A 40,405-nucleotide genomic window follows, 5' to 3' on the forward strand; every position below is an offset into this window, starting at 1 on the left:
TAACACCTCGTTGTTATTCCTTGCCTAAAGCATAAAGCAACAATAATATACGAGGTGTTTTTGTCAAGAAGTATTTTAAGCTATTTTACTGCCTCTCAATCACATGGGCTACTGGGAAAGATTAGCTCTTTACAAATCATGCTGTTACCGATTGCCGAAAAAATGCAAAAAGTGAAGTTAGCTAACTGATGCCTTATTTTTCAGAGACAAAATAGTCCTAACCTATGCTCAGATTGATACTCATATCAAACCGCTCTTTAATTTCGGGGGGATGCGTACATTTGACCTTTTATCTTTTCATGTTTACCTATATGTTATACGGTTAAATGGACTTCTATAGCAGGGGGTAACTATTCATTGCCTGAAGTCCACCCATTAACTTATTTTAACATAGACAGTTAGCATGGGCGGCTTGTTACTCCTGTGCATTGATTGGGTTTATCTCGAGATTGGGTGGAGGATTCTTGCTTTAACTATACTGTCCAGTCATAATCATGAGATTACGGTCATTGGTTTTGCATTCAGTAATCCGTAGAAATGCCAACTTCCCCTCAAGCAAAATGTTGCGATTTTTTCCTTGACGGAAACGGCATCGGAAAAAAAGATGCTACAACATAGAAGAAATTTATATGATAATAACAAGGAGAAATAATGGTCAAGCTGAGACTGAGACGGATGGGAGCTGGTGATCAGCCCTTTTACCGGATTGTTGCTGTGGATTCCCGCGTGAAACAATGTGGTAAATATCTGGAATGTGTGGGTTGGTACGACCCCAAACCGGATCCATCCAAGATTAATATCGAAACAGAACGCGCGATTCACTGGCTCTCTGTGGGTGCACAACCCACCGATACAGTGCGCTCTCTGTTGCGCAAAGCCGGCATCTTGCAGATCTGGCACGAGCGCAAAATAGCGAAAGCTGAATGATTCATACAGAAACCGAGGTGATGCATGAAAGATCTCATTGAATTCATGGTTAAAGCTCTTGTGGACGATCCCAGTGAAGTGTCTATCACCGAGATCAGTGGCGGAAAGGTCACAATTTATGAACTTCGTGTAGCAAAAAGTGACATTGGTAAGGTAATAGGAAAACGCGGTCGTACCGCAGGCGCTATTCGCACTATCATCAACGCTGTATCTACCAAGCAAGGAAAGCGCGCAGAACTGGAAATTATTGAGTAAATGACTGCCCCTCACCTAATCGGAATCGGCAGACTGGGCGGGCAAGACAGTGAAGGTTGGCATCACGTGATGGTTCGGCCTGAATACCAAGAGGTCTTTCGTCACTATGTTGATCTGTATTTGATCTTTGAAGAAAATAGAGTGTTTTACGTAACTATCAGTGATAGGAAGCAATGCGATAAAAAGACATATGTGCGCTTTGCCGAAGATGGCATAGCAGATGAACGCAAGCTACACCGGGAGACCATCCTTGCCATCTCCGAAGATGCTGGAGAGGACGAGGAAGAAAGCCTGTTGGGGCTGGATGTGGTATATAACGGCAGCCTTCTGGGTTGTGTGGTAGATGTGTTTTTCAATGGCGCTCAAGATGTTCTGGTGATAGCTACAGCCTTGGATACGGAGCTTTTGGTACCCTATGTGGAACATTATCTGTCCACTCGGGATCCGGGAAGCGACGTCATCTTCCTGAAAAACATGGAAGATCTTCTATATACCAATGGCTTAGCCTTGCAAGACAATGTGATAATCCCTTGCGAAGATGAAGATTAGCGTACTTAGCCTCTTCCCGGAGTCATTTTCCGGTTTTTTGGGCACCAGTATGGTGGCGAGAGCGCTGCAACAAGGTGCCATAGATGTGAAATTGGATGATATTCGGGCTTATAGCCAGGATAAACATCACCAAACTGACGACTATCCCTACGGAGGTTTCGCCGGGATGGTGGCCACACCTCAACCTCTTTGGGATGCCATCAAGGCACATCTGAAGGAGGGTCCGGCGCCGGTGATCTATTTTACACCTCAAGGAAGACGGCTGAATCAAAGAATCTTATTGGATTATGCCACAGAAGCTCGCATCATTCTCATCTGTGGACATTACAAGGAGATCGATCAGCGTATCCGCCGTCTGGCGGTGTCTGACGAGATTTCTATAGGAGACTTTGTCCTGAGTGGGGGAGAGCTGGCAGCGCAAGTGTTTATTGACGGCTTGGCAAGACTGCAGGATGGCGTGTTGAACGACATCACAAGTGCACACAGTGATTCATTTTATCATGGTATGCTGGGATTTCCGTGTTATACGCGCCCTGAAGTGTTTATGGGACAATCTGTTCCAGACATACTTCGTAGGGGTAATCACAGTAAAATCGAAGAATGGGCGGAAACCCAGGCAAAGTTTTTAACCAAAACCCGCAGACCAGATTTGCTATAAGCAATGCCCCCAAGGGCTATGTAACCAATCAGGAAAGCAGGATTCTAGATCAATCCTTTTATGTGAAGTGCGGAACTATCCGGTATTTCCGGTGTTTTCGATAAGCCTCTCCCACAAATGGAGGGAGCATTGATAAGGTTCAGTCTCACAGCGTTAGTCCGGTTTTATGCGCAGAGAACGGGCGATACAGAAGCTGTGATTTGCGCCGTACCTCACATCCACAGAATTCCGCTTCTCCGAGTATATATATGGGAGGAACCCAATGGATATTCTGCAACAAATAGGCAGAGACCAAATCAGAACTGATTTTCCGGATTACCGCGTTGGCGATACCGTGAAAGTCCATTATAAAATAAAAGAAGGCAGTAAAGAACGTATTCAGGTCTTCCAAGGCATCGTGATCCAAAAACGTGGTGCTGGCGTTTCCAGGTCCTTCACTGTTCGTAAGGTTTCCAGCGGAGTGGGTGTGGAAAGAGTATTTCCACAGAACTCACCCAATATCGACAAACTAGAGATCGTACGCCATGGCCAGGTTCGCAGAGCGAAACTCTTCTATCTGCGTCAAGCCAAGGGCAAAGCGGGCAGAATCAAAGAACGCAGAAGATTTACTGCTTAGTTACTTGAAACACTCCTTAGCCCCTTGGTCCATAATACATCAAGGGGCTTTCTCTTTTTAATTGAAGGAACGTGTATGCTGAGAATACTGTACTACGAAAGAACCAATATATGTCTTGAAATCGCCATAGAAGAAGAGACAATCACTCGTATTGTGTTTTGTAAGAAAGCGCTAAACCATCTGGTAGAAAACGATTTTGAACGGGAAGTACTTCGCCAGTTTGATGAGTATTTCGCCGGAGATAGGTGTGAGTTTGATCTACCATTTTTTGCCACCGGAACTCCTTTTCAACTGATGGTTTGGGAACAACTGCTCAAGATCGCTTATGGAGAGACAGTCTCCTACAAAGAATTGGCCTCCCGCATTGGTAAACCGAATGCGCAACGTGCAGTGGGTAATGCCTTGAATAAAAACAAGATAGTCATCATTGTCCCTTGTCACAGGGTGATTGCCTCCGACGGAAGTCAGGGTGGCTTCGGGGGGGACGGTAGCATCAAAAAGATGCTGCTGGATCTGGAGCACAAGTTCAAGGTGGGCTTATGATTATCGGGGTAGGTACTGACATCGTAGAGATTGGCCGCATAGATCGGCTTTTGGATAGAAATCCTCGCTTTGTAGACAAGGTCTTCAGCTCTGCTGAAATTGAATACTGTAGCTCCAAAGCCAGTCCTGCCCAGAGTTTTGCCGCGCGCTTTGCCGCAAAGGAAGCCTTTCTGAAGTCCCTGGGAACAGGCTGGGATCAGGGTATTTCCTGGCAGGAAATTGAGGTTATGAACGACAACCAGGGTAAGCCAGATATCCGGCTATGCGGAAAAGCCAAAGAATTGGCAGAACAAAAAGGAATCCGGCTTATCCATCTTTCATTAAGTCATGAGAAACAATACGCGGTGGCATCTGTTATAGCCGAAGGTTGAAAGGCTTTGAAAATACGAGAATTGCTTGACAGCAGGGATTATCAAAATATCCTGGCTCAACTGAGGTGAATATGACGGACGCCATAGTATTTTTAGGAATCCAGGGCAGTGGTAAAGGCACTCAAGCCAAGCTGCTGGCCGATCGTACAGGATTCAAGCATATCAATATTGGAGACCTGCTAAGGGAGCAAATCAGCCTTGGCACGGACATCGGTAAACAGATAGAAAGTATTATCAGGAGAGGAGATCTGGTGTCGGATAATCTGGTGTTTGAGCTCCTTGACAGCTCCATACCAGAGGAGTGTCCAGGCCTGATATTCGACGGCTTTCCCCGCACCATGCCCCAAGCGGAGCATCTGGTACGTCACTATCGTTTAGCTCGGGTATATTATCTTGATCTATCGGAAAAGCAAGCTTTTGAGCGTATAGATGGTCGCAGAGTATGCGAGACATGTGGCAGAAACTACCACCTGATTCACCATCCTCCAAAGCATGAAGGCTTGTGCGATGACTGTGGTGCTGCTTTAATTACCAGGACGGACGATGCTCCAGCGGCAATCAGGAAGCGGATCAAGGCATTCTACGAGGAGACTTTTGCCCTAAAGACCTTTTTTGAACAGAAAGGTCTCCTGCTCAGCATTTCGGCACAAGCTACGGTTGATGAAGTTCAAGCGGCTATTTGGGCAGATATGATGTTGGAATAAACAATGTCTAAACCCCGCGATAAAGGACTGTTGACAAATATCAAAGCCTTGGCCTATCCAGTTGCGGCATGGAGTTTTGCTGTTCTGTTTCTGGAGAGTATTATCCGCCCGTTGATGAATTACGGCTTGCTGGAACTAATCACAGCCGGCGTCAATCTGCTCTTGCTCTGCTTTATTATCATTGGCCGTTTATTGGTAAAGGACTCCGGGAAACAGACCGTTCCGTTGCGTTTCGACATTATTATGCTGCTCCTGGGCGGGCTTTTGATGTTTTATCAGGCCAAGTATGTGATCTTTTTCCTGCTGATCCGGCAGACCTACTTTATCATTCAATACATGCTCTTTCACGCCTTTGACGGCAAGCTGTACAAGACTCTCACAAGCAATCCCCCAGTATCATTAATGCTTAGTTTTGCCCTTGTGATACTGATAGGTACTGTTCTCTTGATGTTGCCGGAAGCATCCGTTCAAAAGCAGGTGACTCCATTTATTGATGCTCTATTTACTGCTACTTCAGCTACCTGCGTTACAGGTTTGAGCGTTCAGGACACAGGTGGATACTTCAGCCTCTTTGGCCAATTGGTGATATTAGCTTTAATCCAGGTGGGTGGATTGGGCATCATGACGATTTCGACTGCCTTTGCTCTCATCATGGGACGCCGCCTTACGCTAAAGCTTGAGAACGTAATGCATAGTGTAGTGGGCGACAACGAGCGTTTGGATATGTTTCAGCTGTTGAAGAATATCGTGATAGTTACTGTGATAATCGAGATGATCGGGGCTATTTTGCTCTTTTTTGGGTTTGCCCGGACTCTGTCTCCTTCACAAGCTATGTACAATGCGATATTCGTATCCATTTCGGCCTTTTGTAATGCGGGTTTTTCGTTGTTTAGCAATTCCTTGATGAGCTATGTGGACGATCCTGTAGTGAACCTTACCATTACATCTCTTATTATACTGGGAGGCATCGGCTTTGCTGTGATAATCGATCTATATCGTTATGCTTTTAAACTGGATAAAGTGCGAAAACTGAGTTTGCACTCAAAGATTGTGTTATCCGTATCAGCAATCCTTGTGCTTGTTGGCCTTGTGTGTCTCTACATAACCGAATACAATGGTGTAATGCAAGATTTCAGCATCAGCCGAAGGCTCCTGAGTTCATTGTTTCAATCGGTCTCTGCCAGGACAGCAGGTTTCAACACTGTGGACATCACGAGTATAAGCCCAGCTTCAGTACTGGTGTTTCTGATCATGATGTTCATAGGAGCTTCTCCGGGTTCCACCGGTGGCGGAGTAAAGACCACTACCTTTGCTGTATTGATTCTATCGGTAACCAGCATGTTGCGGGGACGCAGAGAGTTAAGCCTCTTCAACCGTCGTATAGCTTTGTCAAACTTCCGCGAGGCTGCCAGCCTGGTTACGCTGTCTTTGGGAATCGTCTTCATTGTAGCTTTTCTGCTCTTTTTGGTGGAGAGCCTTCCTTTTGACAAGCTCATGTTTGAGGTCATCTCTGCTTTTGGAACGGTTGGACTTTCGATGGGTATAACGGCAAAACTGAGTGCTGCCGGAAAAATACTGATAACAATTCTGATGTACATCGGGCGCATTGGTCCGCTCACTCTTATTTATGCGCTTTCGATGCGTAAACATGAGCCAAACATACAATATGCAGAAGAAAAGATAGCCATCGGCTAAGGAGCAAATAATGGCAAGATACGCCGTAATTGGACTGGGAAGATTTGGAATGACCGTTGCCAATATCCTCAGCGAAAGCGGAATGGACGTGATAGCGATAGATAAAAGCCAGGAACTGGTGGATGAGGTATCCGGCAGAGTAACTTCCGCAATCTGTATGGATTCCACAGATGAAGCAGCCTTGAGGTCTCAAAACCTGAATGAAGCAGATGCTGTGATTATCGGCATCGGCAGCAACATCCAGGAAAGCATCCTTACTGCCGCAATTCTGAGAAAGATCGGAGTGGGTATCATCTATGCCAAAGTGGAGAATCGCCTTCACGGACGCATTTTGGAACTCATTGGAGTGCAAAACATTCTCTTACCGGAAGAGATCGTGGGTACCCAGCTTGCCAAAACGCTGATCTCAAAGAACGTACGTGAATACATCATCCTCTCCAGCGGTCATGTAGTTATGGAGATGGTGGCACCACGGGAGTTTGTGGGCAAAGACCTGCAGGAGTTATCCTTGCCTTCCACTCGCGGCGTGAATGTAATTGCCATCAAGTACAACTCACTGTCCATAACCGAAGACGGACGCAATGTTGTGGAGAAAAAGATGAACGACATGCCCGGTGCGAATGATACCATAAACGAAGGCGACATCCTGATTATGATGGGCCCCAAAGGCAATGTGGATAAATTGATCTACGACACCACCATTAGGAAGGATTAAGATGAAACGCTCCATAAAAAATCGTTATCACCTCATGATCGGTATTTTGTTCGCTCTCACTGTACTGCAATTTGTTGCGGTTCTCTTTACTATCGCCCAAGCTGACAACCTTCATACATTGGCCAGCGACATTCAATCCATCATGATTGTATTCCTGTTTGGGATATTCATTTACCTGGTAGTAATCTACAACTATCTGCCTTTCCGCCTGCATCGGGCTGTAAAGCGGGTGGAAGACCTCATCAATGAGATCTCAAACGGAAATTACCAGATCGATATAGATAGCTCTATTTACGAGCATGACAGCGATTTCGAAGAACTGATCTACGCTCTGCAAAAAATGCTGGAGATCATCATTCGGTTCGATTCTGCCAAAGCCGATAAGATCTACGAACACCATCAGCGCATCAACCAACTCATCAATCTCTTGCCACAGGTGGTGATGATTGTAAACATCAACGGCGATCTGGTGTATATCAATGATGTCTTTCGCAAGCGCTTTCCGCATATCAGCGATGTGGGAAATCTAAACGAAGTGATAATGAAGGATGATTTTGACAACCAGATATTCACAATGATTACAGAATCCCTTCGCTTCGGTAACAACATCTATGACGAAAGCGTGAACTCCAAAGGATCTGCAAAGATCGCCCTGATCAAAGGCTCCATCATTCGTAACCGTAAAGGAGGTGCTTCGGGCGGAGTCTACACTGTGGAGATAGTTGGTGAACCAACAGAAGATTAGGATAGTTTACGAGGGCGACGAACCGATACGCTTGGACAAGCATCTTGCCAATCTGCGCTTGCAAGAGTTGCATTCCCGTAGTTTTATCGAGAGCTTGATAACCGAAGATCGCATCCTGGTAAACAATGTACCTGTAAAGAAAAGCTATCCTTTGAACAAAGGGGACGAGATCAGCCTGAAACTGCCCGATCCACCGGATTATAACCTAAATCCTGAAGATATCCCGCTGGATGTGGTATATGAAGACGACTATCTTGCGGTAGTTAACAAAGCTGCTGGCATGATCGTGCATCCGGGGCATGGAAATCCGGACGGCACTTTGGTGAACGCAATTCTATACCGGTTTGGCAGCAATCTTTCCAGCGGCAGCGACAACAATCGTCCCGGCATTGTTCACCGCTTGGACCGAGGAACCTCGGGACTTATCATTATTGCCAAGACAGACAGTGCTCAAGCGGAATTGAACCACATGTTTGCCCGCAGGGAAATCCACAAAACCTATCTGACAATAACCAGCGGAATTCCGGAACCAAGTGAAGGCAGTATCGAGTGTCACATCGGCCGTTCTCTTAGCAATCCTCGCCAGATGTGTGTCACAGATGCGGGAAAGTGGTCACTGTCTCACTACAAGATCATCAAATATTATCATTACTTTGCCCTGGTGAAGGTAAAGCTGGAAACAGGACGGATGCATCAAATCCGGGTTCAGTTTGCTCACCATCATGTTCCCCTTTTGGGCGATTTACTTTACAACACTCGCCGCCAAGTACATTCCCTGATGCCTCAGAACATGAAACGTAAAGCAACCGAGCTTCTAGCAAATCATCTGTTGCGGCAGGCCTTGCATTCATGGCGGCTGGAATTTATACATCCCATCACCAAAGAGCACCTGGATATCTTTGCTCCTTTACCCGAGGACATTTTATACACTCTGGATTGGCTGGAAAAGTATTTTAGTATTGACACAGACAGCAAGCCATATAATATGATTTTAGAGGAAAATATACAGTGGTAAAACAAAAAAAGACAGCTATGGAATCTGCATTTAGCTCCATAGAAGACGCTATAAAAAGCATTGCCGAAGGTAAGATGATCATCGTGGTGGACGACGAAAACCGCGAAAATGAAGGAGATCTGCTAATGGCAGCAGATCTCGTTACACCTTCTCACATCAATTTCATGATCAGTAAAGGCAAAGGACTCTTGTGTGTGCCAATGCCTACTGAATATGCCCAAAGGCTGGATATTCCTTTGATGACCAGCAGAAACAACGAGCGGCACGGTACCAAATTTACGGTATCGGTGGATGTCTTTGAAGGTACAACTACGGGAATATCGGCATCAGAACGGGCAAAAACCGTGAAAGCGCTTGCAAATCCAAATAGCACTGCAGCTCAGTTCATGCGTCCCGGACATATATTCCCGCTTCTGGCGGAGAAAGGTGGGGTATTAAAGCGTGCTGGGCACACTGAAGCCGCGGTTGACTTGGTCGGAATGGCGGGTTTGAATCCTGTGGGAGCTATATGTGAGATTATCCGTGAAGACGGAGAAATGGCGCGTCTGGACGATTTGATAAGCTTTGCCAGCATCCACGACCTCAAGATCGTCACTATCGAAGAACTCATTCATTATCGCCGCAAGAAGGAACGCTTGGTACATCAGGTTTCAAAGGCCAAATTACCTACTGAATACGGTTTGTTCGACATCATCACTTTCCAAAGCGATGTATCCGGAGAAGATCATGTGGCTCTTACCATGGGAGATATCAGTGGCTCCGATCCCGTGTTGGTAAGGGTTCATTCCGAATGCCTAACCGGCGACGCTCTGCACTCTCTGCGCTGTGATTGTGGCAAGCAACTGGAGCGCAGTTTTGAGGTGATTGCCGAGCAAGGACGCGGTGTAATCCTTTACATGCGTCAGGAAGGCAGGGGAATCGGGCTTTTGAACAAGATCAAGGCATATCATTTGCAAGACAACGGTGCCGATACTGTGCAGGCAAATCTGGATCTGGGATTTCCTGAAGACCTGCGGGATTACGGCATTGGAGCGCAGATACTGAAGGCACTCGGTCTAAAGAAGATCAAGCTACTCACAAACAACCCCAAAAAGATTGTAGGTCTCACTGGATATGGCTTGGAGATAGTGAGCCGCATTCCCATTGAGATAAGTCCTCAAAAAGAAAACGAATTTTACTTGAAAACAAAGAAAAACAAGATGGGACACATATTGAATGAAGTATAGATACATCCTGATTGCTCTGTGTCTTATCCTTTTCTCCGGGCTGAATGCCCAGAAGATTGATATTCCTCAACCGATTGGCTATGTAAACGACTTTGCTTCCATATTGAGTGAAACTACCCGCAATCGCATAAATGATTGGGCTATAGAGCTGAAAGAGAAGACTGGAGTGGAGTACTCAATTGCTACTTTCCCAGAAATAGGCGGTGAAGACGAAGTCAGTTTCGGTGTACGCCTATTTGCGGAATGGGGGATTGGCTCTGAAAGGGATGAGGGCGTATTGGTCTTCATCGCGGTAAAGGAACGCCGCTTGCGCATTGAGGTCGGATATGGAGCAGAAGGCTATATCACAGATGCTTATGCACATAAAGTGTATCAAACCATGGCATCATATCTTTCCCGAGGTTCCGAGGATTGGGATTCTTCTTTCATGCAGGGCAGCCTGATGTTGCTCTCTGCCATTGCCCGGGAAAAGGGTGTTACTCTCACCGGAATGTCCGACTTTTCTCAAATTGGAGCAAGTACTGAAAACGAAGTCTCACCATTGGCTGTGCTTTTCATGCTTATAGTCTTTGTGTTTTTGATGATAATCACCCGCGGAAGAATCCTCAATGTGCTGCTTTGGATGCTGATCTTTGGAGGTCGCGGTGGTGGCCGTGGCGGTCCTTGGGGTGGCGGCGGATTTGGTGGAGGATCCCGTGGTGGATCGTCTTCTGGAGGTTTCGGCGGATTCGGCGGATTCGGTGGTTTTGGCGGAGGTCGTTCAGGTGGTGGTGGAGCAGGAGGAGGTTTTTGATGCTCTTTTTAAAATCGTTACTCTTTATCGTATGGAATATTGCTCTTGGCTTAGCGATAGTGTACTTCATCAGATGGTATCTTTTCAACAACAGGCATCACTTTTCCTTAGGTAAACACATAGTACTGTGTCCCGGTTTACTGGTTAGAAAACGGGATTGGCTCTTTACCAAAGCTCGTGATTTGTTGTTCGACTATATACGCCAAGCCGAAAATCCCGGTATCAAGGACGGCTATCTGGCAAAATGGGAACAGAAAGTGAGGGATTATCTTTGGGAAAAGACAGATTTTGTAGAATCCTGGCCATTGATGCCGGCGAAGATGAAGCAGTCCATCCGCACTAAGATTGTGGATGCCTTTACCGGCATTGTATCTAAGTTACTGAGGAAAACCGTACCCCGCTTGCTGGAACAGTGGCGGGTGGAGCACAGAATCGACGATTACGATTTTCAGTTTTCGATTGAGTTTTTCCTGAAGTACCATAACCTTTACGTCCATAAATACCTCGTGTACGTTTTCCTCGTCTTGAACTTCATCATCGGTGTGGAAAACATGATTTTGTATTTGATTATCGGTTGATTATTCTCTAGCTTTGTCACTTACTGGTATCATTCGGTGTATTACACACAGTCTGATTAGTTATGGTTCAGTATATTTGTGTAGAAAAAGCAAGGCTTCTTGGGTTTTAATCCGGGTTGGCGTTGCGGAATAAGCAGTTGCGGAGATTTTGGATGAGAAAAAAACTGGCTGATAATCGGAAGTTTAAGGTTGCGAGAAACGAAGCCGCCCGCATGATCTTTCGATACATCCGGATCAAGGTTTCGGGACAAATCAAAGCAGTATCAGGTATTATAATATATCTTCTACTGTTTCAAGCAGTTGTGTTAGGTATTCCTATATTGGATGCAGCGATTATTGCTTTAGGTATGGTCATGGTGATACTGGGTCTCACATTATTTATGGAAGGCTTGTTGCTGGGTATCATGCCTATGGGTGAAGAGATTGGAATTCGCCTGCCCCAAAAAGCAAAAGTGAGTGTAATATTGGCCATTGCTTTCATATTGGGTCTGGCTTCCACTCTGGCCGAGCCTGCCATAGGAGTCTTGAAATCAGCTGGATCCAGTGTATTGGCCTGGCGTGCTCCGATGCTGTTCTTGTTTTTGAACAAACACTCTTCATACTTGGTAGGGGCAGTAGGTATTGGCGTAGGAATCGCGCTGGTTCTGGGCATGTTCCGTTTTCTAAAAGGCTGGTCTCTGAAGCCATACATCTATACTCTGATATCAGTGCTCCTGGTTCTTTCTGCCTATGCCTCGTTTCATCCCAATCTTGTACATATCATAGGCTTGGCTTGGGATTGCGGTGGCGTAACCACCGGTCCGGTTACAGTGCCTCTCGTACTTGCACTGGGCATCGGTATCAGCCATGTGGCAAACAAAGGAGGCGAAAACACCGAAGGTGGTTTCGGTGTAGTTACTCTGGCATCTTTGGTTCCCGTGATAGCTGTGTTGCTGCTCGGTGTAGTCATGGCATCTCATGTGCCAAAGCCAATGGACGATGTCAGCTTTTTTGCCGCCAGCAACACTGATAGCAGGTACCTCTTTGAGAATGACGCTCAGATGAAGGATTATGCAATCAGTAGAGCCAGTTACAAAGCTCAACTTGCCGCTTTTGATAATAATCCAGATAAATTGATGGAATATGTAGCGGAGATTGGCAGGGATGACCAGCGCATCAAAGCAGTGTTTAACGGCAAGGAGAAGTTTCGCACATGGTTGATTCACCATGGCAGCACAGATTTGAAACACACTTTTGCCCAAGTTCTCTTGCTTGACGAACAGTCCTTGAAACAAGACAGTACATATATGGAAAGCATGAATATTGGGGATTACATCAGGCGAAACACGGTGAATGCTTTGCGAGCCATCGTACCTCTATCTTTGTTTATGTTGGGTGTGCTGTATTTTATTCTCAGAGAGCGTTTGACTAAGGCTGATGAGATATTTCTGGGTTTAGCTTTTGCTGTGATAGGAATGGCAGTATTCGGAGGAGGAATTGAGCTTGGTCTTTCCAAAATAGGGGATCAGGTAGGGTCAAACCTACCCGTATCTTTTACACCCATGGAAAACCCAGCAGATCAACTGATAATCAGGGATTTTGACAAGGGCATTGTAAACACTGCCGTCAAACCCGATGGAAGCCAGAGCTCATTCTTCTATTATGAGGAAAATGGTGATATAAAAGCTGTTACTTTTGAGGAAAAAAACTACGATAACACTCAGAATCTATACAGTTATACTCCTGTTCGAGGTCCTCTCTTTGGGGATAAACCCTACAGTATGGCTGGAATCGCGGTAGTACTACTGTTTGCCTTCATCATGGGATACAGTGCAACCCTGGCGGAGCCTGCTCTGAACGCGCTGGGATTGACTGTGGAGGATATCACTGTGGGAGCCTTCAAAAAGACGCTCCTGATACAAGCAGTAGCCGTCGGAGTGGGAGTGGGGATAATGTTGGGAGTAGCAAAGATAATCTGGAACATTCCTCTGTTTTGGATGCTGGGGCCCATGTATGTGCTACTCTTAATTGTTACCCGCTTATCTTCGGAAGAATATGTGAACATTGGCTGGGACAGTGCTGGAGTAACAACCGGCCCCATTACTGTGCCATTGGTACTTTCCATGGGTCTCGGTATAGGAACTCAAGTAGGAGTGGTTGAAGGCTTTGGCATATTATCCTTGGCTTCTGTCTGCCCCATCTTATCTGTACTTGGAATGGGTTTGGTAGTTAGTTACAGGCGAAAAGCATTCTTACGGGATTATGAGCCGGAAATCGTCGAGTTATCTACGGGAGAGATCGCATCATGAAAGCCGTGAAGATAAACATCAATGTGCACAAGGAAACCGCCAAATCAGTAATAGATGATCTCATGGCTCTTGGGATCAGGCAAGTATTTACAGAAGTAGGTCGATCCTCAATTCTGGATAAAAACAGCAGTTTCACAAATTTCTTCAAACGCCAGGCATTAGTCACCTACCCGATAGAGATCCTCAGCTTTATCGTTGATGAAGCGGATGAGATCAGTGTATTGAGTTATATCGCAAAGAAATATGACCTCAAAGCTCCGGGTAAAGGCAGCATCTACAGCTACGATATCGATATTCTGCATCAGCATCCCGAGTATAGCCTAAATCGTGACATCCATTTTTCCATGAAGAAAACAGAGAGCTTTTTCCATCAATTGGTTGGTATCATCTGTGTTGTTCAAAGGGGAGAAGGTGATAAAATTGCCCGCATATCCCTGAACTATGGTGCAAGCGTACCTGCCACTACTCATGGAGAAGGCTCTGGAGTACGGGATAAATTGGGACTGCTCAGGATTACCATCCCCCCCGAAAAAGAGCTGATAAACCTAGTATTGAGCAAACACGACACCAATCCTGTGATGGAGCTTTACATCGAAGTGGGCAAGCTGGATGAACCCGGCAGAGGGATCGCCTATGTGTTTCCAATCAAACAAGGTGTGGTCAATACCAAAATATCACGCTCACAGATCGACCAAGCTGCCAGTCTGGAACAAATGGTATCTGCCATCGATGCCCTGAAGGGTGGGATGGAGTGGCGTAAATCCAGTTTGGAACGGGAAGCTACCAAGAGACGTGATTACTTGCACGAGCTTACCGAACTCAATCTGATCTGTGATGAAGGACGAGGTACTCCCCTCACGGAAGCTGCGATGAGCAGCGGCGCTCCCGGAGCCACTATCTGCAAGATTCGACATAGTAAGTTGGATGAAAACTTGGAAATGCGGCGCCATATACTTGAACTATGCAAGATGATCGTGCCCACTAGTCAGGTATCGGCAATATCCGATGCCCTGGCGCAAACCGGATGCTTCGAAAACGATGCCAAAGCTATACTTTATGCCTTGCCAGTGGAAAAAGCTTTCACATATCGTGCAAAGGAGATCAAGAAGAAACATCGGTAGATACAACGGTTGTTCATCTCCTTAATACCCTCATTACCCGCTTGGCCTTAAGGAGACTTAAACGTGATATCATCGGGTTATCATCGAATGGGCACAGGATGATAACGGGATTATATCTGATTCATATCGGGACGAGACAGAGAGGGAGCCCTAGATCCTGAAAGGACATCCATTCCCTAATGAATTACCAGCCTTTGTGTTCTTGTCCGGGGAGACCATTTGTACAAGCTCGCTTCTGCATATACGGAGTGTAACAAACGGTAAATTGATCTGCAAAAGTCAAAATATTCCTTGTCAAAAATCCGATGAGCCTGAATCTTGCATTTTTGCTAAAATGCCTTATTCATATAGTAAAATGCATAATCTAAGGAGTGCACAATGGAAGATAATAACAGCAGGATTCCCAGAACCCTACCTGTTCTGCATCTGAGCAATGTAGTGATGTTTCCCTATTTGCTTATGCCGCTTGTTGTAACTGACGAGGAATCCAAGCTTGTAATCGATCACGCTCTATCAAACGATAAATTGATGGCCTTTTTCCTGGATCGTAGCGGAGAAGGTGATGCTGCCCAACTGGAAAGCATAGGCACTGCCATCACCATTCTGCGTATGCTGCGCAATCAGGATGGCAGTATTAGTCTGCTTCTACAGGGTACTTCGCGTATACGTATGCAACGCCCCGTTCAACGCGAACCCTTCATAATGGTGGATGTGGAAGTGATTGCCGAACCCATCAACGAAGAAATGGAGGTGCAAGCATATCGCACCATAGCGCTTGAGCTTTTAGATAAAGTATCTCAGGAAAGCAGTTTACTAAATCGGGAAATGATTGCCGGACTTGCCAATATCAAACAATCTGGACGTGTGGCGGATATTATCGCCGGTAATATAGAGCTGCAGATTTCGGATCGTCAGAGGCTTTTGGAACTGGTGGATTTGAAACAGCGCTTTAAATATCTCAACAACTGCCTGGCGGAGCTTATCCGTCAGATGCGGATGGAGAACCATATCCGCAGCAATATTCAATTGGAGATGAACGAAGATCAACGTCGCTATTATCTGCGCGAACAAATGGATGCCATCCGCCGGGAACTGGGTGAAACCGATGAGGTGAGCAAGGAAATCCAAAAATGGCAGGATCTGATCAAAAAGAACAAACTCCCGGAATATGTGCAGGAAGTAGCCAACGACGAATTGGAGCGCCTTTCCGTGATGCAGCCGGCTTCCAGTGAATATGGGGTGATCCGCAACTATTTGGATTGGATAGTGAACATCCCCTGGACCAAGTATAGCAAAGACAGGCTGGACATAAATAAAATTGAGCGTATATTGACCAAGGATCATTATGGTCTGGAAAAGCCCAAGGAACGCATCCTGGAGTACATTGCCGTAAAGAAACTGAAAGGTCAGATGAAGGGACCCATTCTGTGCTTTGTTGGCCCTCCCGGAACAGGTAAAACCTCCATCGGCAAATCCGTAGCCAGAGCATTGAACCGCAAGTTTATCCGCATGTCTTTGGGCGGCATACACGATGAAGCAGAAATCCGGGGGCATCGGCGCACCTATATCGGGGCCATGCCGGGTAAGATCATCAACGAAATCAAGCGTCAGGGTACGGCAAATCCCGTGTTTATGCTGGACGAAATAGATAAACTGGGCCGGGATTTCAGAGGCGACCCTGCATCAGCTCTCTTGGAAGTATTGGATCCCGAACAAAACAACAGCTTTGTGGACAACTATCTAAATCTGCCCTTTGATCTTTCGGAAGTGATGTTTATCACTACCGCAAACTCATTGGACACCATTCCAGCTCCTCTGAGAGACCGGATGGAAATCATCGAATTTACCAGCTATCTGGAACACGATAAGATCGCCATCGCCAAAGCCTATCTGATTCCACGGGAAAAAGAGGACAACGGATTGAGTGGGAAGAAGGTTACCGTAAGTACAAGCGCTTTGAAGGAATTGATAAGATACTATGTGAGAGAAGCAGGTGTGAGAAACCTGCAGCGCAGAATTGGCTCTATCTTTCGTAAGATTGCTCGGGAGGCCGCTGCCGGAGCAGACGGACCCTGGAGTGTGAAAGCTAGCGATATCAACAAATACCTGGGACCGCGAAAATTCAGCTTGGAACTGGCCAACCGCAAGTCTGAGATCGGCGTAGCAACGGGCTTGGCATGGACCAGTTATGGCGGAGAAATCCTCTTTTGTGAGGCTACCCGTATGCCTGGGAAAGGTGCGGTGATCCTTACCGGGCTTTTGGGTGAGGTAATGAAGGAATCCGCCCGCATAGCCATCAGCTATCTGAAAGCCAACCATCAACAGTACAAGATCAATCCCAAAGATTTTGGCACATACGATATCCATATCCACTTCCCTGCTGGATCGGTGCCCAAAGACGGCCCCTCTGCAGGAATAACTCTCACCACCGCTCTGGCATCGCTCTTTATGCAACGCAAGGTAAAACACGATATCGCGATGACCGGAGAGTTGACGCTGCAAGGCAAGGTGTTGCCCATCGGCGGCTTGAAAGAAAAGATGCTTGCGGCAAAGCGTGCCGGCATCCGGAAACTGATCATTCCCGAAGAAAACCGGGAAAGCTTAGCGGATTTCTCTGAAGAAATACTCAGCGGGATGGAAATCAATTACGTCTCGGAAGTATCGGAAGTACTAAAAAAAGTAATCATGCCTGCCAAAGAAAAGTAATACAGATGGAACGCTATCCAAACATAAACATCCTGCTAAACTTGCCCCAGAGATACATTCCCAAAGCGGAGTTTGTGTTTCGCACCTTCTGTTATATATTGCGCCTTAGTCCGAAGTTCATCTATGGATCTCATTTTGAGGCGGCTCATCTATATTATGGGCCCCGTCCTACGCGAGAGTATCCGGTACGGATCGAGTTTGACCCACAAACGGCAGAGTTCTTTGAAAAGCGCGAGCTTTATCCTTTGGAAAAGGTGAATTTTTGCACTTTCAAAAATCATCATCTTCCCTTCCTCTTTTCCATGGGAGGGCCGATCTTTTCTTTCTCTGAGGAAAGCTGCATCCTGCGTAAAGATATCGTGGCGGGAGGTTTCTATTTCCTGACCTGCTGGCACGAATACATCCGAAGCAATATGGGTTTGCCCCGAGGTCGGGTAGATTATAAGGAAAGTCTGCAATACCGGTGGGATTTTACCGAGACACCGGTGGTGGATGTGTATTGTCAGGCGCTTTCTTATGCTATGCAACAGACTTTACCGGAGTTTGTACGTGAGACTGCCTGGCAGGAAACAAAGCGCTTTGCCATGAGCTTGTCTCACGACATCGATTATTGGCGGTTTTGGGACAAAAACAGCATTAGTAAGACAGAGAAATACAATCTTCGTACCATGCTCAAACGCCCATTGAATGCGAGCTACAAGCTATTGGGACATAGTTTGCACAAGAGGTTTATATACAATCACTACAAGCTGCTAAGCAAGATGTTGCAGAAAGAACAGGAACTAAAGGTAAAATCAACCTGGTTTCTGATGGCTTCCACTTCATTTGAAGACCAGCGGCAGAACTACATCTCGGATATGGTGTTTCGCGAGGAGATCATCGATCTGCTGGGTCAGGAAGATGTGGGTCTGCATGGCTCTCCGAAATCCGCTTACGATCCGGAAGTTCTGAGGACAGAATTGGCCCGGCTGCGTGATCTGGGCTTCTCTGTGGAGGGATTTAGAACCCACTATCTGCATTTCGATTATCAAAAGAGCTTTGCCAATCTGGAAGCTGAAGGAATCAAGTATGACAGCACTCTGGGATATTGGGAAAACATCGGCTTCAGAGCGGGAATATCCTTCCCATTCTATCCTTTTAATATCCAGGAAAACCGGCCGTTCCGTGTGCTGGAGATACCCTTGATCGTAATGGATACCAGTCTGTATTCATCCAGGGCGATGGACATGAGTAGAAATGGGGCAAAGCTGGCTTTGCGTCGTTTGATCGATGTGGCGGGATTGTATCAGTCTCATTTGTCCCTGCTGTGGCACAATACCACATTCGATCCCATCGACTATCCAGGTTGGGGTAGCTTGTATTGGCAGACTATCCGCTACGCTTTGCGGCAGCGAGGATGGATCACATCGCTGACAGATATTTATGAAGAATGGGTAACCTTGAGCTACTAAAGGGAAAAGTATGATATCCGCCTTCTGGAAAATCTGGTTTATTTGCTTTATGTTTGTCTGCCTTTTGGCGTATATCCTCTTGATTATCTGCAAAGTACTGCTGCCAAAAGGAGCTTATCGCAAGGTTGTGTATATCTTTGTTCGGTATTGGGGCAGAACCACAGTGCTAAGCACAGGCTCAAAGGTGGAAGTATGTGGTCTGGATAAACTCCCCTACAGCCAGAGTATCTGTTTCATCTCAAACCATCAGGGTATGTTCGACATTCCACTGTTCCTGGGCTTCATTGGTCGCCCCGGAGGTTTCATTGCCAAGAAGGAGCTTTTTAAGATACCGGTTTTATCCTGGTGGATGAAAGAGATACCTTGTGTGTTTATCGACCGCTCTTCCGCACGTAAGGCTATTGAGACCTTTCAAAAGAGCGCAGAAGTGATCAAGGCGGGGCATCCCATGGTGATCTTCCCGGAAGGGACCAGAAGCCAAAGTGACATGATGGGGGATTTTCATCTAGGCAGCTTCAAACTGCCGGCCATGGCGGAAGCTACCATCGTGCCGCTGGTCATCAAAAACACTTGGCGAGTGTATGAGACAGATAAGCAAATCAAACCCGCAGAACTTAAAATGAGGGTCCTGGAGCCAATAGAACCCCATGATACAATATATAAAGATAAACACGCGCTGGCAGAAGAGATTTACAATCGCATCAAAACGGCATTAGCGGAGATGTGACCTTACACTACCAGTTTTAAAGGAGCAACTATGCGTAAAATGTTTATACTTGCTATCTTGCTGCTGCAAACAGCACTCTTGCTGGCATATCTGGACTTTGAAAAGATATACGGCTTCGATCTGGGAAATCCTTATAGCTTTGTAGTTCCTATTAGCGGAGAGGGAAGCTATTACTATCTGGAAACTGGTGGCGTGGTGGAAGCCCAATTGATGCCATGGATGCAAGGTTGGAAACAAGGCAACGTAAATGAATCAACTTATGTTGGCTTCAAAACCAGTATTATTGACTTGTTGAACCCTATCTATAGCCCCTCGGAACCGGCCTTTGTCGCCTACACTCCCTTTCAAACCGACCCTCAGGGAGATCAGGCTATCGAGGATGCAAACCTGGATATCTTGGAAAGCAGAGTCTCCTTCGGCGATGATCGTCTGTATTATGCTATCCGCAACGCTACTGGGCTATATCCTCTGAATTCCGGCTTCAATTTCAACGCCTATATGCCCATCCTGGCAAATCCGAACTTCGATATTGAGAATGCTCCTGTTGCTTATGGGTTGGTATATACGGTGAATATGGGAACGCTCCTGAGTCCCGGCCTCTATAAGATTACGGGTACCACTCTGGAAGGAGTACAGCGTCTGGGAGATATCCAGTTTTCCGTGCAAGGAGAATGGCTATTGCTTTCGTGCGCATTATCTGATCTGTATGCTGATCCGGATATGGGGGAGTGGTTGATACCGGATTATCCCATGTTTGCTTCCGCAACAGCTACAGGGCAACTAAACTTGAGTACCGGTATTCAAGCAGGAGATTACAGTATCCCCGGCTTAATCTTGTTAAAACCTCAGTTTGTGAACTCAGAGAACAGTTTCAGCCCTGTACTAAGTGACATCAGCTACGAATTGAATCCGGATGCTACCCTCTTGAATAACTTCTTTGTAACCTACTCCGATGCAGACGCTAATGTGCCTCATCAAGCATATCTCAGCATCGATGGTGCCGCTCAATACCTACTGGAATTGCAGAATCCCGATACTGTGGATTTTGGAATTAATGCTTTGTATGGTATTGGAAGTCTCGATCTGCCTCAGAATTGGGAGTCCCTAGATATCGTGTTTTCCGATGGTGCGGCTTTCGTGGAGGAACACATCGCCAATCCCTCAGCGACTGATGATGAGATCCAGATTCCGGCTTTTGCGCTCCATATATACCCCAATCCAGTCAGATCGCAGCTAAAGATCAGTTCAGCTTTGCCTTCTGCTACCTCAGCAGCGATCTACAATCTGCGGGGTCAGAAGCTGCAGGATTTGCGGTTTGAAAGCGGGAAAAGCGAATCTATACTGGATCTCAGTCATTATCCAGCGGGTATTTATCTCCTGAAAGGAAAGGGGATCAGAACCCAGAAGTTTGCCATAGTACACTGATCCTCCTCTCTTGGGGAGAGGTCTCATATTGACGTATTCGCTTTTGTAGCGGGGCTTTAGCGTATATACCAGAGAAGGGCAGAGAAACGGATAACTGACTATTTTTCTCAGATAGTCAGAAATCAGTTGACAAATGTTCCGAGTTTCCCAATCTGACGCCAAAACATTGTTTGCTCTTCCGCAACTTGCCTAGAAATCGGCAGATACGGTAGAAACAGACTGGATTACGGCATCATTAGCTTGCCCTTCCACCAAACAACGATTTTTGAAAACTGGGAGAATATGAGAAAGAAGATTTGATATGAACCAAAGCAAGGATAAGAGACAGATAATCCTCGATATAGCCGCGAGGATTTTTTTACGTTATGGCTATTCAAAGACTTCGCTGGACGAGATTGCCGCAGAAGCAAGAATCGCCAAGGGGACTATATACTATTACTTCCCCAGCAAAGAAGAACTATACATAAATGTTGTGTCAGCACAAGCCCAAGCCTTTATGGAAGAGATGATCAGTCGGTTGAACGAAATCAAAGGTTTTGAGAACAGACTGAGGTTCTTTATGCAAGAGCCCGTGAAGTATGTGTGCAACGAAATGCCGATGTGGCTGGACGGTCTGAAAAGCATTCCCTTTAACTATAAGGAGCATTTTGAAAGGTATCGTAAGATCAATCAAGATAAAATGCTGCAGATCCTTACCAGAATCATCAATGAAGGCATCGAAGAAGGCATGGTGACAGACAGGATCTTTGTAGAACGCTTGTGCGAAGTGCTGAACGACTGGTTTCTTCTGGGTAATACAGCGATTATGGTGGTGGATTTTGAAGGTCTTCTACGCATAATCGAGCGGGATCACGAAGTAATAATGCAATTGATATTGAACGGAATTTTGAAAAGAGGTTAAGAATGAAGAAATGGATAGTGTTGATCATAAGCGCTGGCTGTTGCATAGCGCTTTCGGCCATTTCGCTAGAAGAAAGCATCAACATGGCAAAACAGAACAACAAGAGTCTACTGATAGCAGCTCAAGAGATAAGCAAAGCGGATGAACAGTATAAAGATGTAAGGGGCAGTTTGCTGCCTCAGCTCAATCTACAAGGCTCATATTCGCTTTCGAAGACCTATCTGCCGGATAGCGCAAGTGGCAGCGTTCCCAGCGTAAGCTCTATGCTGGATGATAATGAGGCGACAGATACCGACGAGCTGATTGCAGGAGCATTGGATGGTATCGTAAGTAGGATGATTCCTTCTTCGCCCCAAGAGGAAGGTTCCCTTGCCATGCAGCTCAAGATGGATCAGGTGCTCTTTTTGGGCGGCAAACTCATCAACGGCATTAAGGCTGTGGATCGCTATCGCAGCATTCAACGCTTGAACTACAGTGTGCAAGAACAGGATGTGATTCTGGAAACCACCAATATGTTTTATCAGACCATATTGGCCCGGAAAGTGATGCAGATACAGGAAGAAGCCTTAGCTACAGCACGCCGCCATTTGGTAAGAGTGGAACTATTGGGAACTGAAGGTCAGGTATCGGAATTCGATCTTCTGAGTGCTCGCTTGGAAGTGGCAAAACTGGAACCGGGGCTTCTGCAGGCACAGAACAACTATGATCTTGCTCTACACGCTTTTCGGAAGCAATTGGGTTCTGAGGATCCTAATCTGATCCCGGAAGGGGAATTTGTGATGCCTGAAATCTCTGAATTGAGCATAGAAGAAGCAATAGAGATTGCTGAACAAAACAGGACTGAGTTGGAACTACTGGACATAGCAACTGAAGTGAAACAGCTGCAATACAATGCCGAACGCAGCAATTTCCTTCCCAATGTGGCTCTTAGCGCCAGCGCTGCCTTATATTCAGCGGCAGATGAGTATCGTATCGAATCCGAAGATTTTGGCACTCAGTATTCTGTGGGAATAGGTTTTAGCCTGCCTATTTTCACCGGATTATCCAATAGAAGTAAAGCTAGTTATGCCAGACACGATTTGGCCATAGCGAAACTTCAACAGCAGGAGACCAAGGAGCTTGTCAGCCTTGAGGTAAAGCAGAAACATCAGAAACTACAACACGCTTTGCACAATTATGAAGTGCAGGAACAAAACATTACGATGGCAGAACGCAATTTGGAATTGGCTCAACTCAGGTTTGACAATCAGATGGGCATTCAACTGGAAGTGTTCGATGCACAAACCACACTTGCGTCCATTCGTCTTCAATATCTCAGTGCCGTATATGATGTGATCAGTGCGGAACGGGAATTCACAAAATCCTTAGGTTACAAATTAGCAGCGGAGTAAATAATGAGAAAGAGAACTACATATTTGATCATCGCCATGAGCTTTTTGATGCTTATCAGCGCTTGTGGCAAGAAGAAACAAGACGCCAAGAGCATGGAGCAATTACACGAAGAGCTGGGTATTCCGGTTCGCGTGACCACAATAGAAAGCGATACCTTTGTGCAGCAGTTGTTGTACAATGCCACTCTTACCGGTATGCAGGAATCCACTGTGCAAGCGATGCTGGGTGATGTGGTTACGGGTATCAAAGCCAAAGTTGGCGACAGAGTGGAAAAGGGAGACGTGATCGTTACCTTCCCTCTAAACAGCCCTTCAGCGCAGTATGAGCAAGCCAAAACCGCCTTCACCAGCATAAACGCTACTCATGACCGCATGTTGAGACTAAAAGATCAAGGTGCCATCTCGCTGCAGGATTATGAGAATGTGAAAAGCCAATGGGAAGTATCCAAGGCAAATCTGGAATCCAGCGAACAGATGGTTTTCGTGAAAGCCCCCATTAGCGGTGTAATCACAGACATTATGGTGAATGTATCCCAAAAAGTTTTCCCCGGTACTGATCTCTTTACGGTCAGTTCCACTAATGGCTACAAAACCACCATTATGGTACCGGAGGATGAGATCGGCAGGATCAAGAAAGGCGGCATCGTGAAAGCTACCTGGAATGACATCGTAATCACTGGACGAATAACCGAGATAGCTTTAGCGTTGGATCCTTCTGCAAAAGCTTTCCGTGTGGAAGCTCAGTTTCCTGGATACCGTCCCAATCTGGGCTTCGGTGTTACGGCAGAGATCGGCGTACAGGTACTTACCAAGCCGAATGTACTGATTGTTGACCGTCATCACTTGGTAAGAGAAAACGGAGATGCTTTTGTATGGCTGGCTCGTGAAGACAAAGCCACCAAAGTGCCGGTAACTACAGGTATTACCGATCAATTGCGTTATGAGATTACCGAAGGTCTTGAGATAGGTGATACATTGATTACTGAAGGGATCAAAGCACTCTCCGAAGGCGCGAAGATTCGCATAATAGAAGGAAACTAATATGTTTTTAGCAAAACTATCCATAGACCGGCCGGTTCTGGTAACCATGGCCATATTGGTCTTTGTGGTGTTTGGCGCAATGGCATACATGGACATGCCCTTGAATCTGATGCCGGAAGTGGAACTGCCATATGTATCCATAATGACAGTGTATTCCGGAGCCGGACCCCGCGAAGTAGAAACCCAGGTTACAACCAAACTGGAGGAAGCAGCGGCAACAGCGCCACAAGTGGACTTCATCCAAAGCTACTCTATCGAAAATGTGTCTATCATCCTGGTAGCCTTTGAACAAGGCAAGGATATCAACGTTGCAAACTCCGAGGTTAAGGACAAGGTCGACGGTGTATTGCGGGATCTTCCCGATGGAGTGGATCGACCTTCGGTACAAAAGTTCGACATCAGCTCTTTCCCCTTCATGGATCTGGTACTTTCTGGGGACATGGATAGCCGTGAGATGTATGAATTGGCTGATGGCCAGCTAAAAGAGCGGCTTTCCCAGATCGAAGGTGTAGCCCAAGTTTCTATCAATGGCGGGGCAAAGCGCGAGATCGGAGTGGAAATCCCGAATCGCGTAGTTTTTCAGAACAGCATTTCACCCTCAGTTTTGAACCAGATCCTTGCCGCACACAATTTGGATATGCCTGCCGGTTCTTTCACTAGCAACAATCAGCAATACTCCGTGCGTCTGAAAGGTGAGTTTGCCAGCGTACAGGAGATCGAAGACCTGGACATTCCTACTATGAGTGGCCCCAAGAAACTGGGTAGCCTTGCCAATGTGATCGACGGGCAAGAGACGATCACTCAAAAAGCTACATATTTCAACGTGAAGAATCAGGTTGTGGACAACAATATCATTCGCTTGTCAATTACCAAAAGCTCAGATGGAAACGTTGTGAATATCGCCGAACAGGTGCGTAAGGAACTACCCGTTCTGCAAAGTGAATTGCCTCCGAACACGAAACTGAACGTGATTCGTGACGATAGCGAATTTACTCGCTCTACGGTTGCCGATACCCTGTCTACAATATGGATGGGGATATTACTCACTGGTCTTGTTCTGCTGCTCTTTTTGCACGATCTCCGCTCCACTCTCATCGTTGCTTTGTCGATGCCGATTTCCATTATCTCCACCTTTATCTTCCTGCAAGCAGCCGGGTTTACTCTGAACATGCTTACTCTTACCGGTTTCTCCACTGCTGTGGGTATCTTGGTGACAAACTCGGTGGTGGTTATCGAAAACATCTTCCGTCACAAAGAAATGGGAAACGGGCGTAAAGAGGCTTCCTACAAGGGAACTACTGAGATTACCATAGCCGTATTGGCATCCACGCTTACAAACATCGTGGTGTTTTTGCCCATGGCCACTATGAAATCCATGGTGGGTGGTTTCTTGAGTGAGTTTGCGCTCACAGTTACTTTTGCCACTATCTTCTCTTTGATTTCGTCCTTTACCATCACTCCGATGTTGGCGTCCATCATTATCCCGGAAAAAACTAAAACCAGTAAATTCGGATTGAAGTTCGACCGCTTATTTGATAAGTTTTCGAACCAGTATCTGCGGTTCATGCGTTTTGTTCTCCGGAACAAGGGTACCAGCATCCGCATACTTGTGGTTTCGATATTGATGCTGTTGGGCAGCTTCCTGTTGGTACCTGGTCTGGGCTTTGAGCTAGTGCCGGCTATGGATCAGGGCAACGTAAGCATAAACATTGAACTTCCAGAAGGCGTAAGTTTGGATGAAACAGCCAAAGTGGTTGAAGTAGTAAACGGACGCGTTTCGAAATACGAGGAAGTGGAGCATGTGGTTAGCAACATCGGTTCTCAAGGATTCATCAATACTGCTAGCAACGTAGCCAGCACAGACGTGAAGCTGATTGATGCGGACGATCGCTCGCGAAGCACTCTGGACATGGTGGGCGTAATCACCAAGGATTTGGCAGATATCCCCAATGCCATCATCAAAGTAAGCGATCAGAGCAATGTGGGAATGGGCGGTTCCGGAATCAGCTTCTATATTCAAGGCCAAGATCAAGATGTATTGGAACAACTCAAGATCGACATCATGGATCAAATCCGGGATATCCCTGGTCTTTTGAATGTGGATAGCAGCTCTCGTCCAGGCAACACAGAGCTTACATTATCCCCCAAACGTGATAAACTGGCAGAGATTGGTGCCACAGTATACGATCTGGCAATCGCGCTCAGAACAGGCATTGAAGGTATGGTAACCACGTACTATCGTGAAGGTGGAGATCAGTACGATATCAAGCTCACTATGCCAGAAGAAGACGTGGATCATCCCGATAAAATCATGAACATGACCATAGTTGTAAATGGACAAAGCTATCTGCTTTCGCAACTTGTAGATGTGGATTTTGCTACTGGCGTTTATCAATTGATCCATGTGGACCGTTATAAATCTATAGAGATCACAGGAAATGCCGCTAAAGGATTTTCCACCGGTCAACTGAACGCAGAAATTACCCAAAGATTGAGTAACTTGCAGCTTCCCAGCGGATACAGGATTAAGTGGGGACAGCAAGCGGAGATGCTGAATGAAACCATGGTAGATATGATCAGAACTTTCGCAATCGCTATATTGCTTACATATATGTTGCTCGCGGCCATATTAGAGAGCTTCACTCAGCCACTTATCATATTGGCTACCATACCTATGGCCATCATTGGCGTGATCCTCTCTCTGTTCTTCTCCGGAGTGGGTTTGAACATCTTCTCGATGCTGGCGGTTATAATGTTGGTTGGCATAGTCGTAAATAACGCTATATTAATACTAGACTATGTAAATGTAAAGCGAAAAGAAGGCATGAGTTCTCACGATGCACTCTTGGAAGCAGGAAAGATGAAGCTAAAACCGATAATTATGAGCACCCTTTGCATGGTAATCGGCATGTTGCCTATGGCTATGGGAGTCGGATCTGCGGGACGCGAATTCCGTATGTCCATGGGTATCGTGTCCATCGGCGGATTAGTTGTATCTACACTGCTTACTCTTATCGTGATCCCTGCTTTCTATTACCTTAGCACGCAAAACCAAGTTAAAAAGGAGATCTGTAATGGACAGAATCGTTAAGCTTGTCAGCATGGCACTTGTGGCCATCATCCTCACAGTTGGTGTGGCTGGTTGCTTTGGCAACTTCGCCGCAACCCGGAAAGTGTATGAATTCAATGAAACCTTCGGCGACAAATGGGTGAACACAGTAATGTTTTGGGTACTTAGTATAGTTCCCGTGTACAGCGTGGCATCTTTTGCTGATGTTGTTCTTTTCAATACCATAGAGTTTTGGACTGGAAGCAATCCTATCGCTATGGGACCCAATGATGAGGTTATAAAATATGCCAGTGAAGATGGCAAAAACCTCAAAATCACCATTCGTCAAAACGAAGTTTTAGTAGAAGATATGGACAATCCAGAGAATGAGATTGAACTAAGCTACAAACCCTTGGAAAAGAGCTGGTACTACCAAAGCGATAATGGCTTGGTCAAGATCGCCTCTCTATCCGAAGACAAAGCCGATTTCATCACACCTACAGGAAAAGTCTATACCTTGAACCAGGCAATGTAAAGAAGGATTCAATGATAGACAGACAAAAGCTAGAAGCTGTATTGGATAAAGTTCGCCCAGCCATCATGTCTGATGGCGGCGACGTGGAACTGATCAATATCCGCGAAGACAACGTGGTGGAAGTACGTCTCAAAGGCGCTTGCAACGGCTGCCCTATGGCTACACTCACGCTGAAAGCCGGTATTGAACGCATCGTAAAGGAAGAGATTCCTGAAGTTGTGGAAGTAATTTCCGTATAACAGCGAACATGATATAAAAGCCCCTTTACTTTGCGGTAGAGGGGCTTTTTTTTGGTTTCTTGGTGGCATCTTTTTTGACCTCTAGAGATTATGAGCTTAAGCAAATCCTAATTATGAATGATTGGGTAACAACCATACATCAGGTGACAGCTTTTTTCCCTGAACTTGGATTATGTGTTTGGAGTTCATTTGACATAATGTATCTTATTGTATACCTATATGTTATATGGTCAAATGGATTTCAATATCTGGGGTGGATTCTATGCATTGCCAGAAGTCCACGCAACCCCTCAACTTATTTTACGGAGATAGAGAGCATAGGTGTCTTGAACTCCGTGTGTTATTTGGGTTGAATGAGAACGTATCGATCCCCTCTGTTCCACCTCTTGCTAAAGCTGTGGCGAACCAGATATAAAGCTGTTATGAAGCAGTGATCACTCGATGATAACCCGATGACATCTGCTTCAGCACTCAACGAAGTACAGGGCGAAGACCACGGACTCTGTTTTATCTTGAGGGAGGAAAAGTGGGTCAGTAAAATGTCTTGACTAAATTTGAAGAGATACCGACAGTATATAAAGTTTATTTGACTAACATAGATTGTGATTAACGATGGATATTGGATGCCATCAATGAGTTGAGAACCAATGAGTTGGAATTTCCACCGCATCTAGGACTCAACAGGATTTTAAATCTAATTTAGAAGTTGAAAATGAAAAAGGAAAATCCAATGAAACAAAGATTGATTTTTTTACTCACAGTATCTTTCGTGAGCTTATTATTACTCTCATCGTGCTCTGATAGATCTGTAACCATTAGCAACCATGAAAGACTCTATAGCATTGGTCTAATGCATAATGAGCTACTCAAAATTCAGAATAACAACCAGAACAACATAAGAGATTACGTACTTGATGAGAATGGTTTTATGAGCATTGACAACCATAGTTTAATGTTTGCTAGTATGAGAGATTATTTTGTTACAGAAAAAGGCTTCATACCATCAGATGTTGACAACACGTTGCAGCAAATGAATCAGGTACTGGATGTTATTGGTGCATTCGAGGATATTGATGGTACTCAATATGTCGTCCCCTTTGATTCGACATTTATTATAAACTCATACATTTACGCTAGAAATGCCGGATATTTGACATCAAAAGAGAAAGAACTAATTGATCCTGTAATCAGCGACTATATTAATGGAGCCCCTACTATTGCAATTGATGAAAAAATAGAGTATATCAGCACTCAACTTAGCTTATACAACGAAGATCAGGTTAGAAAATGTTATGATTTTGTTGAAGTTTATTTAGCATCGAAGGATTATTGGGGAGATGCCGTAATTTTCCGCTATGGTAATGGAGTAATAATTGCTGATGCTATTGGAACAATAATAGGATCAGGAGCTTATTCATGGACGGGGCCTGGTGCAGTTATTGGTGGTGCAGTTTTAGGAGCATATTATTCGTGTTTAATGAACTGGCACAATGCTAATTTCCACCACAATCATTAGATCTGAGGGAACATGTTAGATAATGTGAATCTTCTATCAGCCATAATTATAGCATGGATATTGGTGCTGCCTATTTATCTCGCCATAGCATTTCATAAAAAAATTGATTGGGAATATTATACAAAGTGGGAGAGATTACAGCTTCATACAGATGTCGAATGGAAAACAATCTCATTGAAATGCTCTCAATTATTTCTCTCTGGAAGATATTTGGTTTGCGGTGTTTCTGAGAGAAAAGTATTCCTTAAAGACGCTGTTTCTCTGACGAGGATTGGCAAATTCTACGTGATTGAATTTATCGACGATTCGAAAACACTGAACGTGTACTATAGAGGCATTTTGACGTCATCCCAAAAATACAAATTAGATGTTACCAGCTTAGTCAATTTCTTTGCTTTATAGATATTCATATCTTGTTGGCTAATGACTTTTCTGGGTGTGTTAAGACAGGATATTTTTTAATTCTGCCTTAATCATATTTTTCGAAGATAGGTAATATTATTAACCAAACTGAATGCCTATTTAGAGCATTCACGTTCTCACGTTCATAGATGTGCTCCTTTGTGTAGTAGGGTGGGTCGAGGTAGAAGAAGGTATTGGGTGTATCGAACCGGGCGATAATCTTCTCAAAGCCCTGCTTTTCAATGATCACCTGCTTGAGCCGTTCTGAGGCTGCTTTCACCTTCTCAAGGTTACGCAGTGGCATATACTTGTATCCCTGCATGATGCAGAAGTTCTTTGACCGGGAGCCGTAGCTGCAGGATAGCTGAAAGTAGAAGCGGATGGCTCGTTCAAGCTCGGTTTTAGGTGGGTGTTGGGCGAACGTGTCGAACATCTCTCTGGATACCAGATACTGATTCAACTCCGTCACAAACGCTTCAGGGTGCTGCTTGATGTACTTCCAGAAGTTCACCAGATCACCATTGATATCGTTATAGACTTCCGTGTATCTGCTCTTGGGTCCGGTCTGCCAATCTTCCTTATCTGGTGATTTCCCGAAGAGTATCCAGGCAGCGCCACCAAAGACTTCACAGTAGATGTCATGCTTGGGGATGAGTGGCAGTATCTTCTTTCTTAGGAGACGTTTTCTACCTACCCAGGAGATGATGCTGTTCACGATATCCCCCTAATCTCTCTGGTGGTTATGGCTTTGGGCTTGGCTGTATCCAGATCGATATCTACGAGAGCGAAGTTGGCAATGATCACTTCGTTGAACTCAGACTTGCCTTCTTTGCGGTTGATGCCCTTGGTTCTGGTGACATGCTTGATGTCATAGCCTTTGTATAGCTTTAGAACATCCGGGTTGTCATCATAGCTGAGGATAAAGCGACCTTTGATGCTCTTCAGAATGTCTCGCAAGGCTTCGTGACTGAAGTGCTTGGCTGCGAAATAGGCTGAGGCATCAGAACACCCCTTTGATCGCCTTACCGATGCTAAAGAGCCATTTGCGATTGTGGAACACGTATTCGATGGCTCCTCCGATAGTGCCGAAGACCTTGAGAATGACATTGGTCTGCTTGGCTGGGAGGGACTTGGTAGCCCGCTCCACTGCCAACTGCTTCTTGGCATAGTCATCCAGGTCTTTGGTGGCAGGGTTGATCTTGATGTCCTGGATGATGTCCAGGATGATCGCCAGAGCCGAGTTGATCTTGGAGTTAAATGTCTCCCAGTAAAAAAAGGATTGACAGAAAATACCATGCTTATTTTGGTGAACAAACTGCCGCGGGGTGTAGCGCAGCCCGGTTAGCGCACTGGTTTTGGGAACCAGGTGTCGGAGGTTCGAATCCTCTCACCCCGACCAGTGCTTACACCAAAAGCAGTGGGCGTTTAGCTCAGCTGGGAGAGCGCTTGCCTTACAAGCAAGATGTCGGGGGTTCAAGTCCCTCAACGCCCACCACTTCTTTCTAAACACAGGGGATCGATGAAGATAGCTATTACCGGAGCCAACGGTTTTGTGGGCAGCACCATGCTTACGCACTTTTCCCAGAAGGGTTTCGAACCAGTGGCAATCGTGCGCAAAGCCTTCTTTCAAAATGGAATTATCACTCGTGTAGTAGATTACTCAGATACATTTTCTCTTACTAATGCTTTATCCGATGTCGATATCCTGATTCACAATGCCGGGAAAACCAAAAGTATAGGGCAAGAAGAGATGTTGAGCGTGAACTTGGGTCTAACCCGCAAAATCGTAGATGTCGTGAATGCGCAAAAACATCCGATTCGCCTTATTTATATCAGTTCGCAAGCCGCTGGGGGACCTTCATCGAGAGAACATCCTATGCAGGAAACTGATGCTCCCAGACCCATCAGTATTTATGGAAAAAGCAAGGCTATGGCCGAGAGCTTGATTCAAAAGCAATGCAACAAGACCTGGAGCATAGTGCGCCCATGTTCGGTTTATGGCCCTGGGGACCGCGACTTTTTGAGCCTGTTCAAACTCAGCAAACTTGGATTTCAGATGCAAATCGGCAAACAAGAGCGGTCTTTGAACATGATTCATGTAAGCCAATTGGCAGAATTCATCCTTCATCTTATCGGCAATCCACAAGTGAAGAATGAGATATTTTATGCCACAGACAATCAAGTTTACACTCAAAGCGAGATTGCCGCTCACATTGCCGCAATAGCGGGAAAATCCATACATAAGCTGGTAATACCTTCCTGGGCAGCCCAAATCGCTTTCGGATTGGGGCAGATAGTCAGCCGAATGAGAAGCGAACCCAGTGCGATGAATTTGGATAAATACAACGAGATCATCGCAGAAGGCTGGGTAGCGAATCCGGAAAAAGCCAAGAACTTGTTAGGCTGGGACCCTCCTGCCAGACTCCCTGAATTGATAAAGGAAACATACAAGTGGTATTGCGAAAACTCCTGGCTCTGATTCTACTGATACTGTCTATTACTCTGCTGTCAGCTCAGGAAGCTGATAGCCTACAGCATGTGACGGCTCAGGAAGCGGACAGCCTGGATGTTGTTCCACTTCAGCAGGAATTGGAAGAAGCCAAGGATCAAAGCGAGGGTGAAACTTGGATAGATACTGATGAGCTTTTGGATTTTGACCTTCCCAGAACCATAGATGAACAAGCCATTTTGAGGGATATAAGCAAGAGTGATGTATTGGATATTATCTCTGAGCAAAGACAAAAAAGCTTTGTGAATCCACATCATTTCAAGCTCTTTGAGTATCCCAATCTATCCAGTGCCTATCGTTCATCTTTCAATATGATCGGTTTGCAGACCGATCCTCTGTTCCTTTCAACAGATGGCTTCGAGCTGCCGCGATCCCTTCATTCCACTTGGTTTTATCAGGGACAGCTTGGCCAGTTTCACGATCTCATTCAGAACAATACAGCTATAGATGCCAAAGCTGTACTCTACGAGTATCCAGTTAGTCTGTCACGTCTGGAAGGCTCTTTGGGAGACTACGACAGCCGCTACGCATTGGGCTCTTTTGCTAAAGGTAATCTGCTTGGTATTCAGGGACTAAGCCTTGGTTTCGATTTCTCACTTTACAACGGTTACTGGGTGGATAGTCCCAACAGCGGAAATTCATCTCATCAGCTTATCAGTTATAGATACAAGAAGCTGTTATGGACTCTGGATTACTCCTCCTACACAAAGAACGGGGGATCATACGAACTGCATCCAGCTTACTGGTATCTCGGCAACTACAGGATTAAGAACAAACACAATCGCTTTATCGGAAGCTTTGAAAATCCTGTATTGAACCTTAGTATAGCCAGTTTCCGAGATCGTTCCAGCTCAGAGGAATTCGCCTCCACTCAACAAAGCGATGCTCTACAGATTGCGGCAGAGAAGAACCTGAAGCTTTGGGATATTGCGCTGGATCTGCGTCACGAATATCGCCATTTGGATAGGAACTACCTGCCTGCACAGCAAATGAATCAGCAGGATTATGAGCATAAAACCAGTATCTACCTGAACATTCCGTATTATGCAGATCTGGTATTGGATCTGGATTTGCTGGATTGGGAACAGCTTCGCCTATATGGGAAGCTGGGGAAACGCGTTTCCGTATTTGATCTGGGAATCTACACCCGCCAAAGCATGGGCGATTACAACAGTGTGACTGCCATCAGCTCTCCTTTGGGAGACAGCACGATGGCAGTGCTAGATATCTACAGCCCCTCGGAGAGTGCAGTATTCGCCGGATTCGAGCAATGGGGTCTGAAGCTTTGGGCTGCTTTTGGCAACAAAAAGCAAGAGCAGTATTTACCTACATCCCAGTATGCATCATCAAAGAACATCCTTCGCCTTGCCGCTGGATATCAGAGGGATTTGGGGAGCTTCACTTTTAAGATCAACTCCCAGTGGAATTACCATGAAATCGATAGATACTTGGTATCTGCCCCGGAATACAGTTTCAACAGTTCGCAGAGTGTTGCTTGGAACCTTAGCCACGACAACAAACTGGAAGCAGGAATGAGCATCTATGGCCATTCGGATTATTATCTAGCAAACGCTCAGAATCCGGTTTTGATCGAAGCCTCGACTCTGATGGACGCCTGGGCTGCAGTTCGCGTAAGCACACTCTTCGACTTCAACGTGAGTTTTCGCAATCTGCTAAGCACATCTCTCTATGGCCTGTACCCGATCCCGCTTTCCATTCATGCGGGATTGCGCTGGTATTTCATCAACTGAGCCTCGGAAAGCATTTTATAAAAGTGCAATACGCTGTTTATCCCTTGTACTGAACTGATCTCCAGATCATTTGGGAACGGTTCTTGCATCTATACCAAACTAACTAAATGGGAGGACCCATGAGAAAACTATTAACACTAGTATCAATAATAATATGTGCAGGCTTGCTGAATGCAGCACCTCTGCAGCTTTTTCATGAATCGGCTGGGATGATTGACGCCCGCTTTGAAAACCTGAGAGAGACTCCGATGTTTGTGCAGGAAAGCCAGTCTTTTGAAGAGACTGAACATCCGGATACGCCCATCATAAGCCGGACTCTTGCATTCCCTTACCAGAATGCGGAATTGCTGATACAGAGCATGACATGGCGAGTATTTGACAAGCAAGGTGAATATCTAAGAAGCAGCAGCGAGAATTTCACCGACGTTGCGAGCATTGCTCAGAGCTTCACTTTCCGGGAAATGCATGGTGTTACCATAAGGATACAAACACAGCGGGAAACTGACACAGAAATATATACATTGGACAATCTGGACCTCAGTGTGAGGGGACATGGCCAGTTGAACATACCTGAGAGTGTATCTCCCGCATTCATAGACGCATACAAGTATCTTGCGGACAACTGGGATACTTCATACTTGAAGTCATTGCCCGTGGAACGTCCTTCGATGTTGATCCTTAGTCACGCTTCTCTGGCAAACTACCAAGCTCCTTTCATCTATTGGAAACGCTCTCTGGGTATGGATGTACACGTGATTAACACTGCTGACGCCGGTTCGTCCGCTCAAGAGATTCGTGAAAGCATCCGTGCTATGTATATGGAACACAGACCAGATTATCTGATGATATTTGGCGACACCGTGGGTCCTTATGCTGTGCCCACAAACTTTTATCCATCTCCCGAACTCAATGAAAACGATGCCGATGACCAATACTACGCAATCATGGAAGGAGACGACTATTTCCCTGATATGCTGGTGGGAAGATTCTCTTTCGTGGAACCCGTGGAACTCATTGTGATGGCTAATAAATCCATCGTTTACGAACAATCACCATATATGACAGACACTTCTTGGATGACCAGAGCCCTGGCAGTTGCGGGCAACTACGCAGAGGGTACTTTGCGCCCTACTACTCCGGTCTGGATGAGTCGCTGGCTCAGTGAACGCTGGTTGGATTATGGCTACACTCAAGTCGATTCCGTTTACTTTCCGCCTAGCTATCCGGGCACAAATGCCATTATCCAATCCATCCAGAACGGCGTGCAAATAATCAGTTACCGCGGATGGGGTGATGCTAATGGCTGGCACTATCCCAGCTTCCACATGTCGGATCTGGACGACATAAACAGCGGGGGCAGAACGCCAATTGTCTATTCTATTGTGTGCAATACGGGCGATTTTGCCAACAGCGTGACTCCGTCATTTGGCGAGAAATGGATGCGTATGGGTACTACTGCGAACCTAAACGGTTGTGTTGCCTTTGTGGGTCCCTCGGATTTGCACACGCGTACCAGATTGAACAACACGATTGCCAGCGGTGCCTTCAATTCGATCCTGGATCATGGAGTGCGCGGTTTTGCAAGCTCGGTTCTGATGGGTAAAATTGAGCTCTACAAGAACTTCCCAAATGATCTTGAACCAGGTTCTTGGGTGCCATTCTACTTCCATGTGTACAACATTTTATCCGATCCTTCCTTGAATATGTGGAGCCTTGTCCCGGATGTGATGGGGGAAGAGATCATCGAGGGAGGGCTTAGTTACTCTCAATCTACATCACACATCACCATCAATGCCCCTCATCTGGAAGGCGCTATGGTATCCGGAACTAAGGACGGTGAGAGTTTCAGCTATACTCAAGTAATTGATGGTTCTGCTATTTTGAACATCAATCCAGAAGAAGAAGGTGAGCTAAGTATTACGGTGTCCAAACCCGACTGGGTTCCCTTGGTTCGCACTCTTAGCCTGAACGAGGAAACGGGTATCGGAGTTACTGCAAATACTGGTATTGATGCGGGTATCAACCCCAATGGCACGAAGACAATCGAGATTAGCGTGAAAAATTATGGCTCAACCCCGCTCACCGGAATAAACGCAAGTCTGGCTCAGAATCCCGGACTGGAAATAATAGCACTCAATTCCGGGACATTCGACCTGGCTCCCGGTGCTAGTCACACACTTCAATATCAATTGAATGCCAGTTCCGACCTACAACCCGGCCAGGTAATCAAGCTAGAACACAATACCACCAATCCCGCATCCAGTCATCGCTTCAGCATGAGTGTAGGTGGTGCGAAGTTCTATGTATATCGCCATGAAGGAACCCTGGATGTGGAAACAGGCGCACAGATCACTTTCTACGCTGCCAATCAGGGCAATGCCGCTCTGCAAAACGCTAGTGTAACCGTGCTTTCCAGAACCGAGGCCGTGACCATCACTTCGGAGCCTGTGAATCTGGATACGATTGAACCCGGAGAAGTATTCAGCTTTACTGCCAGCATCAGTCCTGAGCCAGGAGTATGGGATGGCAGAATGATACCATTATCCTTCGTTTTTGCAGACCAATCCGGATACGAATGGCTTTCATTCTACACATTTTTGGCTGGAACTCCCGGAACTGACGATCCTACCGGGCCTTGTAAATATGGCTATTATGCTTATGATAATACCGATATAGAACATGATCTTGTTCCAGAATATGAGTGGATCGAAACAGATCCTCTGCTTGGTGGCAACGGTAACTTGTGGTTGGTCATGGACGATGGCGTAAAGCGGGTGGAACTGCCCTTCACATTCCGTTTCTACGGTGTGGATTACGACCATCTTACCATCAGCTCAAACGGGTGGGCTTCTTTCGTTCATACAGATGAAAGCTACTTCAACAACCACTTCATCACTGCCGCTTTAGGTCCCGAAGCTTTGCTCGCCCCATATTGGGACGATCTGAAAGGTATGAAAACCGGTGTAGATGGCACGGGTGCTGATGTCTTTGCGGATATGCGGATTTTGTATTGGCACGACGCTGCAAACAATCGCTTCATCGTCCAATGGAACGAGGCATACAACCAGTCCACCATTCAGGCTGGTCCTGATGCGTCTTTGGAAAAGTTCCAAATTATCCTGTATCCCAAAACCGGAAGTGATGGCGATGTCGTGTTCCAATATCACACCATCGATAACCCTTCTGTAAATGCAAACTACTGCACAGTGGGAATTGAAAACCATCTGTCTAATGACGGTATCAGTTATAGCTACGGCAATATATATCCCATCACCGCCGCTGTACTGGAAGCCGGCAGAGCCATTCGTTTCAGCACTACTGGGCCTGATAACTATGTATCAAACGAAGACGAAGTCAGCGCAGCTACCTTGTCGAACTTGCGCAACTATCCCAATCCCTTCAATCCCAATACTACCATTGCTTTCGATAGCAAATACGCTACAAATGCCAAATTGCAGGTATATAACACCCGGGGACAATTGGTAACAACTCTGCACAATGGACCCATCCAAGCCGGAGTCAATAGCTTCAACTGGGATGGAACGGACTCCAGCGGTGTATCGGTATCCAGCGGAATATACTTCTACCGTTTATATAGCGAACAAGATACTAAAACCCGCAAGATGCTCCTGATGAAATAGAATCTCTTCTCTCAATTAGCATAAACGGGATACCACAATGTATCCCGTTTTTAATGGCCAGGCTTTTCCCTCAAAGAGGATTCTATCAGAACTCAGGAGTGGGTATTACCTTCTCCGGTGGTGAACCGCTTGCCCAGGCTGAGTTTGCCTTTGCTCTGGCTAGTTTCATGTCAAGCATGAGGTGGCAATCTACGACTTGCCACAACGACCGAAGGGAGCTTTAGAATCATGCTCCTCATTCCCTTTGTTCGATCCAGTGTTGAAGCTGATATCAAGGTGTTATCATCCTATGCTCACCCGATGATAACCCGATGATATCAGGTTCAAGTATAGATAATCCAAGGAGGAATGAAGCTTCTGAATCATCTGCAGAAGTATCTGGCAAATTGGAGTTTGGCAACCCAATAACAAAACGACATTCATGCCTTGACGAGTCACTAGAGAGATCAAGGAAGCGGGCTTTACCCTTGGTTTGGAGACTTGTGGTTATTTTGCCCCGGATCTCGATCAGGAGCAGTTAAAACTCATAAACTTCGTCTATTTCGATGTCAAACACTGGAGTAATTATGGCTACGTCTGCTATCCTTCATGCCCGATTACACCCATCTTGGAGAATCTATCCAGGCTTTGCTCCTGCCTGGGTTCGGATAGAATAATCCTAAGCCTGCCATTGATTACTGGAGTAAATGCCACGCTGGCATTCATAGATTGGATTGCCGATCATGCCCGGGATCACGCCATCTCCCAAATCCGTATCCTGCCCTATCACGAATATGGTAGAGCCAGATACCAATGCTTGGGAAAACAATACCCGATTGGTAACGTGACTCATCTGACGGAGCAGGATCTGAAGAGATTTTCCGAAGTACTAGAAGCCAGGAATTTGATCTGTGAGGTGCATGGTCTCTGAGCCAAACTGGGATATATTACTCCTTGATCTGTTTGAGCTTCATTCACCTGCGAAAATGCGCTTGACAAATATAACAGGCTACAGCTTTTGAATCATTCCCGTCGTTTGATAGGGTGATTCAGACAAAAAAGGTAAAATACATGAAACATAGACACTTATTCGGCTTGCTACTGCTGATCCTCCTCACTTTGAGCTCCTGCGGCAAGAACCAGTCGCTTACACCGCCAGATGACCCGGATATCCCTGTGGGATTCGGCACAGATAGCACTTTGGACATCATCAGCTGGAACCTGAAAGAGTTCCCTATGAATGACAATACCATACCCTTACTGGTGGATATCATTCCCACACTTGATGCAGATGTAATAGCGTTTCAAGAGATTATGGACGCAAGTCTCTTCTTCGAGATGGCACAAAGAATATCAGGATATCAAGGTTTGGTATATAACTACAACGGTGGATGGAAATTGGCGTATTTGTACAAGACAGAAAGCATTACTGTAAATAGCGATTACATCATTTTTCCCAGTGAGAGCAGACCGTTTCCGCGTCCCCCTTATGTTTTGGATTTGGAGTTTGGCGGCACACAGTATTTTGTGATTAACAACCACTTCAAGGCATTGGGAGATAACACTGTAGATCACACAGATCCTTGGGACGAAGAGATGCGGCGGATCGAAGCCAATACTAAGCTGGAGGAGTATATCCGGCAAAACCATTCCACTGACAAGCTTATCGTACTGGGTGATCTCAACGATCAGATCCAGGAAGACCCAGTCACAAATGTGTTTATGGCGTTTCTGGATAGACCGCAGGACTACTATTTTACTACCATGCCCATAGCACAAAATCCAAGTCCAGACACAGTTTCCTATCCCAGATACAACAGTATGATCGATCATATTCTTATCACTGATGAGCTTTTTGCAGATTTCGAGGCCTCAGGCTCTGTGTGTATTGCGCTTCAAGTGGAACAGCGTTTAGGTGGATTATCGGGTTATTACGACCAGGTATCGGATCACAGGCCTGTAGGAATTCGCCTGGAAGCAAGCCAGATTAAGTCCCCGAAATCATAATAATCTGACTGTTCAGAATTATTTATGAATCCGCATGAATATGTGATGGAGCTATATAGCAAGCTCATCTGTCATTGATTGAAGAACTATCACAAAAAATGTATTGACAAAATAAGCCCCCTAAAGAAATTGGCAAAACCTGCTCGGCATGAGCGGATCGAAATTGATCTTTTTACAAGTTTATAGAGTGCTATAGAGAAACAGTGACAAAGAAGCTCTTGTCAGTTCAATCATTTTAGTAATGATGGAGAGTTTGATCCTGGCTCAGGACGAACGCTGGCGGCGTGGATTAGGCATGCAAGTCGAACGGTAGATACCTTTCGGGGTATTGAGAGT

The 40,405-nt window shown here is 45.8% G+C and carries 36 protein-coding genes, 2 tRNA genes and 1 rRNA gene; 37 read left to right on the plus strand and 2 right to left on the minus strand.

From position 1 onward, the window contains the following. The first annotated feature begins 651 nt into the window (after positions 1-651). From rpsP to PHF32_04410, 28 genes are all read left to right on the plus strand, one after another. Positions 652-927: a 30S ribosomal protein S16 gene (gene rpsP, locus PHF32_04275; GenBank protein ID MDD4559944.1), complete on the plus strand. Its 276-nt coding sequence runs from the start codon at positions 652-654 to the stop codon at positions 925-927. Between the two features lie 24 nt (positions 928-951). Beyond that, entirely contained in the window at positions 952-1,182 is a 231-nt protein-coding gene (locus PHF32_04280; protein MDD4559945.1) for a KH domain-containing protein, read from the plus strand. Beyond that, positions 1,183-1,731, plus strand: a complete 549-nt coding sequence (locus PHF32_04285) for a hypothetical protein (GenBank protein MDD4559946.1) — start codon at positions 1,183-1,185, stop codon at positions 1,729-1,731. It begins immediately after the preceding gene. Next, a complete protein-coding gene (trmD, locus tag PHF32_04290) occupies positions 1,721-2,389 on the plus strand; it encodes a tRNA (guanosine(37)-N1)-methyltransferase TrmD (GenBank protein MDD4559947.1) in 669 nt (222 codons plus the stop codon). Before PHF32_04285 ends, trmD begins: the two co-directional genes overlap by 11 nt. Before the next feature lie 262 nt (positions 2,390-2,651). Next, entirely contained in the window at positions 2,652-3,005 is a 354-nt protein-coding gene (gene rplS, locus PHF32_04295) for a 50S ribosomal protein L19 (protein ID MDD4559948.1), read from the plus strand. 75 nt (positions 3,006-3,080) lie between these two features. After that, positions 3,081-3,548, plus strand: coding sequence for a methylated-DNA--[protein]-cysteine S-methyltransferase (locus PHF32_04300; GenBank protein MDD4559949.1), 468 nt, complete (start codon positions 3,081-3,083; stop codon positions 3,546-3,548). Then, on the plus strand, positions 3,545-3,919 hold the full coding sequence (locus PHF32_04305) for a holo-ACP synthase (protein ID MDD4559950.1): 375 nt from the start codon (positions 3,545-3,547) through the stop codon (positions 3,917-3,919). Before PHF32_04300 ends, PHF32_04305 begins: the two co-directional genes overlap by 4 nt. Before the next feature lie 71 nt (positions 3,920-3,990). Beyond that, complete coding sequence (locus tag PHF32_04310; GenBank protein MDD4559951.1) at positions 3,991-4,623, plus strand: nucleoside monophosphate kinase; 633 nt, start codon at positions 3,991-3,993, stop codon at positions 4,621-4,623. A 3-nt stretch (positions 4,624-4,626) separates the two neighbouring features. After that, complete coding sequence (locus tag PHF32_04315; GenBank protein MDD4559952.1) at positions 4,627-6,318, plus strand: TrkH family potassium uptake protein; 1,692 nt, start codon at positions 4,627-4,629, stop codon at positions 6,316-6,318. Positions 6,319-6,328: 10 nt separating this feature from the next. Continuing rightward, on the plus strand, positions 6,329-7,033 hold the full coding sequence (locus tag PHF32_04320; GenBank protein ID MDD4559953.1) for a TrkA family potassium uptake protein: 705 nt from the start codon (positions 6,329-6,331) through the stop codon (positions 7,031-7,033). 1 nt (position 7,034) lies between these two features. Next, entirely contained in the window at positions 7,035-7,778 is a 744-nt protein-coding gene (locus tag PHF32_04325) for a hypothetical protein (protein MDD4559954.1), read from the plus strand. Further along, on the plus strand, positions 7,759-8,793 hold the full coding sequence (locus tag PHF32_04330; GenBank protein ID MDD4559955.1) for an RluA family pseudouridine synthase: 1,035 nt from the start codon (positions 7,759-7,761) through the stop codon (positions 8,791-8,793). Before PHF32_04325 ends, PHF32_04330 begins: the two co-directional genes overlap by 20 nt. Positions 8,794-8,810: 17 nt before the next feature. Beyond that, on the plus strand, positions 8,811-10,019 hold the full coding sequence (locus tag PHF32_04335) for a bifunctional 3,4-dihydroxy-2-butanone-4-phosphate synthase/GTP cyclohydrolase II (GenBank protein MDD4559956.1): 1,209 nt from the start codon (positions 8,811-8,813) through the stop codon (positions 10,017-10,019). Further along, the gene (locus PHF32_04340) at positions 10,009-10,812 is read left to right on the plus strand and encodes a TPM domain-containing protein (GenBank protein ID MDD4559957.1); all 804 of its coding nucleotides are present in this window, start codon (positions 10,009-10,011) and stop codon (positions 10,810-10,812) included. The genes PHF32_04335 and PHF32_04340 overlap by 11 nt, the downstream gene beginning before the upstream one ends. Continuing rightward, the gene (locus tag PHF32_04345; GenBank protein MDD4559958.1) at positions 10,812-11,390 is read left to right on the plus strand and encodes a hypothetical protein; all 579 of its coding nucleotides are present in this window, start codon (positions 10,812-10,814) and stop codon (positions 11,388-11,390) included. Before PHF32_04340 ends, PHF32_04345 begins: the two co-directional genes overlap by 1 nt. A gap of 152 nt (positions 11,391-11,542) precedes the next feature. Then, positions 11,543-13,678 (plus strand): DUF1538 domain-containing protein, encoded by a 2,136-nt coding sequence (locus PHF32_04350; protein ID MDD4559959.1) that lies wholly within the window; start codon positions 11,543-11,545, stop codon positions 13,676-13,678. Further along, positions 13,675-14,799: a hypothetical protein gene (locus PHF32_04355; protein ID MDD4559960.1), complete on the plus strand. Its 1,125-nt coding sequence runs from the start codon at positions 13,675-13,677 to the stop codon at positions 14,797-14,799. Before PHF32_04350 ends, PHF32_04355 begins: the two co-directional genes overlap by 4 nt. Before the next feature lie 378 nt (positions 14,800-15,177). Further along, positions 15,178-17,505 carry an endopeptidase La gene (gene lon, locus PHF32_04360; protein ID MDD4559961.1) on the plus strand — a complete coding sequence of 776 codons (2,328 nt, stop codon included), beginning with the start codon at positions 15,178-15,180 and terminating at the stop codon, positions 17,503-17,505. Positions 17,506-17,510: 5 nt separating this feature from the next. After that, a complete protein-coding gene (locus tag PHF32_04365; GenBank protein ID MDD4559962.1) occupies positions 17,511-18,956 on the plus strand; it encodes a polysaccharide deacetylase family protein in 1,446 nt (481 codons plus the stop codon). A gap of 10 nt (positions 18,957-18,966) precedes the next feature. After that, positions 18,967-19,683: a lysophospholipid acyltransferase family protein gene (locus PHF32_04370; protein ID MDD4559963.1), complete on the plus strand. Its 717-nt coding sequence runs from the start codon at positions 18,967-18,969 to the stop codon at positions 19,681-19,683. Positions 19,684-19,713: 30 nt separating this feature from the next. Beyond that, the gene (locus PHF32_04375) at positions 19,714-21,108 is read left to right on the plus strand and encodes a T9SS type A sorting domain-containing protein (GenBank protein ID MDD4559964.1); all 1,395 of its coding nucleotides are present in this window, start codon (positions 19,714-19,716) and stop codon (positions 21,106-21,108) included. A 301-nt stretch (positions 21,109-21,409) separates the two neighbouring features. Next, entirely contained in the window at positions 21,410-22,009 is a 600-nt protein-coding gene (locus PHF32_04380) for a TetR/AcrR family transcriptional regulator (GenBank protein MDD4559965.1), read from the plus strand. Positions 22,010-22,011: 2 nt separating this feature from the next. Continuing rightward, entirely contained in the window at positions 22,012-23,400 is a 1,389-nt protein-coding gene (locus tag PHF32_04385) for a TolC family protein (GenBank protein ID MDD4559966.1), read from the plus strand. 3 nt (positions 23,401-23,403) lie between these two features. Continuing rightward, a complete protein-coding gene (locus PHF32_04390) occupies positions 23,404-24,441 on the plus strand; it encodes an efflux RND transporter periplasmic adaptor subunit (protein ID MDD4559967.1) in 1,038 nt (345 codons plus the stop codon). 1 nt (position 24,442) lies between these two features. Then, a complete protein-coding gene (locus tag PHF32_04395; GenBank protein ID MDD4559968.1) occupies positions 24,443-27,532 on the plus strand; it encodes an efflux RND transporter permease subunit in 3,090 nt (1,029 codons plus the stop codon). Beyond that, a complete protein-coding gene (locus PHF32_04400) occupies positions 27,516-28,025 on the plus strand; it encodes a DUF3332 domain-containing protein (GenBank protein ID MDD4559969.1) in 510 nt (169 codons plus the stop codon). Before PHF32_04395 ends, PHF32_04400 begins: the two co-directional genes overlap by 17 nt. 11 nt (positions 28,026-28,036) lie before the next feature. Next, entirely contained in the window at positions 28,037-28,264 is a 228-nt protein-coding gene (locus tag PHF32_04405; protein MDD4559970.1) for a NifU family protein, read from the plus strand. Positions 28,265-28,994: 730 nt separating this feature from the next. Continuing rightward, on the plus strand, positions 28,995-29,780 hold the full coding sequence (locus PHF32_04410) for a hypothetical protein (GenBank protein MDD4559971.1): 786 nt from the start codon (positions 28,995-28,997) through the stop codon (positions 29,778-29,780). A gap of 469 nt (positions 29,781-30,249) precedes the next feature. Here the strand turns inward: PHF32_04410 and PHF32_04415 are convergent, their stop codons facing one another. Continuing rightward, positions 30,250-30,897, minus strand: coding sequence for a DNA adenine methylase (locus PHF32_04415; GenBank protein MDD4559972.1), 648 nt, complete (start codon positions 30,895-30,897; stop codon positions 30,250-30,252). Then, a complete protein-coding gene (locus PHF32_04420; GenBank protein MDD4559973.1) occupies positions 30,894-31,139 on the minus strand; it encodes a hypothetical protein in 246 nt (81 codons plus the stop codon). The genes PHF32_04415 and PHF32_04420 overlap by 4 nt, the downstream gene beginning before the upstream one ends. Positions 31,140-31,233: 94 nt before the next feature. Here PHF32_04420 and PHF32_04425 point away from each other — a divergent pair, with 94 nt between their 5' ends. The 9 genes from PHF32_04425 to PHF32_04465 form a co-directional block, all read left to right on the plus strand. Continuing rightward, on the plus strand, positions 31,234-31,527 hold the full coding sequence (locus PHF32_04425) for a hypothetical protein (GenBank protein MDD4559974.1): 294 nt from the start codon (positions 31,234-31,236) through the stop codon (positions 31,525-31,527). After that, positions 31,504-31,581: transfer RNA gene (locus PHF32_04430), tRNA-Pro, on the plus strand. Before PHF32_04425 ends, PHF32_04430 begins: the two co-directional genes overlap by 24 nt. 20 nt (positions 31,582-31,601) lie before the next feature. Next, positions 31,602-31,677: transfer RNA gene (locus tag PHF32_04435), tRNA-Val, on the plus strand. A 24-nt stretch (positions 31,678-31,701) separates the two neighbouring features. Then, the gene (locus tag PHF32_04440; GenBank protein ID MDD4559975.1) at positions 31,702-32,661 is read left to right on the plus strand and encodes a sugar nucleotide-binding protein; all 960 of its coding nucleotides are present in this window, start codon (positions 31,702-31,704) and stop codon (positions 32,659-32,661) included. Beyond that, positions 32,640-34,442 (plus strand): hypothetical protein, encoded by a 1,803-nt coding sequence (locus PHF32_04445; GenBank protein ID MDD4559976.1) that lies wholly within the window; start codon positions 32,640-32,642, stop codon positions 34,440-34,442. Before PHF32_04440 ends, PHF32_04445 begins: the two co-directional genes overlap by 22 nt. 119 nt (positions 34,443-34,561) lie before the next feature. After that, complete coding sequence (locus PHF32_04450) at positions 34,562-38,083, plus strand: C25 family cysteine peptidase (GenBank protein MDD4559977.1); 3,522 nt, start codon at positions 34,562-34,564, stop codon at positions 38,081-38,083. A gap of 472 nt (positions 38,084-38,555) precedes the next feature. Next, complete coding sequence (locus PHF32_04455) at positions 38,556-38,993, plus strand: hypothetical protein (protein ID MDD4559978.1); 438 nt, start codon at positions 38,556-38,558, stop codon at positions 38,991-38,993. Between the two features lie 140 nt (positions 38,994-39,133). After that, a complete protein-coding gene (locus PHF32_04460; protein ID MDD4559979.1) occupies positions 39,134-40,069 on the plus strand; it encodes an endonuclease/exonuclease/phosphatase family protein in 936 nt (311 codons plus the stop codon). Between the two features lie 241 nt (positions 40,070-40,310). Next, a 16S ribosomal RNA gene (locus tag PHF32_04465) occupies positions 40,311-40,405 on the plus strand; the annotation flags it as partial.

The organism is Candidatus Cloacimonadota bacterium, assembly GCA_028706475.1.
Classification (GTDB): Bacteria; Cloacimonadota; Cloacimonadia; order Cloacimonadales; family Cloacimonadaceae; genus UBA5456.

Coding starts and splice junctions, on each gene's coding strand:
- rpsP (MDD4559944.1), top strand. CDS start 652: ATGGTCAAGCTGAGACTGAGACGGATGGGAGCTGGTGATCAGCCCTTT.
- PHF32_04280 (MDD4559945.1), top strand. CDS start 952: ATGAAAGATCTCATTGAATTCATGGTTAAAGCTCTTGTGGACGATCCC.
- PHF32_04285 (MDD4559946.1), top strand. CDS start 1,183: ATGACTGCCCCTCACCTAATCGGAATCGGCAGACTGGGCGGGCAAGAC.
- trmD (MDD4559947.1), top strand. CDS start 1,721: ATGAAGATTAGCGTACTTAGCCTCTTCCCGGAGTCATTTTCCGGTTTT.
- rplS (MDD4559948.1), top strand. CDS start 2,652: ATGGATATTCTGCAACAAATAGGCAGAGACCAAATCAGAACTGATTTT.
- PHF32_04300 (MDD4559949.1), top strand. CDS start 3,081: ATGCTGAGAATACTGTACTACGAAAGAACCAATATATGTCTTGAAATC.
- PHF32_04305 (MDD4559950.1), top strand. CDS start 3,545: ATGATTATCGGGGTAGGTACTGACATCGTAGAGATTGGCCGCATAGAT.
- PHF32_04310 (MDD4559951.1), top strand. CDS start 3,991: ATGACGGACGCCATAGTATTTTTAGGAATCCAGGGCAGTGGTAAAGGC.
- PHF32_04315 (MDD4559952.1), top strand. CDS start 4,627: ATGTCTAAACCCCGCGATAAAGGACTGTTGACAAATATCAAAGCCTTG.
- PHF32_04320 (MDD4559953.1), top strand. CDS start 6,329: ATGGCAAGATACGCCGTAATTGGACTGGGAAGATTTGGAATGACCGTT.
- PHF32_04325 (MDD4559954.1), top strand. CDS start 7,035: ATGAAACGCTCCATAAAAAATCGTTATCACCTCATGATCGGTATTTTG.
- PHF32_04335 (MDD4559956.1), top strand. CDS start 8,811: ATGGAATCTGCATTTAGCTCCATAGAAGACGCTATAAAAAGCATTGCC.
- PHF32_04340 (MDD4559957.1), top strand. CDS start 10,009: ATGAAGTATAGATACATCCTGATTGCTCTGTGTCTTATCCTTTTCTCC.
- PHF32_04345 (MDD4559958.1), top strand. CDS start 10,812: ATGCTCTTTTTAAAATCGTTACTCTTTATCGTATGGAATATTGCTCTT.
- PHF32_04350 (MDD4559959.1), top strand. CDS start 11,543: ATGAGAAAAAAACTGGCTGATAATCGGAAGTTTAAGGTTGCGAGAAAC.
- PHF32_04355 (MDD4559960.1), top strand. CDS start 13,675: ATGAAAGCCGTGAAGATAAACATCAATGTGCACAAGGAAACCGCCAAA.
- lon (MDD4559961.1), top strand. CDS start 15,178: ATGGAAGATAATAACAGCAGGATTCCCAGAACCCTACCTGTTCTGCAT.
- PHF32_04365 (MDD4559962.1), top strand. CDS start 17,511: ATGGAACGCTATCCAAACATAAACATCCTGCTAAACTTGCCCCAGAGA.
- PHF32_04370 (MDD4559963.1), top strand. CDS start 18,967: ATGATATCCGCCTTCTGGAAAATCTGGTTTATTTGCTTTATGTTTGTC.
- PHF32_04375 (MDD4559964.1), top strand. CDS start 19,714: ATGCGTAAAATGTTTATACTTGCTATCTTGCTGCTGCAAACAGCACTC.
- PHF32_04380 (MDD4559965.1), top strand. CDS start 21,410: ATGAACCAAAGCAAGGATAAGAGACAGATAATCCTCGATATAGCCGCG.
- PHF32_04385 (MDD4559966.1), top strand. CDS start 22,012: ATGAAGAAATGGATAGTGTTGATCATAAGCGCTGGCTGTTGCATAGCG.
- PHF32_04390 (MDD4559967.1), top strand. CDS start 23,404: ATGAGAAAGAGAACTACATATTTGATCATCGCCATGAGCTTTTTGATG.
- PHF32_04395 (MDD4559968.1), top strand. CDS start 24,443: ATGTTTTTAGCAAAACTATCCATAGACCGGCCGGTTCTGGTAACCATG.
- PHF32_04400 (MDD4559969.1), top strand. CDS start 27,516: ATGGACAGAATCGTTAAGCTTGTCAGCATGGCACTTGTGGCCATCATC.
- PHF32_04405 (MDD4559970.1), top strand. CDS start 28,037: ATGATAGACAGACAAAAGCTAGAAGCTGTATTGGATAAAGTTCGCCCA.
- PHF32_04410 (MDD4559971.1), top strand. CDS start 28,995: ATGAAACAAAGATTGATTTTTTTACTCACAGTATCTTTCGTGAGCTTA.
- PHF32_04440 (MDD4559975.1), top strand. CDS start 31,702: ATGAAGATAGCTATTACCGGAGCCAACGGTTTTGTGGGCAGCACCATG.
- PHF32_04450 (MDD4559977.1), top strand. CDS start 34,562: ATGAGAAAACTATTAACACTAGTATCAATAATAATATGTGCAGGCTTG.
- PHF32_04460 (MDD4559979.1), top strand. CDS start 39,134: ATGAAACATAGACACTTATTCGGCTTGCTACTGCTGATCCTCCTCACT.